We start from the raw sequence: 57,671 nt of genomic DNA on the forward strand, positions 1-57,671 counted from the left end.
TGGACCTTGTCCACCGCCGCCTCACCGGAGGGAATCTCCGCAACCGCGAGACGTTTACGAAGATCGGCCAATTTACCCGCAGTCGTATGAATATCGGGTGCTTCGGCCGACCCGGGTGCAGTGGAATCCTGGACGCTGGTCATGGGGCACCACTTTAACTGCGAGTGTGATCTGCGCCCCGACCGAGGGTGGTTCGCGACAAGCCGTCGGCCTGTCGTCGAGCCCATATGCTGGAGCGCATGTGGACAAACCTCGATCGCCCGCCGCTGGACGTTCGTGCGCTTCGCCGGGCACTGGTTGACGGCCCGCAGGCTTCCTGGTCTCGGGTCGACGTGGTGACGGAAACCGGTTCGACCAATGCGGATCTGATCGCGGGGGCCGCGAACTACGCCGACCGGACGGCACTGATCGCCGAACATCAGGACAGCGGACGGGGCAGGCATTCGCGACCGTTCTCCGGCGCGCCGCGGTCACAGATTCTGGTGTCGATGCTGCTGAAGTTCCCTGGAATCGATCCCTCGGTGCTCGGGTGGGTCTCGCTCATGACCGGAATCGCTCTGGTCGACGCGTTACGCACCGTCGGTGAAGTCGATGCTCGGCTGAAGTGGCCCAACGACGTCCTCATCGGTGGCAAGAAGGTCTCGGGAATCCTGGCCGAGGTCGCCGCGCACGGACCGTCGCCCACGGTCGTCATCGGGCTCGGGGTGAACGTGTCGATGACGGTCGACGAGTTGCCGGTGCCGACGGCGACGTCACTGGCGCTGGAGGGGGCTGCGGTTCTCGACCGTGACACGTTGGTTCGGGCGATTCTGCGTGGGATGGCCGCCGAGGTGGACTCGTGGCGGGACTCGAACTGGAACACCGATGCACTCGCCCACCGGTACCGGGAGAGGTGCGGCACCATCGGGCAACGCGTGCGAGTCGATCTGCCCGGCGGCGACGAGAAGATCGGAACCGCGGTCGACGTCGACGAGCACGGCCGCATCGTGATCGAGGTGGAGCAACCCGGGTCCGATCGCCCGTCGGTGCTCGCCGTGGCGGCCGGTGATGTCACTCATCTCCGACCCCTCTCGTGAGACCATGTCGACTCGACGGAAGTCGTAGCGAGTAGTCAGGAGTGCACGTGGGTTATCCACAGGACGCGTTGGCCGACGAGGAAGAGCTCCTGCTTCATCATCACCCTCACTGGAAGATGCTCGTCCTACCGTCGGTCACCTTCGTCCTCGTCACGGGCCTGGCAGGCGTCGGCCTCGGAGCCGCGAGTGCACGGCTCGAATCGACAGCCGCGAACGTCGCGATGATCGCCACGGCGGTGCTGTGGGCGGCGGTCGTCGTATGGCGGTGCCTGGTGCCGCTGATCAGCTGGAAGTGCACGCATTTCATCGTCACCGATCGGCGAGTGTTGATCAGGCAGGGCGTGCTCACCCACTCCGGCATCGACATTCCGATGAGCCGGATCAGCAACGTCCAGTTTCGACACGGGCTGATAGACCGGATGTTGCGCACCGGCACGCTCATCATCGCCTCGGCATCGGACGATCCACTCGAGTTCGACGACATTCCGCATGTGCAACGCGTGCATTCCCTGCTCTACCAGCAGGTATTCGACTCGATGGAGTACCGTCGCGAATCCGTGCACGGCCGGGAGGCGGCATTCGAGCCGATGCCGGAGGATTCGGCAGGCGACTCCAAGCCCGGTTGGCGAGCTGGGAAACGCAGGTAACACAGGCTGTTCTCACCTTCGAACCGTAGGGTGACCGATGTGACCGACGTGCTGCTTGCCGAAGACGACGAAGCCATCGCTGCGCCCCTGTCCCGAGCTCTCGGGCGCGAGGGCTACACGGTGACCGTCGAACAGACCGGCCCCGCCACCCTTCAGCGCGCGCTGGACGGAAAATTCGACCTGTTGATACTCGACCTCGGCCTGCCGGGGATGGACGGCCTCGAAGTGTGTCGGCAGGTGCGTGCCAACCGATCCGAGGTTGCCGTGCTCATGCTCACCGCACGAACCGACGAGGTCGACTTCGTGGTGGGTCTCGACGCCGGTGCCGACGACTACGTGGGCAAGCCCTTCCGGCTCGCCGAGCTCATGGCCCGCGTACGTGCGTTGCTCCGCCGCCGTGGTGCCGGGGAGGATTCCCCGATCGAGGTCGGTGCCATCCGCCTCGAACCCGCTGCCCGACGCGTCCTGGTCGGTGGCACCGAGATATCTCTCGCCAATAAGGAATACGAGCTGCTCAAGGTCTTGCTCGACCATGCGGGCCAAGTCGTCTCTCGTGAAGTGATCCTGCGTGAGGTCTGGGGCGACGCAGAGCTGCGCGGATCGAAGACCCTCGACATGCACATGTCCTGGCTGCGTCGCAAGATCGGCGACGAAGGACCCGTGGCCGAGCGTCGCATCGCGACGGTGCGCGGCGTCGGCTTCCGCATCAACAGCGACTAGCGGTCGATGCGGCGCCGAATTCTGGTCTCGATTCTCGCTGTCGTCGTCATGACGGCGTTGCTGCTCGGTTTGCCCCTGATGTACACCGCCTGGTTGTGGGTGGAGGATTTCACCCGCAACGACCTGCAGGCACGCCTGGATCGAATGGCGGCGGAGATCATCTCGCAGGAAGGGTCGGCGGGTCTGATCGAGGGCCAGCTCGACATCGGCTCGCTCCGGTTGGCCATCCCGCAGGGTGGCCGGCTCGTGGTCATCTACCCCACCCCCGAGGATGCCGCATCGCGCGCGGACATCGGGCAGTCGTCCGTGCCTCGACCGCTCGTGGAGTCGCTGTCGATGGGTACCTCGGGTTCGCTTCGCCTCGAAGTGCCGTCCGACGACATGCGTTCCCTGCAGCGCCAGGCGCTCGGAGCGGTGACTCTCGTCGTCCTCGCATCAGCGATGGCAGGCACCGTCGTGGCCGTCCTGACAGCCAAGCGGCTGGCCGATCCGCTGCAGGATGTGGCGCGGCGAGCTGCTCGCCTCGCCGAGGGTGATTTCAGGCCGGACCCACGACGGCACGGCATCGCAGAACTCGATCGGGTCTCGGAGGTTCTCGACTCGGCCACCGTCGAGATCGCCGGACGGCTGCAGCGCGAACACACGTTGGTCGCCGATGTCTCGCATCAACTTCGCAGCCGCCTGACCGCTGTCCGCCTTCGCCTGGACGAAATATCCACGCACCCGGATCCGGCGGTGGTCGACGAGGCCAACGAGGCGATGGATCAGGTGGACCGACTGACCCTTGCCATCGACGAGCTCGTTCGATCCTCTCGTAGTGACGGCGCGGCCGACGCGCACGAGGTCTCGGTGGTCGAGGAACTGATCGGCACCGTCGTCGAATGGCAGCGAAATTTCGAGGACGTCGGCCGGACCCTGGTGATCAAGGGTGACGTGGATCTGAAGGCCTCGGTGACCGGATCGCGGTTGCGTGAAGCGGTCTCGGTGCTGGTCGACAATTCTCTGGTGCACGGCGGCGGGGCCTGCACGGTGGCGGTTCGGGCCGTCTCGGCCGTCGAGAGCACCGAGCGACGCCGTGAACGACTGGTCTGCGTCGAGGTCTCGGACGAGGGGCCCGGGGTGAGCAACGAACTTGCTCCGCACATCTTCGACCGTGGATTCTCCGGAGCCGGTTCCACCGGTGTCGGCCTCGCTCTGGCCAGGGCTCTCATCGAGGCGGACGGCGGCAGGCTGGAATTGCAGCGACGTCGTCCCGCGCTCTTCTCGGTGTTCCTGCCTGCGTGGCGTGAACCGTCGCGTGCCGTGCCTCGCCGCGAACCACGCTGAGCATCTCAGGGTTGGTCGAGTACGTCCGCCGCGTCGGTCGGGTCCTCGTTGCGTTCGGCGTCGACTTCCAGGATCGTCCGCGCGTTGTCCTCGGGAAACGCGAAGCGGCGCAATGCCCAGAACCGAAATGCCATCTGCAGCAGGTTGCCGATGATGTAGTTGAGGACGAAGTCGATGATGACCAGCGTCGTCAGGGATTCGCTGGCGTCGCGAATGTCGAAGACGTTGTTCGCGATCCACAGGGGACCGGCTGCGATGAGCACGCCGATGCCGCTGATCGCGAAGAAGAGCAGTGCCTCGTGGTGCCGCTCGCGTCCGCCACGATGCTTGAAGGCCCATTCGCGGTTGAGGAAGTAGCTGAGCAGGGTTGCGAGAACACCCGAGATGATCTTGGCGATCACCGGCTTCTGCTCGAGCACCGTCAGGCTCAGCGAATAGAAGATGACGAGGTCGAAGACCATCGTCGTGCCACCGACGATGGCGAACTTGATCAGCTCACTGTGCCGAATCGCGAGGTCCCGAATGGGCGTGGGTAAGCGTTGGAGCACGCTTGCGATCGTCGGCACAACGGTGAAGTCTACGAAACACACCCCGGGTTCGCCGAACCGAGGCTCCGATCATCAGGGTTTCCACAGGTCCTCGCCCAGCATGCGGACTCCGGTGCGAGACGCCGGGTCGGACCGAACGCGTGCGACATGACACCATGGTGAGCCGTGACAGGTACCGAACCGCGCCCCACTGCTGCGCGCCCGTCGTCGACCGGAATGCCCGTGGTGACGATGATCGGCGGCGGTCAGCTCGCCCGAATGACTCACCAGTCCGCGATCGAGCTCGGACAGACTCTTCGCGTCCTCGCCGCGGGTGCCGACGAGCCGGCAGCTCAGGTCAGCCCCGACGTCGTCTTCGGGCACCACGACGATCTCGATGCGTTGCGCACGGCCGCGACCGGTTCCAATGCGCTCACCTTCGACCACGAGCAGGTGCCCACCGAGCACCTCGAGACTCTCGTGGCAGAAGGCGTCAACGTGCAACCGCCGCCGAGCGCGTTGATATTCGCCCAGGACAAACTGCGCATGCGTCGCAAGCTCGCCGAACTCGGTGCGCCCGGCCCCGCCTACGCGGAGGTGTCGTGGGCGCAGGACGCGATTGCGTTCGGAGACGAGCACGGGTGGCCGGTGGTGCTCAAGGCCGTACGAGGCGGCTACGACGGGCGTGGAGTGTGGATGCCCGCAGACGCCGAGGAAGCAGAGGCGATCGTCACCGCTCAACTCGACCTGGGTGTACCGCTCATGGTCGAGGAGAAGGTCGCCATGCGCCGCGAGCTGTCGGCCATGGTTGCACGATCACCGTTCGGCCAGGGAGCTGCGTGGCCCGTCGTGCAGACGGTGCAGCGCAACGGTCAGTGCGCCGTGGTGCTGGCGCCGGCGCCCGACCTCGACGAGGACGTCGCCACGTTCGCAGGCAGGCTGGCTCTCGACATCGCCGGTGCGCTCGGTGTGGTCGGAGACCTCGCGGTCGAACTGTTCGAGACCACCTCGGGCAAGCTCCTGGTGAACGAACTCGCCATGCGACCGCACAACTCCGGTCACTGGACCATGGACGGGTGTCGGACCTCGCAGTTCGAGCAGCACCTACGCGCGGTACTCGACTACCCGCTCGGCGACACCGACCCACTCGCTCCGCTGACGGTGATGGCCAACATTCTGGGCGCGCCCGAGGCCCCCGAGATGACGATGGACGAGCGGCTGCATCACCTGTTCGCCCGGATGCCCGATGCGAAGGTGCATCTGTACGGCAAGGGCGAGCGCAAGGATCGCAAGATCGGCCACGTGAACATCCTGGGCGCGCAGTCGGGTTCGCTCGCCGACCCCGCCTACGTGGCCTCGGTGCGCGAGCGAGCCGAACGCGCAGCGCACTGGATGTCACACGCCGAATGGACCGACGGATGGGACCCGCACAATGACTGACAACACTCCTGCCCCCGATGGTCGTTCCGCAGGCTCCACTCCTGCCGTCGGCCTGATCATGGGCAGCGATTCCGACTGGCCCACGATGGAAGCTGCTGCAGAAGCGTTGGCCGAGTTCGGTATTCGCTTCGAGGTCGGCGTGGTGTCGGCGCACCGAACCCCGCAGCGCATGCTCGACTACGCCCGCGATGCCGCAGGCCGCGGCATCAAGGTGATCATCGCCGGGGCCGGGGGAGCGGCTCACCTGCCCGGCATGGTCGCGTCGGCGACGCCGCTGCCGGTCATCGGTGTGCCGGTGCCCCTGAAGTACCTCGACGGCATGGATTCGCTGCTCTCGATCGTTCAGATGCCCGCCGGTGTTCCCGTGGCCACGGTCTCGATCGGTGGTGCGCGCAACGCAGGGTTGCTCGCGGTCCGAATTCTCGGTGCATCCGATCCGGCTCTGCAAGAACGGATGTCCGCGTTCCAGGCCTCACTCGAGGCCATGGTGCTGGAGAAGGACAAAGCGCTGCGCACCACTCTGCTCGGGTGAGCGGAATCGTGTCTCGGAGCGAGCAGATCCGGCGCGCGGGTCGCGGTAGTCGGCAGTCCATGTTCGTGACGCGGCTTGCGTTGCTCTATGCCCGTCTCTGGCGCGGCACGGCGCGTTTCGACGACGAATTCTCCCTGTTCGTGTGCACCGGGCTGCGCGGTGGATTCGGGCGCGGCGGAACGACATTCGGCGGTGCCTATCTGACGAAGGGCAACACCGCCCGTCGGGTACTGCGGCACGAGGCCGTACATGCAGACCAATGGGCGAACTTCGGGCTCACCTTCCCGTTCCGCTACCTCGCCGAAGAAGCGCGACATCGGGGCCCGGCCAACAAGTACGAGATCGAGGCCGGACTCGCCGACGGCGGCTACCGTCAGCCCGGCTGAGCAACAGTGGCGGTGACCTTCTCGGTCTCGGCGCGCCGCTGCGCCTTCGCCTCGTCCGGATTGGCCACCTGAACCAGTGACGCACCCACGACGAGTACCGAGAGCAGACCGTCGATCAGCTCGTCGGCCGTGGTCCAGGACGCGCTGGACATGACCCGGTCCGCGGCCGTCCAGTCACGTGCGTCTGCCCGCTCACGAGCGGCAGCGAGTACCTCGTCCACCGAACGCCCGTCCAGCGCCGCGCCTGCGCTCCCGGAGCCCGCGACCCTGAACTGATCGCCGTGCACCCGCACCGACGTCGCGTAGTCGGTCATGCCGATCGGCAGATCGGGGACTGCCTTGCCGAATGCGTCGAGCGAGAACGCCAGCACCTCGTCCGCCTCGGGAGACTCGTCGAGCCGATCGCCCGACACCATCGCCACGTCCACGGAGTCGTCGGCCCCGATGACCACCTCGCCGCCTGCCCACCAGACTCCCAGCAGCGCGGCAGCCGTCTGCCAGTGCGCGGGCAACAGCACACTCACCCTGCCACCCACCTCGAAGGCGAACTCGTCGCGCAACAGATTGGCGGTCTTGGCCGCCCAGTTCGCCAGGGTCACCGCGGACACCTCGACTCGCTCACCGGTCGCATCGTCGTAGAACGTGACGCGCGGACCGGCCGGATCGGCGGCGAGAATCGGGTCGAGCAGGGTCTGAGTCAGATTCGAAGCCACCCCACGACCCTAGATGACGCCCGACGACACCGACTCACACACTGTGAGCGGCACCGATCAGTTGACGCACATCGGACCGGTGGAGCCGGCGTCGATCGGAGCAGCGGGTGCCTCGGGAACCGCCGTACCCGATTCGGGAGCAATGGTTTCCGCAGTTGCGGCCTGGCCCGAGCCGGGTCCCGCATAGTCGTTCGCGAGTACCACCCGAATGGTGTCTGCCGACAAGGTGTCGTCGGCGGTGATCTGCAGTCCGCCGAGCGCTGCCGAGACGGCGCGCGCAGCATCGCTGTCCACATCGGCAGCCTGGATGCGGCTCGCCGAGATCGACGTGCCCTCGTAGTTGCCGATGGTGCCGTCGACGTACCCCAACGCCGTCAACGAACCGGCGACACCGTTGGCCAGGCCGTCGATACCGCTGTCGTTCGCGACATCGACGGTCACGGTCGACGGATCGACATCGGGGGCGTCCGCATTCTCGGCGTTGGTCTCCGCCGAATTACCGTCGGCGAGCAGTCCTTCGACGTACTTCTTCACCGCAGCGGGATCGACCTGCACGATCGACTCGCCGTAGTCGGTCGTCGCATTGATGTCGACGGCGGGGATCGTCTCGAACTTGACCTTGCCGCCGGCGAGATCCTGCAGGCGAGTGGCGAACTGCAGAATGTCCCAGTCGGAATCGAGTGTCACCGATCGCTGCACCGCAGTGCTGAGTTGGCCCAGTTTGCCGGGGTTGCTCAGTGTCTTGGCGCTGAGCACACTCCGCACGAGCGAGGCCATGAACACCTGCTGGCGCACGATGCGGTCCAGATCTCCGCGGGGAAGATCGTGTCGCTGTCGGACGAAACTCAGCGCCTGCGAACCGGAGAGGTTCTGCTCGCCCGCCGGGAAGTTCGCACCCGACAGTGGTTCCTGCACAGGGTTGTTCAGGCACACCTCGACACCGCCGACGGCATCGGTCAGCAGCACGAAGCCGAGCAGCCCCACCTCGGCGTAGTGATCGACGGTGATGCCGGTGAGGTTGGCGACCGAATCGATGAGGGCCTCACGACCGGCTTCGGTCGCCTGGGATTCGGCATCGGCGTCCGTGACCCCTTGCTCCACCAATTCGAGCCGCTTGTTCTCCTTGGTGGCGCCGTACGCAGCGTTGATCTTCGACATGCCGATGCCGGGTACCTCGACGTACGAGTCTCGCGGGATGGAGATTGCGGTGGCCGACGAACCGTCGTTCGGGACGCGGATCAGGACGATCGTGTCGGTGTTTGACGCCACCTCTTCACCTGCGTTGAGAGAGGCGAGTTCCGCGGGGGACAACGCGTTGCCGTGGGCATCGGTTCGACTGTCCGTGCCGACCATCAAGATGTCGACGGCACCGTCGGCGGCACCGCCGAGACCGAGACCACCCGCGGTGGCGATATTCGAGCGCAGGCTGTCGACACTGCGCCACGCGAAACCGGTCACCAGCAGGACGAGGATCGAGAGCACTGCGACCGCGACGTGGGTCGCGGGCCATCGGGTACCACCGGCGCGAGGCGACCTGCCGTCGGACTCGGGTCGCTCGACGCCACCGCGAGGGCTGCGTCGATCCGGCCGGCGCGATCTACCTGTGCGTTCGCCGGGTGCGACCTGTTTGCGTTCTCCGGTGCGGCGTTCTCCACGGCGTTCGTCGTCGCGGTAACGGTGGGCAGCGCCGCTGTGATCGTCGGGGCGGCCCGTGGTGCGCGCTCGGGGACCGTCGGTTCGCCGGGTAGCGCTCCGCCTCGGCGGGGGAGTGCGCTCACCTCCGGGCGTGCCTGGATCTCGTGGCACCGTGACGACCCTCTCTCGTTTCCGGCCGGCCTGAAACCTGCCTACTTCGTTGTTCTCCCCCCGCCGTTCGAAGGTTACTTGTCGCCGGTCGCTGCCTCGCCGAAGCGAACGCGGCGTGCCACACTTGGCAACCGTGAATGCGATCGTGGTGACCGGTGCACACGGCCAGTTGGGCCGCCGAGTGATGTCTCTCGCCGCCGAACGAGGTGACGGTGCCGAGGTCTGCGGATATTCGTCCGCCGACCTGGACATCACCGACCCCGACGCCGTCGCTGCCGCGGTGAGCGCGGGGTCGACGGTGATCAACTGTGCTGCGTACACCGCCGTCGATGCCGCCGAGACCGACGAGGCCAGGGCGTCGGCGGTCAACGCGGACGGCCCTCGAAATCTCGCGCGCGCCTGCGGGCGTGTCGGAGCCCGGTTGATCCACGTCTCCACCGATTATGTGTTCGACGGCACAGCGATCGAACCGTACGAGGTCGATGCGAAGACCGCGCCGCAGTCGGCGTACGGACGCACCAAGCTCGCCGGCGAGCTCGCAGTGCACGAGGAGCTTCCCGAGGCCGTGGTCGTGCGAACCGCCTGGGTGTACGACAACACGGGCAAGAATTTCGTGACCACGATGCGCCGACTCGAAGGCGAACGCGAGACGATCTCGGTGGTGAACGATCAGATCGGTTCGCCCACGTTCGCCCTCGATCTGGCGTCGGGCCTGCTCGAGATCGAAGCCGACCCTGCTGTGCGCGCACGAACGCTGCACTACACCAATGCGGGGCAGGCCAGCTGGTTCGACCTCGCACGCGCGGTGTTCGCGGGAATCGGTGCCGATCCCGAGCGCGTGACGCCGTGTTCGAGCGCCGAATACGTCGTTCCGGCACCTCGGCCCGCATATTCGGTGCTCTCACCGACCGCGTGGGTCGATGCCGGTCTGACCCCGGCGCGGCCGTGGTCGGACGCGTTGACAGCAGCCTTGGCGCAGTCGACATGAGGGTTCGAGGCGAGATCGGGCTAGTCTTGCCCGCGTGAGTTCCGAGCTGGCCGTGGTGACCGTGACCTATTCACCCGGCGAATACCTTGACCAGTTCCTGACGTCTCTACGTGAGGCGACGACGCGTCCCCTTCGGGTGATCATGGCGGACAACGGCTCGGTCGACGGCACACCCGAGGCAGCCGAGATCGCGTTCGAAGAGGCGGAGTTGCTGCGCACCGGCGCGAACATCGGCTACGGCGCAGCCGTCAATCGCGCGGTGGCCGAGATCGACCCCGACATCGAGTTCGTCGTCGTGGCCAATCCCGACGTGCGGTGGCATCCGGGATCGCTCGACGGCCTGCTCGACGCGGCGGCGCGGTGGCCGCGGGCCGGTGCTCTCGGACCGCTCATTCGCGAGCCCGACGGCTCGCGGTACCCGTCGGCGCGGTCGGTGCCCGATCTCACGTCCGGAGCCGGCCACGCCGTACTCGGCAAGATCTGGCCGAAGAATCCGTGGACTCGGCGATATCGCCAGGAGAACGAGACGGTCAGTGAGCGGCCGGTGGGGTGGCTGTCGGGATCGTGCCTGTTGCTGCGGCGTTCGGCGTTCGATTCGATCGGCGGATTCGACTCCAGATACTTCATGTACATGGAGGACGTGGATCTCGGTGACCGGCTCGGCAGAGCGGGTTGGCACAACGTCTACGTTCCCGATGTCGAGGTCACCCACTCGAAAGGGCATGCGGCAGGACGGCATCCGGAAGTGATGTTGCCGGCACATCACACCAGTGCATACCGCTTTCAGGCCGACAGACACGCCCGGACGTGGCAGGCTCCCTTACGATTGGCGCTGCGCGCAGGTCTCGGTCTTCGCTCGAAGATCGTTGTGAATTCGGCGCTTCGGGCCCGCGCAGGTGATGGACGACTCACGGACGAGAGAACAGAGGCTGGACATGTCGGATAGTTCCCCATCGGTCGCCGCACGTACCGATGCAGTCATTCTGGTCGGCGGCAAGGGAACTCGGCTGCGGCCGCTGACGCTGTCGGCACCCAAACCGATGCTGCCCACCGCAGGACTGCCCTTTCTGACCCATCTGTTGGCGCGTATCAAGGCCGCAGGGATCGAGCACGTCGTCCTCGGCACGTCGTTCAAAGCCGACGTGTTCGAGCAGCATTTCGGGGACGGATCCTCGATGGGTATCGAACTCGAATACGTCTTCGAGACCGAGCCGCTGGGTACCGGTGGCGGCATCAGGAACGTTCTGCCGCGACTGCGCGCGGAGAACGTCATGGTCTTCAACGGGGACGTCCTGGGCGGCACCGATCTGACAGCAGTTCTCGATACGCACCGGAACACCGATGCCGATGTCACGTTGCATCTGGTCCGTGTCGGCGACCCGCGCGCGTTCGGCTGCGTGCCGACCGACGAATCCGGCCGAGTGACAGCGTTTCTCGAAAAGACGCAGGATCCGCCGACGGATCAGATCAACGCCGGTTGCTACGTCTTCAAGCGCGAGATCATCGAGTCCATTCCGGCCGGTCGTCCGGTGTCGGTGGAGCGAGAAGTGTTCCCCGCCTTGCTCGCCGAGGACAAGAAGGTCTACGGACACGTCGACAGTGCCTACTGGCGCGACATGGGAACACCGGAGGACTTCGTCAAGGGCTCGGCCGATCTGGTGCGCGGCATCGCGCCGTCACCGGCGCTGCACGGAGACCGCGGCGAGTCCCTGGTTCACCCGAGCGCGGGGGTGGCACCGGGCGCACTGCTGATCGGCGGAACCGTCGTCGGACGCGGTGCCGAGATCGGAGCGGGTGCCCGTCTCGACGGAGCCGTCGTGTTCGACGGTGCCGTCGTCGAGGCAGGGGCCGTCGTCGAGCGATCCATTCTCGGCTTCGGTGCCCGTATCGGACCCCGCGCCCTGGTGCGCGACGCGGTCATCGGCGACGGTGCCGACATCGGCGCCCGCTGCGAGCTGCTCCGCGGCGCGCGCGTGTGGCCCGGGGTCAAGTTGCCCGACGGCGGAGTCCGCTTCTCCACCGACGTCTGATCCCCGGCAGAGTCGATCTGCCGACGATCGGGCCTGTCGGGCTGTCTCTACCGGCGACGTGCGGCGAGTGAGACGAGGTGGTCGATCGTCTCGCGCTCGGCGTCGTCAGGCAGGGCATCGACCGGCCACCAGCGCAGATCCGTCGATTCCTCGCTGCGTACTGCCCGTGCGCCGTCCGGTGCCCGGACCAGAAACCTGAGGTCGAGGTGCCGCGTCGGCTTACCGAGCGAGCAGGTGATCGGGTGGGTGTGGGCGGAGAGCAGCATCGGATCGATCGTCAGATCATCGATGCCGGATTCTTCGGTGGCCTCCCGTAGCGCCGCGTCGACGACCGTCTCGTCCGTCGGTTCGCAGTGGCCGCCGAGTTGAATCCACCGACCGACCTTCGGATGAAGCGTCAGCAGCACATGTGTTCCCGACGTGTCGAGCACCAGCGAGGACGCGGTGAAATGGCCGGCCTCGTTGGCGCGCAGGCAAGCATCCGGATTGCTGTGCAGAAACGCCAGCATCGTGTGCCGGAGCGATTCGTCGTTCGAATCGGACGGTGCCCATCGATCGAGCGATGCCCCGACCGAACTCCATAGAGTCGAGTGAGGCGGCGTCGACGCCGACACGTCAGAGCTCCAACAGTGACGACCCGGGAACCACCGGATCCCGAACGGTCAGGGATTCGCTGGGGTGCCCGATTGCGATGGCTCCCATCGCTTTCCAATCTGCACGCAGGCCGAGTTCGGCGCGCACGGTATCGGCTGCGAAGATCGTCGAACCGATCCAACAGCTGCCCAGATCACGCACCGCGAGGGCGACGAGCAGTCCTTGCACGGCCGCACCGACTGCGACGGTGAACATCGTGTCCTCCGCGGTTCGACGCCTCTCGTCGGGATACGAGTGCGCGCCGTCGGGCACGCAGAACGGGATCACGATCTCGGGGGCGTCGAACAGGATGTCGCCGCGGCCGAGTCTGGCGGTGATCCGCTCCTCGCTCAGCCCGTCGCCGGCCAGATCGGCTCGCCATTGCTCACGCATCGTCTCGAGCAGCCGACGCCGGACAGCGGGGGTCCTGACCCAGACGAACCGAACCGGACGGGTGTGGTGCGGGGCCGGGGCGGTGAGCGCATCGGCAACGGCCGCACGAACGGAGTCGGGGTCGACCGGTTCGTCGGTGAACGAGCGCACCGACCGTCGGCGCAGCAGCGCCTCGCGTCGACCACGATCGAGTGCCTCGGCGGTACCGAGCCAGAACAGATCGTCCTCGCCGCCGCGCAGCAGCGTCGCAGCGGTCGAACCGTCGTCGACGGGAGTCAGTCCGCGTACGACGGCAATCGGAACCCCACCGAGTTTGCCCTTCACCAGATCGCCCGCGGCAGCGAGCTCGTCGGCGATCGCGACCTCGGTGACGACGAGCTCGTTGCCTTGACCGTCCTCGGCTCCGGCGTACGCGTGTACGACGCCCAGGCCCGCGGCACCGATGGCGGCGTCGGTCTGGCCGATCCGCCATGCGCGCCCCATGGTGTCGGTGACGACCACGGCGACCGTCACCCCCAGCAGCGAACCGAGTGCAGTGCGCAGCGCTGCGGCACTGGCGTCGGGGTTCTCAGGCAGCAGCGCCAGTTCGCCACCGTCGACGTTGGAGCCGTCGATTCCCGACGCGGCCTGCACTATGCCGAGTCGATTCTCGGTGATGAGGGTTCGGCCCTTGCGTGCGACGATGCGCACGGCTTCCTGTTCCACGAGGACTCTGCGGGCGGCATCTCGCTCGTCCGCATCACGAGGTGCCTGCACCAGACGGCCCTCGACCTTGGAGATGATCTTGCTGGTGACGATCAGGATGTCGCCGTCACGCAACCACGGCGCTCGGTCCGCAACGGTCGCAGCCAGATCGTCGCCCGGCCGAAACTCGGGGAGCCCGGTCACCGGCAGTATCTCGATCGAGCCGCCGGGAGCGTGATCCTCGGGTGTCGACCGGATCGAATCGGGATCGTGAGTGTCGGTCACAGGTCGAGTCCGGCTGCGCGCAGAGCGGTGCGGGCCATCGCCGCAGTGGTCTCGGGGTCGGTCATCAGCAACGGAACCGACTGCACGTCCACACCGTCGACGACTGCCGTATCGGTTGTGTGCACCAGCCATGCGTCGAGAATGCCGGTGCCGCTTCGGCTTCCGTAGTGACGGCCCACCGCCTGCGCCGTGGTCTCGACTCCGATGACGGACAGGCACTCGTCGGCCATGCCGCGCAACGGCTTACCGTCGACGACGGGGGAGAGGCCGACCACCTTGGCGGCCGTCGTGCGAAGGGCCCCGCGGATACCCGGCACCGCGAGGATCGCACCGACGCTCACCACCGGATTGGACGGAGCGAGGACGACGGCGTCGGCCTCGGCGATCGCCTCGACGACTCCCGGTGCCGGAGTTGCCTGTTCGGCCCCGATGTTGGCGAAGCTGTGGGTGGGAATCTGTGCCCGGTACCGAACCCACCACTCCTGGAAATGAATTGCGCGCTGCTGCTCACCGCTCGGGTCGTCCGGATCGGTGACGACGACGTGGGTCTCGGAGCGATCGTCGGTGACGGGCAGGAGCCGGACTCCGGGTTGCCAACGGTTGCACAGGGCTTCGGTGACGGCGGACAGCGGAAAGCCGGTGCGCAACATACGACTGCGGATCAGGTGTGTGGCGATGTCGCGGTCGCCGAGTCCGAACCAGTCGGGATCGGCACCGTAGGCCGCCAACTCGTCCCGAGCGTTCCAGGTTTCCGCGATGCGACCCCAGCCGCGATCGGTGTCGATTCCTCCGCCGAGGGTGTACATGCACGTGTCGAGATCCGGGCAGATGCGGAGCCCGTGCATCCACACGTCGTCGCCGACGTTGACCACTGCGGTGATCTCGTGCTCGGGTTCGTCGCCGAACAACGTTTTCAGGCCCTGCAGAAACCGAGCGCCACCGACGCCACCGACCAGAACAGTAACTTTCACAACACCCGAGCCTAGTGGGGTTGCGGTGGTGTGGGGTGAGCGCCCACCCGGGGCCGCAACGTCCGCGTGGACCGTTTGCGACGGCGAGAACCGATGCGACACGCACGGGACGGGCTTCGATCCGGGGAGAGCGCCGATTTCGGGCATGTGATGGTATTGGATTTGTGCGATCGGCTTGACCGCGACACACCTGGACGTGTCTAATCACAGGTATGTCATTCAGTGTTCGCAGCACGAGTTCGATTGCAGCGAACCTGGTTTCGAACACTCGTTCCCTTCCTCTTCGTCCCTGACTGGACGTCGAGTAGAGGTCGAGAGTCGGACCGGCACGTTGGACCAGCTCGATCGAATACCGGCGTGGGGCAAGGTATTCGAGAACACGAGGACCGAAAGTATCTGCGCTACCACAGGTGAGGAGGCGGAAGCGATGTATGACCAGCACGTGACACGTGATCAGCGGGGCGGACCCACTGCACACCTCAGCGCTGTCGACGACGCGCCGCAAACCGAGTCCGGCATCGGCGCAGATTCGAGCGTCTCGATCGACGCGGGTTCTGCGTACGTCGAGCGAACGGACGAGACCGACAACGACGTCGACGTCATCGACGGCGACTCGGATGTCGAACTCGAGTCGGATTCCGACGTCGACTCGATGCCGTTCGTCGCCGAGTCGGTTCCACCGGCCAAGCCGTTCCTCAGTCTCGTCGCGGGTTTCGACGAGATGTTCGAGGAGATCGAGGACCAGTGGCAGGAGCGTGCTCTGTGCGCGCAGACCGACCCCGAGGCCTTCTTCCCGGAGAAGGGTGGCTCCACCCGCGAGGCGAAGCGCATCTGCCTCGGCTGTGAGGTCAAGGACGAGTGCCTCGAATACGCGCTCGCCAACGACGAGCGGTTCGGTATCTGGGGCGGGTTGTCCGAGAGGGAGCGTCGCAGGCTCAAGCGCGGAATCGGCTGAGAAGCCCGGTTCCGACGGGCCCCGAGGGCTCGTTCACTCCCCGGCCGGGTCGACCTCGTCGGGGTCGATGCCGAGATACGTGGCCACTTGCTCGACCAGAACTTCGAACAACAGATCTTCCAGGTCCTCCGGGTGCTTCGCGCGCCGTTCCAGCGGTCGACGGAACAGCACCACCCTGGCGCGTGTCGTCTCCCCGCGCTTGTCTATGCCTGCGGGTACCAATCGCGAGAGCGGTACCGGACCTTCCGCCACCACCTCCGGTGGCCACGTCACCGATTCCGGATCCAACGCCCTGATCTTCGGTACCTCGTCCACGGCGATGTCGAGCTTCGAGAGCTTCTCGTGCCAGCGATGATCGATCCGCGCGAACGCCTCGAGCACCAGTCGGTCGAACTTCTCGGCTCGTGAGCGCCTGGCCGGGATGTCCTCGGGCAGAACCGGTCCGCGGACGCCGCGGCCGTGCCGAGCCACGGACCGAGAAGTGATCCTGCGCGCGGATGAGAATCGAGGCATAGGGGGAGGTTATCGCGCTCGTCCGGTGTGTCGGTCGTTCGGTCGGTTGCACCCACCGGATACTCTGCACTCGTGAGATCACTGCGTGGCTGCTGCAGGCCTGGTTGCAACCGTTCTGCCGTTGCGACGCTCACATACGTCTACTCCGACTCCACTGCGGTCGTCGGACCGCTCGCGACAGTCGACGAACCGCATTCCTGGGATCTGTGCGAGGTGCACGCATCGACCACCACCGCGCCCAAGGGCTGGGAACTGGTGCGTTACGAAGGCGGCTACTCGACGTCGAGCCCCGACGAGGACGATCTGACGGCCCTCGCGGAGGCCGTACGCGAGGCCGGTCGCGGCGATCGCATCCGCTCCGAGGACCGTGACAGCGCCGACCGCTCGGCCTCACGGCCGTCCGAGACCGAACGCAGATCCGCTCCGGCCGTCCGAACGGGCAGGCGCGGGCACCTTCGAGTTCTTCCCGACCCCACGTCCTGAGCCGCCCGAGCACACCGAGTGTGGTGTGCATCGGTCCGACTGGCCGGTCCGTCCTGAGTCTGGCAAGGTTCGAGGAGCAGGACCGAAACGGATCGCGACGGTCTGCCGATACTTGGTGTGGATCGCACCGCTACCGACGCTCGATATCCGACGCCGATGAGCGGCGTCGTCGACAACGATCACCAGGAGAATCTTCGTGGCCCGAACCGCAGAGTCCGTCAACGCCGTCATCAAGGCCTACGACGTCCGTGGCGTCGTAGGTGAGCAGATCGACGAGGCGTTCGTGCGTGACGTCGGTGCATCGTTCGCACGATTGGTTCGTGACGAGGCAGGGGCCGCGCGCTCGGTGGTCATCGGCCACGACATGCGTGATTCCTCGCCCGCGCTGTCTCGGGCGTTCGCCGACGGCGTCACCGCACAGGGCCTCGACGTGGTCCACATCGGGCTGGCGTCGACCGATCAGCTCTACTTCGCCTCCGGAATGCTCGAATGCCCGGGAGCCATGTTCACCGCCAGTCACAATCCGGCGAAGTACAACGGGATCAAGCTCTGCCGCGCCGGTGCCAAGCCGGTGGGCCAGGACACCGGATTGGCCACGGTCAAAGCCGAATTGGTGGACGGGGTACCGGAGTTCGACGGACCGTCCGGAACAGCGACATCCCGAGATGTGCTCGACGAATACGCACAGTTCGTCCGAGACCTGGTCGATCTGTCGGGAATCGGGTCCATGAAGATCGCCGTTGACGCCGGGAACGGAATGGGCGGACACACGGTGCCCGCGGTGTTCGGGCCACTGCCGGTGACGATCGAGCCGCTCTTCTTCGAGCTCGACGGTAGCTTTCCCAATCACGAGGCCAATCCGCTCGATCCGGCGAACCTGGTGGATCTGCAGCGTTTCGTCGTCGAGACCGGTGCCGATATCGGACTCGCCTTCGACGGCGACGCGGATCGGTGCTTCGTCGTCGACGAGAAGGGCGACCCCGTCTCGCCGTCCGCAGTCACCTGCCTGGTGGCCGAACGGGAACTGGCCAAGGAGCCGGGCGCGGTGATCATCCACAATCTGATCACCTCGCGCGCGGTACCGGAACTGGTCACCGAGCTCGGAGGCACACCGGTTCGCACCCGGGTGGGGCACTCCTTCATCAAGCAGCAGATGGCCGACACCGGAGCGATCTTCGGCGGCGAACATTCCGCTCACTACTACTTCCGTGATTTCTGGGGTGCGGACTCCGGCATGCTCGCCGCGCTGCACGTTCTCGCCGCACTCGGGGCACAGGATCGTCCGCTGTCGGAAATGATGGCCAGCTACGAGACCTACAGTGCATCGGGCGAGATCAACTCGACCGTCGACGATGCCGCAGAACGCACCGAGGCGGTCCTGGCGGCATTCGCCGATCGGACTGCGGGCATCGACCGACTCGACGGAGTGACGGTCGATCTGGCCGACGGTGCCTGGTTCAACCTGCGGGCCTCGAATACCGAACCGCTCCTGCGGCTCAACGTCGAAGCACGTACCGGAGCCGATGTCGATGCGCTTTCGACGGAGATATTGAGCATCGTTCGCGCCGGACTGGAATAGTGGTTACCGAGGGTTCGTGAGTGGGTATGCAGGCGTTTCGAGCGGGTGACGTAAGGGGAGGTGTCGCAGCCATGACGGCAGTGTCGTCTCTGGTCGATCTCGACGATTCGGATGCTCTCATCGCAGCCGATCGCGAGGGCTCCTTGCGCAGCGCAGCGCTGGCGGGCGCACAGGTGCGTGCCGTCGCGACCGCAGTGGACGAGTCGGTCCTCGCCCGGTTGGCCGATCTGCGTCCCCGGAGCGTGGTGATCGTCACCGGCGACGGGCGGAGCAGTCGGGCGGCGTCACTGCTCGTCGCCGCGCTCGGTGATCGCCTCGGGGTCCCTCTGGTACGCAGCACCGGCACTCCGCCGTGGATCGGCCCACTCGACGTGGTGGTGGTGGCAGGCGACGACGCCGGAGATCCACGTTTGGCCGAGTCGGTGGACGCGGCAGCCCGGCGTGGTGCCGAAGTCGTGGTGGTCGCTCCCGAGGAGGGGCCGCTGCGTGCCGTCCGGGGTGCCAGAGTCATGTGGCTGCCACCTCGAATCGCAGTCCGTGACCACAATGCTCTGATGCGCTACCTCGCTGCGTTCGTCGCGGTACTCGGGGCGGTTGCCGGCGGCTCGTGGAAGACGTTGCTGCCCAATCTTTCTCGTCTTGCCGACCTGCTCGACGCGGAGGCGGTACGAAACAGCCCGTCCAACGAGATGTTCCACAATCCGGCCAAGGCCCTCGCCAGTGGGTTGAACGGACGGCGGGTGGTGTTGACCGGGGGCAGTCCCGTCGCGGTCGAGGTGGCTCGGCACGGCAGCGAGGTGCTGCTGCGCGTGGCGGGTGTCGTCGTCGGTGCGGGGGAGTTGGGCGATGTCATTGCCGCGTCCATCCGGGCGTCCGTCGTCGAATCGTCCCGCACGCCACAGACATTCGACTCGTTATTTCACGACGAGCAGCTCGACGGGCCACCGCCGGCGCTGCCGATGCGCGTGATCGTGGTGGCCTCGGACGCCGATCGCGCGATGACCGAACGACGAATCGCCGGTGTCCCGGAGTCGGAATTGTTGCTCGCCGATTCGAGTGAGGCTCTGTTCGGCGGCGAGCGCGCGAGATCGGAATTCGACAACCCCGCAGCGGCACCGGATCCGGCTAGACTCTCGGTGCTCGACACGATGTCCGTGTTGGCGACGCGGTTGGACACCACTGCCGCGTATCTGCTGTTGATGGGCGGTAGCTAGTGCAGCTCTTGCGAGGCGCGGTTCGGTCCTACGCATGGGGTTCGCGAACCGCACTGGCTCGGATTCAGGGCCGCCCGGTCCCGTCCGATCATCCCGAGGCAGAGATCTGGCTCGGAGCTCACCCGGCCGACTCCGCGCACGTGGTGCACGAGGGTGGCAGTACGCCACTGCTCACGCTGATCGACGGCGATCCGGCCACCCACCTGGGTGGTTCTGCGCAGCACTACGACTCGCGTCTGCCGTACCTGCTGAAATTGCTTGCCGCAGAAGAGCCGTTGTCCTTGCAGGCGCATCCCAGCAGTGCTCAGGCCCGTGAAGGTTTTGCACGCGAGAACGCCGCGGGTGTCCCCATCGATTCTCCGGTACGCAACTACCGCGATCCGAATCACAAGCCCGAGCTCATCGTCGCGCTCACCGAGTTCGAGGCGTTGGCGGGCTTCCGGCGTCCCACCGACACCGTCGAACTGCTCGACGCGTTGGCCGTCCCCGCGCTGGCCGGGTATCGCACCCTGCTGGCCGCCCAGCCCGATGCCTCCGGGCTGCGCACCGTGTTCACCTCGTGGATCACGCTGCCCGGGCAGGCATTGGACGACATCCTGCCCGCCGTCGCCCAGGGATGCATCGACTATCTCTCCGGTCCTGCTCGCACCGACGGTGGACGATTCGCCGCCGAGGCCAGAACTCTGCTCGAGCTCGGGGAGTCGTACCCCGGTGACGCCGGAGTGCTCGCGGCGCTGCTGCTCAATCGGGTGACACTGACTCCCGGCCAGGGGCTGTACCTCGACGCCGGAAACCTGCACGCGTACTTGCGCGGTACCGGTGTGGAGATCATGGCGAACTCCGACAACGTGTTGCGCGGCGGACTGACTCCCAAACACGTCGACGTCCCGGAACTGTTGCGCGTGCTGGATTTCGAGCCTGCCGACATCTCGCCCATCACCCCGGGGGTCGGCGATCGGCCGACCTACCTGTATCCGACGCCTGCACCCGAATTCGCGTTGAGCCGAACTGCGGTTGCTGCGGGGGAGACGGTCTCCGTTCCCGGCTCCGGTCCGAGAATTCTGCTGTGCACGAGTGGCACTGTCGTGGCCGGTACCGCAGGCCGACAGTTCGAGCTGACGGTGCCGCAGGGCAGCTCGGCCTGGATACCCGCTGCAGACGAATCCATCACCGTGACCGCCGATTCGGGCGAGGCCGAGGTGTTCGTGGCCTCCGTCGGCCGCCTGTAGATCGCGTGTCGCCGGCATCTGTCGCTTCGAACCGCGCGATTGTGCAAATGGCGTGCCGCGAGGCAATAGTCTGATGCCACAGTGAAGAAGTGACGGATGAGCTCGGTGATCCGTCACCGAGTTGAAGTGGCGATACGGAGAACCGATGACCAGAGCAGACCGGCCCGCGAAGACCCCACGTACGACGGGTTGGTTCCGGACCAAATCGATCGAGCAGTCGATCCAGGACACCGACGAGCCGGACACGAAACTCCGGAAAGAACTCGGATCCTGGGATCTGACCGTGTTCGGCGTCGCCGTCGCTGTCGGTGCCGGCATCTTCACCCTGACCGCGCGGACGGCCGGAAACGTTGCGGGACCGGCAGTGTCGTTGGCCTTCGTGCTCGCGGCGATCGCATGTGGCCTCGCGGCGCTGTGTTACGCGGAGTTCGCATCCACGGTGCCGGTGGCCGGAAGTGCGTACACGTTCTCGTATGCGGCGTTCGGTGAGTTCATCGCATGGATCATCGGATGGGATCTCATCCTCGAGTTCGGCCTCGCAGCCGCCGTGGTGGCGAAGGCGTGGTCGCTCTATCTGGGCGATCTGCTCGGTACGGCCGCTCCGGTGCTCGAGATCGGCTCACTGAACTTCGATTGGGGTGCACTGCTGATCGTGGTGGTCCTGACGGTGCTCATCGCGTCGGGCACCAAGTTGTCCTCACGGGTGTCGCTGGTCATCACGGCGGTGAAGGTGATCGTCGTTCTGTTCGTGGTCGTGCTCGGGGCCTTCTACATCAAGGTCGCCAACTACGACCCCTACATTCCGCCGTCGCAACCGGGCTCCACGGGCGAGGGACTGCATCAGTCTCTTTTCTCGTTCGTCACGGGAGCAGGCGGCAGCACGTTCGGTGCTTACGGACTGCTGGCCGCGGCGTCCCTCGTGTTCTTCGCCTTCATCGGATTCGATGTGGTGGCAACGACCGCCGAGGAAACCAAGGAACCGCAGAAGGCACTCCCGCGAGGAATCCTCGGATCGCTCGCGATCGTCACCGTGCTCTACGTGGCCGTCACCCTGGTTCTGACCGGAATGGTCAAGTACACCGACCTGGCCGGTGACAGTTCCACGCTGGCGACGGCATTCGAGCTGAACGGGCTGACGTGGGCCAAGAACATCATCTCCTTCGGTGCACTCGCCGGTCTGACGACCGTGGTGATGGTGTTGATGCTCGGGCAGACCCGAGTGCTCTTCGCGATGTCGCGAGACGGACTGGTGCCGCGGGCACTGGCACACACCGGAAAGAAGGGCACGCCGGTCCGGACCACGATTCTGGTCGGTGTCATCGTCGGCCTGCTCGCTGCGTTCGTTCCGCTCGGCACGCTCGAGGAAATGGTGAACATCGGCACGCTGTTCGCGTTCGTGCTGGTTTCGGCCGGGGTTCTCGTCCTGCGCAGAACTCGCCCCGACCTGGAGCGCGGTTTCCGCGTTCCCTGGGTTCCCCTGGTGCCGATCCTCGCGGTCCTGGCCTGCCTGTGGTTGATGCTGAACCTGTCGGTCGAAACATGGCTGCGTTTCCTGGTCTGGATGGCCGCCGGTGTCGTCATCTACGTCGTGTACAGCAGGCGGCACTCGGTGATGGGACAGCGCGAAGCCGAGAAATCTCGCATCGAGAAGTCGGAGCACTGACCGGGCTTACGCGCCGATTGATGTCCTGACCAGCGATTCTCGCCTGAATTTAGATAGCGTCACATCAAACCGCTGGAATGTTATACCCTCGAAAACAGACTTGGAGGACTCAAAAAGTTCGATGAGAGGGTGTTGAAACAGTGAGTGTGGACGGCCGAATTCCTTCGTTGGAGGGTTCGGGTGTCGCTTTCGGGGGGCGGGATTCGAAGGCCAGTGAACGGTCGGTTCGCTGGCAGGACAACAAACGTTATCTATGGATGCTGGGGCTGTTGGCCCCGGCGTCGGCATTGCTGCCGTCGCAGTTGGTCTACTGGACAGGCATATCGCTGTTCTGGTGGAGCGGCGTGCTGGTGTTCTTCGTGATCATTCCGGTGATCGACCTGATCGCCGGTGAGGACGGGCACAACCCGGACGAGTCGGCGAGCGAGAAACTGCAGAACGATCGCTACTACCGCTGGTGTACCTACCTTTTCCTTCCCATTCAGTTCGTCGGGCTGATCGTCGCGTGTTGGATGTGGGCGTACGGCGAGCTGACCGTGGTGGACAAGATCGGGCTCGCCGTGACGGTGGGCCTGGTGGCCGGAACCGGTATCAATGCCGCTCACGAACTGGGACATCGGATCGAGCAGCACGAGCGCTGGTTGGCCAAGATCGCCCTCTCGCAGACGCTCTACGGTCACTTCTACGTCGAGCACAACCGAGGGCATCACGTTCGAGTGGCAACCCCGGACGACCCCGCGAGCGCACGGCTCGGCGAGAGCGTGTGGAGCTTCGTGCCGCGCAGCACGATCCTCGGCCTGACCTCCGCATGGAAGCTCGAGTCGCAGCGGCTTCGGCGCAAGGGCCGCTCGGTCGCGAGCCCGACCAATGCGCTGCTGCACACGTGGCTGCTCAGCGTCGTGCTGTTCGGCTCGCTGCTGATCGTGTTCGGCTGGTCCATCGCGCCGTACCTTCTGTTGCAGGCCGTCGTCGGATTCGTTCTGCTCGAGATGGTGAACTACGTGGAGCACTACGCCCTGCTCCGCGAGAAGAACGATCGCGGGAAGTACGTTCGGTGCTCGCCCCGCCACAGCTGGAACAGCGACAGGATCTGTACCAACATTTTCCTGTACCACCTGCAGCGACACAGCGACCATCACGCCAATCCAGGCAAGCGCTATCAGACCCTGCTCTCGTGCGACGAGGCTCCTCAGCTCCCCGCCGGCTACGCCTCGATGGTGATGCTCGCCGCAATTCCGCCGCTGTGGCGTCGAGTGATGGACCGGCGGGTACTGGCGCACTACCAGGGAGATATCACCCGCGCGAACATCCTGCCTCGCAAACGGGCTCGAATCCTGGCGCGAGCCGGACGAAACGGATAGAGCGGGTTCTCGACAATCGGGTCGTTGCGCATGCTCCGCTGCTGCACCTCCGGGCAGCCGGAACCAGGAGTGCGCGGACCCGATAGCCTGGACGGCAGACACTCAGTCAACAGGAGAGGCAAGATGACGACCTCAGTTACGTCAGGATCGGCACTCACCGTGGATCACCGCGGTGGAATCGACTTCAAGGTCGCAGACCTGTCGCTCGCAGAATTCGGCCGCAAGGAAATCCGGCTCGCCGAGCACGAGATGCCCGGCTTGATCGCGCTGCGTCGCGAATACGCCGACGTACAGCCGCTCAAGGGAGCGCGAGTTTCGGGATCGCTGCACATGACCGTGCAGACCGCGGTGCTGATCGAGACGCTGGTTGCACTCGGAGCCGAGGTCCGGTGGGCGTCCTGCAACATCTTCTCCACCCAGGACCACGCAGCGGCGGCCGTCGTCGTCGGTCCGTACGGCACCGTCGAGGAGCCCAAGGGCGTCCCGGTGTTCGCCTGGAAGGGCGAAAGCCTCGAAGAGTACTGGTGGGCGGCCGAGCAGATGCTCACCTGGCCCGATCAGCCCGCCAACATGATTCTCGACGACGGTGGCGACGCCACGATGCTGGTGCTGCGCGGCGCGCAGTTCGAGAAGGCAGGCGTCGTCCCGCCGACCGACGACGATCACGATTCGGACGAGTACAAGGTCTTCCTCGGCCTGCTGCGTCGTTCACTGGAGGCGTCGAAGTCCAAGTGGACCGAGGTTGCCGAGTCCGTACAGGGCGTCACCGAAGAGACCACCACCGGCGTGCTGCGGCTGTACCAGTTCGCGGCTGCGGGCGAGCTCACGTTCCCCGCCATCAACGTCAACGACTCGGTGACCAAGAGCAAGTTCGACAACAAGTACGGCACCCGCCACTCGCTGATCGACGGCATCAACCGCGGCACCGACGTTCTCATCGGCGGCAAGGCCGTTCTGGTCTGTGGCTACGGCGACGTGGGCAAGGGCTGCGCCGAGGCGCTCAAGGGCCAGGGTGCACGTGTGACCGTCACCGAGGCCGATCCGATCAACGCGCTGCAGGCGCTCATGGACGGCTTCGACGTGCGCACGGTCGAGGAATTCATCGAGCAGGCCGACATCGTGATCACCTCGACGGGCAACCTGTCGATCATCACGTTCGAGCACATGCGCAAGATGAAGCACCAGGCAATCCTGGGCAACATCGGTCACTTCGACAACGAGATCGACATGGCCGGTCTGGAGAAGGCCCCCGATGTCACGCGGATCAACATCAAGCCGCAGGTCGACGAGTACCAGTTCAAGGACGGGCACTCGATCATCGTGCTGTCCGAGGGCCGTCTGCTCAATCTCGGCAACGCCACGGGTCACCCGTCGTTCGTCATGAGCAACAGTTTCTCCAACCAGGTCATCGCTCAGATCGAACTGTGGACGAAGCCGGACGAGTACGACAACGAGGTCTACCGCCTGCCCAAGCACCTCGACGAGAAGGTCGCGCGCATCCACGTCGAAGCGCTCGGCGGCTCGATCACCAAGCTCACCAAGGAGCAGGCCGAGTACATCGGAGTCGACGTCGAGGGCCCGTACAAGCCCGAGCACTACCGCTACTGACCGACGGACCGGTCCGGTAGTGGGAAAACTGTTCGTCATCGAAGGAGTCGACGGAGCGGGCAAGAACACGCTCGCCCGTCGACTCGTTTCGGCGTGGGAGCGTGACGGCCTGTCGGTCGAGCGGATCGGGTTTCCCCGGTACGGCCGGTCGGTTCACGCCGATCTGGCCGCGGAGGCGTTGCACGGCGAACACGGTGACACCGCGAGCAGCGTGCATGCGATGGCCCTGTTGTTCGCGCTCGATCGCCGGGACGCGGGCGATGAGATCCGAAAGCTGCTCTCGGACAACGATATCGTTCTTCTCGATCGGTACGTGGCATCCAATGCCGCCTACACCGCCGCTCGGCTCGAGCAGTCCGCCGACGGCGAGGCCGTCGAGTGGATCAGGTCACTCGAATTCGACCGATTCGCTGTGCCCGTTCCCGATGTCCAGATTCTCCTCGACGTCCCGGTGGCGCTCGCCGCCGAGCGTGCTGCGGCCCGTGAGAGTGCGGACGCCGCCCGCACCCGGGATGTCTACGAGCGCGACGGCTCACTGCAGAGCCGAACCTCGGCTGCGTACGGCAGGCTCGCCGCCTCGCACTGGGTATCGCCGTGGCACGTCGTCACCGCCGACGTGGATCCCGATCGACTCGCCGCCGACATGTTCAATCAGCCATCAGGCGTTCGGAAAGTGACACCATAGGACCATGAAGCCTCGGATTCTGGTTGTGGACGACGATTCGGCTCTGGCGGAGATGCTCACCATCGTGTTGCGCGGTGAGGGATTCGAGCCCTTCGTGGTCGGCGACGGTACTCAAGCACTGGCGGCCGTGCGCGAGAACCGGCCGGACCTGGTGCTGCTGGATCTGATGCTTCCCGGCATGAACGGCATCGACGTGTGCCGAGTCCTGCGCGCCGATTCGGGCGTGCCGATCGTCATGCTGACGGCCAAGACCGACACCGTCGATGTCGTCCTGGGTCTCGAGTCCGGTGCGGACGACTACATCATGAAGCCGTTCAAGCCGAAGGAACTGGTCGCCCGGGTTCGCGCGCGCTTGCGCAGGACCGAGGACGAACCCGCCGAACTGCTGTCCATCGCGGACATCGTCATCGACGTGCCGGCTCACAAGGTCAGTCGCGGCGACGAACTCGTCTCCCTCACTCCACTCGAGTTCGATCTGCTCGTCGCATTGGCACGCAAGCCGCGTCAGGTGTTCACCCGAGAGGTGTTGCTCGAACAGGTCTGGGGCTACCGCCACGCGGCCGACACCCGACTGGTCAACGTGCACGTGCAGCGGCTGCGCGCCAAGGTCGAGAAGGATCCGGAGAACCCCGAGGTGGTGTTGACCGTGAGGGGGGTCGGCTACAAGGCCGGACCGCCGTGATCCGTTTCTCCCATTCTCGGCGGCGAATCAACGGCAAGTTCTCTCCCGTACTGCGTTGGTTTCGCTCGCTGAGTACGTCGCTGGGCCATGCCTGGCGACGATCACTACAGCTGCGCGTCGTCGTGTCGACGCTGACTCTGTCCCTGGTGGTCATCCTCATCCTCGGGGTGGTGTTGACCAGTCAGATCACCGATCGACTACTCGAGGCGAAGCTGTCCGCCGCCACCGAGGAACTCGACCGTTCGCGGACCACAGTGGAGGGCAACCTCGCCGGAGCCGACGATTCGAGCGGGCTCGCGACGCGCCTCGAACGAGCCAGGGCGGCGCTGACGAACCAGGACCTCGACGCCGCGTCGACCACCGGGTCGGCGGGATCGTTCGATCCGGTCCTGATCGTGGAAGGCGACGCCACCCGCGCAGAGGCCTCGGTCGGTCCGGTCGATCAGATCCCGAACAGCCTGCGCGACTTCGTCAAGAAGGGCCTGATCAGCTCGCAGTATGCGACGGTCACCGACAGTGACGGCGGCTACTCCGGCTCTGCGCTGATCATGGGATCTCCCACCGGATCCGACATCTCGGCCCTGCAGCTCTATCTCATCTTCCCGTTGGCCAGCGAGGATCGCACGCTCTCTCTCGTGCGCGGCACGTTGTTCATCGGCGCAGTGGTGCTGCTGGTATTGCTCGCGGCGATTGCGATGCTCGTCGCACGTCAGGTGGTCCTGCCCATTCGTTCGGCGTCGAGGATCGCGGTGCGGTTCGCCGACGGCAGGCTCAAGGAGCGCATGCCCGTCCGCGGCGAGGACGACATGGCCAGACTCGCGATGTCGTTCAACGAGATGGCCGAGAGTCTGTCCAAACAGATCACCCAGCTCGAAGAATTCGGAAACCTGCAGCGCCGATTCACCTCCGACGTCAGCCACGAACTGCGCACCCCGCTCACCACAGTTCGGATGGCGGCAGACCTGATCCACGACGCCAGCGACGACCTCGAGCCTGCTCTCAAGAGATCCTCGGAGCTGTTGGTCAACGAGCTCGATCGGTTCGAGACCCTGCTCGGCGACCTGCTGGAGATCAGCCGCCACGACGCGGGCGTCGCCGAACTGGCCGCCGAACAGCTCGACCTGCGCATGTGCGCCCGAGCGGCAGTGTCGACCGTGCGGCACCTGGCGCGCGAGACCGGTACCGAAGTGATCGTCGACATGCCCGAGACCGCAGTCGTCGCCGAGGTCGACCCCCGACGGGTGGAACGGATTCTGCGCAATCTGCTGGCCAACGCACTCGACCACGGTGAAGGCAAACCGGTCCTGCTGCGGCTGCGCTCGGACGCCGACGCGGCAGCATTCGTCGTGCGAGATCAGGGAGTCGGTCTGCGACCGGGTGAAGAGAAGCTGGTGTTCAACCGGTTCTGGCGCTCGGATCCCTCCCGTGTTCGACGATCCGGCGGTACCGGCCTTGGGCTGGCGATCAGCGTCGAGGACGCCCGCCTGCACGACGGTAAGCTCGAAGCGTGGGGAGCAGTAGGCGAAGGCGCATGTTTCCGACTCACCCTGCCGCTCGTGCGCGGGCACAAGGTGATCGGATCCCCACTGCCCCTCAAACCCAGCACCAAGAAATTCGCTCAAGGACAACCGATTCCCGCGATCACCGCATCGAAGACATCCGCGTCGGAGCCCGCGACGTGATCTTCTCGTGTCGTCGCAGCACCCGAGTGCTGGCGATGTGCGCGCTCGTCGTCGCCCTCGTGGGCGGATGCGCCAGCCTTCCCGAGTCGTCCAGCCCTCAGGCCATCGGCACCTTGACCGCCGGGGCCGTGCCCACCAGTGCTCCGGCTCCCGAGCCGGGACGCGAGCCCGATCGCTTGCTGGACGACTTCTTCGAGGCCAGCGCCGTCTCGGCCAACAGGCACCAGGCCGCCCGGCAGTTTCTCACCGAGGAGGCGTCGGGAACCTGGGACGACGGCGCACGTACGGTCGTCGCGGACCGGATCGACACCCTGTCCGGTCCACGTACCGCTGATACCGCGCAGTTCACGATCCGCTCGACGACGGCCGGGATGCTGGCGTCCGGCGGCGAGTACCAGGCCGGCTCGGACACCTTCGACGCCGCGATCGAGATGGAACGCGTGGACGGGCAGTGGCGAATCTCGAAACTGCCGCCCGGCGTCGTCATCGATCGATCCGCGTTTCTGAACACCTATCAGCAGCGATCGCTGTACTTCGTCGATCCGCTCGGTGGCGTGCTCGTGCCCGATGTGCGCTGGACCAGTGGATCGCAGGACCAGCTCGCCAACCAACTCGTACAGCTGCTCATCGACGGTCCCAAGTCGGCGCTGTCGGCCGCGGTGAGCAACGAACTGTCCGACGACGTGAGTATTCGCGGGCCGATCACCAAGGCCGACGGTCAGACCGCACAGGTGGGGGTGGGGCTCGGTGGCATCAAGATCGACTTCGGTGGCCTGCAGAACAAGGGTGACCGCGACCGTGAACTGCTTGCCGCTCAAGTGATCTGGACGCTCGCCTCGGCCGAGGTGGCAGGGCCGTACGTGTTGCTTGCCGACGGCCAACCCATCGACACGACCAAGCCCGACGGGTGGACCACCGCAGGCGTCGACTCCTTCGATCCGCTGGGCAGCACCGACGACAGTGTCGGACTGCACGCACTCGCGTCCGGCACTTTGCTGCGCGTCGACGAGGCGGAGACGACCCCCGCTCCCGGGTACTTCGGACAGGCCCGCAACCTGCGCTCGGTGGCACTGTCCAACGACGGCACGCTCGTGGCGGGCGTCGCCGACACCGGACGGCCTGCCCCCGCGCCGTCGAGCACGCTCATGGTCGGCAGCTACGACGGCGGCGCGTTCCCGGTGGCCGAGGGACAGTCGATCACGCGGCCCACGTGGGGGGCCGACGACAACGCGGCGTGGGCGGTGATCGACGGCACCAACGTCATCCGAGCCGCCCGCGATCCCTCTACCGGACAGGTATCGGTGATACCGGTCGAGGCCACCGCCGTCACGACACTCGGCAACCGGATCACCGAACTGCGACTGGCCCGAGACGGAGTGCGAGCGGCGCTCATCGTCGACGGCGTCGTGTACGTGGCGACGGTGGTCCGCGAGCCCTCGGGTGTGTACTCCCTCACCGAGCCGAGGGCCGTGGCCATCGGACTCGGTAGCGACGCCACGAGTTTGGACTGGAGTACCGGCGACACCATCGTGATCGCGCGGGTCGCCACCGACGCACCGGTGGTCCAGGTGACCGTCGACGGATCCCGGATGGATCCGCTGCCCTCACGCAACCTGACCACTCCGGTGTTGGCGGTCGATGCCTCGCCGGAGACGGAGTACGTGGCCGATGCACGCGCCGTGTTCGCCCTCAACAATGCCGATCCGGTCGGCGATCGGTACTGGCGTGAGGTCACCGGATTGGCCGGAGTGAAAGCAGTGCCCATTCTGCCCGGCTGACGTCGGCCGCAGCTGTCTGTCGGTGGGCCCGTGCAGACTCCGCGTTCATGCGGACGCTCCTCGATCTGGTTCTGCCCCTCGAGTGCGCCGGGTGCGGTGTGCCGGGGGAGCACTGGTGCACTGTGTGTTCTCTGGCCCTGTTCGTCCCGCCCATCGCCGTTCGGCCACGAGTCGATCCCGGTGTGCCGTGCTGGTCCCTCGGTACGTACAGCGGGCCGCGTCGCAGTGGTGTGATCGCTCTGAAGGAGCGAGGTCGGCGGTCGGTGGCCCGGCCTTTCGGGCGAGCGCTCGCCGAGGCCGTCGGACACCTACGCGATGCAGGTGAGATCGATCCACCCGAGCTGAGTTCGCTGATTCTGATCTGCGCGCCCTCTCGGGCTCGTGCGGCACGGGCTCGCGGGGGCGATCCCGTTCTGCGATGCGCTCGAATCGCTGCCGAACGGTTGGCACCGGAACGAGTGCTCGTTCCCGAGTTGCTCCGCATGAGCGGCGGAGTCCGTGATTCGGTCGGACTGTCGGCGGGGCAACGTCAGCACAATGTGGCAGGCCGGATCGAGGCTGTCGGGGTGGCACGTCCGCGAGGCGACGCACGTGTGACGCGATCGGCCGACTTCACCGTTCTGCTGATCGACGACGTCGTGACCACCGGCGCTACGTTGGCCGAATCGGTAAGAGTGCTAACCGAATTGGAAGTGCCGGTGTCCGGAGCGCTGGTGGTGGCGAGTGCCTGAATGTGATGGAGGGGGACACGCCGACAACCAATTCGGGGTGAACGGTGGCACACGAGTCGATGACCGACTAACGTCGCGGACACGCCCCAACTGGACCAGATGTGAGGTGATGCCCCGGACTTTGATGCCGGAAGGTTCCCCATTCGGCATGCACACTTGCCACGTCCAACAGTGGGCGTGGCCGATATCTGGAGGTACGCGTGACGACCCCTTCACAAGCCTCGGTTTTCTTCGACGAGAAGCCCTCCGAAGAACCCCCCAAGAGCAATGCGGACGTTGTGGTCAAGGGCCGCAACGTCGAGATACCGGATCATTTCCGGATATATGTCTCCGAGAAACTGGCTCGCCTCGAGCGCTTCGACCCCTCCATCTACCTGTTCGACGTCGAACTGCAGCACGAACGAAATCGCCGCCAGGCCAAGGCATGTCAACGCGTGGAGATCACCGCGAAGGGCAAGGGGCCGGTCGTTCGAGCCGAAGCGTGCGCCGACAGTTTCTATGCCGCACTCGAAGCGGTGACGTCGAAACTCGAGAGCAGACTCCGGCGCACCAAGGACCGTCGCAAGGTTCACTACGGCGAGAAGAGGCCCGTTTCCGTCGCCGAGGCCACTGCCGAACTCGCCGAGGACGACACGCTGGCACTCGACCCCGAGACGAAACTCGACTCGTTCGAGGACGACCAGAGCGGCCCGGGGCACATCGTGCGAACGAAGATTCACTCGGCCGCACCGATGAGCGTCGACGACGCACTGTACGAAATGGAACTCGTCGGCCACGATTTCTTCCTGTTCCACGACAGCGCAAGCGATCGCCCCTCGGTCGTGTACCGACGGCACGCCTTCGATTACGGCTTGATCAGGCTGACCTGATCGGACCGCGCGGGACGGCTCGACACGTTCGCCGTCCGTGAAATCTTTTCACCGCTGCAGGCTCGACGCCGGAGACTCGATCCCCACGTCGAGCCTGCAGTGCTGTGTCGGTGTTGTCCGAATGGCCGACCGGCGATCTCCGACGACCGATAGTCGGGCTGCCGGGTTCACAGCGACACCGCCTACCATGGACGCGTTCGGGTTACCCGCCGCGCAGATGTCGTGGTGACGAACCCGTGAGCTCGTGCAGTATGCAGTGTTGTTGGTACCAGTACCCATGAACCGAGGATCGAGGACGAGAAAGCCCGTGCCGTCGCTGTCGTTTTCCAAGCTGCTCCGTGTCGGTGAAGGTCGCATGGTCAAGCGGCTCAAGAGCATCGCCGACCACGTCTCGACCCTGTCTCCGGACGTCGAGAGCCTCTCCGACGACGAACTGCGCGGCAAGACCGCGGAGTTCAGGGAGAGGTACTCCGCCGGCGAGACCCTGGATCAGCTCCTGCCCGAAGCATTCGCCGTGGCCCGTGAGGCCTCCTGGCGAGTGCTGTCGCAGCGACACTTCGACGTTCAGGTCATGGGCGGTGCCGCCCTGCACTTCGGCAACATCGCCGAGATGAAGACCGGTGAGGGCAAGACACTGACGTGTGTTCTGCCCGCGTACCTCAATGCCATCTCCAGCGAGGGTGTGCACGTGGTGACGGTCAACGACTACCTCGCCAAGCGCGACTCGGAGTGGATGGGCCGCGTGCACCGTTTCCTCGGTCTCTCGGTCGACGTGATCCTTTCCGGCATGACCCCGGTGGAACGCCGCGCCGCCTATGCCGCGGACATCACCTACGGCACCAACAACGAGTTCGGCTTCGACTACCTGCGCGACAACATGACGCACTCGCTCGACGACCTCGTGCAGCGCGGCCACAACTTCGCCGTCGTCGACGAGGTCGACTCCATCCTCATCGACGAGGCCCGTACGCCGCTGATCATCTCGGGACCGGCCGACGCGTCGAGCAAGTGGTACGGAGAGTTCGCCCGTATCGCGCCGATGCTGAAGATCGACACCCACTACGAGGTCGACATCCGCAAGCGGACCATCGGTGTACACGAGGCAGGCGTCGAACTGGTCGAGGATCAGCTCGGCATCGACAATCTCTACGAGGCCGCCAACTCACCGCTGGTGAACTACCTCAACAACGCGATCAAGGCCAAAGAGCTCTACACCAAGGACAAGGACTACATCGTCCGCGACGGTGAGGTCATCATCGTCGACGAGTTCACCGGCCGCATCCTGGTGGGACGTCGCTACAACGAGGGCATGCACCAGGCGATCGAGGCCAAGGAAAAGGTGGAGATCAAGGCCGAGAATCAGACTCTGGCGACGATCACCCTGCAGAACTACTTCCGCCTCTACGACAAGCTCTCGGGCATGACGGGTACCGCCGAGACCGAGGCCGCCGAGCTCCATCAGATCTACGGCCTCGGTGTCATTCCGATTCCGACCAACCGTCCGATGGTCCGCGTGGACAACGGTGACCTGATCTACAAGACGGAAGAGGCCAAGTTCGACGCCGTCGTGGACGACGTCGTCGAGCGGCACGAGAAGGGCCAGCCGGTCCTCATCGGCACGACGAGCGTCGAGCGCTCGGAGTACCTGTCGAAGCAGTTCACCAAGCGCGGTGTCGCTCACAACGTGTTGAACGCGAAGTTCCACGAGCAGGAAGCGACGATCATCGCCGAGGCGGGCCGGCAGGGCGCGGTGACGGTGGCGACCAACATGGCCGGTCGAGGCACCGACGTGGTGCTCGGCGGCAACCCGGACATCCTCGCCGATCTGCAGCTCCGGAAGCAGGGCTTGGACCCGGTCGAGACCCCAGAGGAGTACGAGGCTGCCTGGGAGCCTGCGCTCGAGGAGGTCAAGGCGCAGGTCAAGGCCGACGCCGATACTGTGCGCGAGGCCGGCGGTCTCTACGTCCTCGGTACCGAGCGACACGATTCTCGCCGTATCGACAACCAGCTCCGAGGCCGCTCCGGTCGTCAGGGTGATCCGGGCGAATCGCGTTTCTACCTCTCGCTCGGCGACGAGTTGATGCGTCGATTCAACGGTGGCGCACTCGAGTCGATCATGACCCGGCTCAACCTGCCCGACGACGTCCCGATCGAAGCCAAGATGGTGTCCAAGGCCATCAAGAGCGCTCAGACGCAGGTCGAGCAGCAGAACTTCGAGATCCGCAAGAACGTTCTCAAGTACGACGAGGTGATGAACCAGCAGCGCACCGTCATCTACGAGGAGCGCCGCCGCATCCTCGAAGGTGCCGACATGGAGGGCCAGGTCGAGGGCATGATCACCGACGTGATCACCGCCTACGTCGACGGTGCCACCGGTGAGGGCTACGTCGAGGACTGGGATCTGGAGCAGCTCTGGACCGCGCTGAAGACTCTCTACCCGGTGGGAATCGACCACAAGGTGCTCGCCGGCGAGAACGAGGACGGCGAGAAGGGCGATCTGAGCCGCGACGAGTTGCGTGAGGCATTGCTCGAGGACGCACGATCTGCGTACGCCAACCGCGAGGCCGAGATCGACGGTATCGCCGGCGAGAACGGAATGCGCGAACTCGAGCGTCGAGTGCTGCTGTCGGTCCTCGACCGCAAGTGGCGCGAGCACCTCTACGAGATGGACTACCTCAAGGAAGGCATCGGCCTGCGCGCGATGGCGCAGCGCGACCCGCTGGTCGAATACCAGCGTGAGGGCTACGACATGTTCCAGGGCATGCTCGACGGCTTGAAGGAGGAGTCGGTCGGATTCCTGTTCAACCTGCAGGTCGAGGCGACACCGGCTCCGACCGGCCCTGCGGCGTCGGCAGGTCTCGCGGTGGCTCCTGGACTGTCCTCCCCGGTGGGCTCCGGCCGCCCGGCCGCGACACCCGCCGCTGCACCCGCGCCGACGGCTCCGGCCCCCACTGCTCAGGCCACCTCTGCTCCGGCCCCCACTGCTCCCGCACCTACGGCTCCCGCGGTGCCCTCGGCTCTGCGGGCCAAGGGTCTCGACGAGCAGGAAGAGCAGAGACTGACCTTCTCCGGGCCGGCCGAGGGCGGTGGCACTGCCGTGCGCCGAGCCGGGCCGTCCACGTCCGGCAGCGAGTCCGCGGCCGAGGGCACTCGCCGCGAGCGTCGCGAAGCGGCGAGGACTCAGAGCAAGGCACCCAAGAAGACAGCGCGCTCCAAGCGCAAGAAGTAGTGCACGAGGGTCGCGTCGCCACCGGGCGACGCGACCCTCACCCCACTCGCAACGATGTAACCGTCCACCCGGGGCGGCGTGGGTCGATGGCCAGCTCGATTCGGCCGGCGAAGGCGAACATCCGCGGGCCGCGGGTGTAGGAGCCGAAGATCTCCGCGGAGACATCCGACTGGTACGCCACATGTACTCGGTGTACGGCAGCGAAGCCGAGTCGTCGGCCCGGCGGTGGGTTCCGCACTATGGTGCGCACCAGGTCGATCATCGAGGCGGTGAACAACGCCGACAACTGGTCTGCGCTGCGTCGTCGGTCGATCACCTCGATCATCATGCGCATCGCGCGGTCGGCACTCGAGCGTGCATCGGCGGGCACCGGTGGCCGATCGGGTGGCTCGATGCGTCGTCGAGAACGGTTGCTGCGCACTGTTGGTCGGTGGCGGGCCTGCGGCGGTTCGGCGGGTGCCGCTGGATCCCACGTGTGCACGGCGCCGGAGCAGAGCGGTGGCTCGAACGGTGCGGCACGCGAGAGAAAGCTGTGATGTTCGGCGCGGGGTCTCGAGCCCGGGGCCGACGTGTCCGCGATGTCCGGCGGCTCGTTCGATTCGATGACGCTCACACCGACATTGACGGTCCGAGAGCGCGTTCGGTTCCCGTCGGAACCCGGGAACATCACGCGACACGGTCCTCGACCGACCCCGAGACCGGCAATCTTCCGCCACGTACTCTAGGTTCGAGCACACCGCGCGCTCGGCCACAGGAATCGGCGCGTACTTCACGCGAGGACGGGGACTGGAACACGCGATGGCGACCAGGCTGACAGCGCAGGATGCGTCGTTCTATTTTCTCGAGGCCAGTAGTAGCCCCATGCACCTCGGGTCGCTCGCCATCTTCCGGACTCCGCGCAGTGGTTTCAGCTACGACCGTCTGCTGTCGTTGGTCGAGCAACGATTGGCATTGGTTCCTCGGTACCGGCAGAAGGTGCGTGAGGTCGCCTTCGGTCTGGCCAGGCCGGTGTGGGTCGACGACGCGGATTTCGACATCACCTACCACATCCGTCGTTCGGCACTACCGAAGCCGGGTTCGGACGATCAGTTGCACGATCTGATCGCGCGGTTGACCTCGCGCCCACTCGATCGCACTCGGCCGCTGTGGGAGATGTACCTGGTCGAGGGGTTGTCGAAGAATCGCTTCGCCGTCTTCACCAAGTCCCACTCGGCGCTGGTCGACGGCGAACACGCTCTCGACATCGGTCAGGTCATTCTGGATGCGAGCAAGAATCCGCCGCCGATGGCCGAGGAACTCTGGATGCCTGCGCGCGAGCCCAAGGATTCGGCGTTGGTCATCGATGCGTTGACCGAGTTGGTGGTACGTCCGGGGGAGAGCGTCGAGGCCCTGCGCGGCGCGGTCCACGGCGCTGCCGGTGTAGCGGGTGAAGCCTTGCGGGCGGCAGCGAAGGTCGCGGCGGTGCTGCGCACCGCGACCCAGAGCGCACCGTCGAGTCCACTGAACGCCCCGATCTCCCGAAACCGCAGATTCGCGGTGGCCAAGACCGAGCTCGCCGACTACCGCAGAATCCACAACAGGTTCGACTGCTCGATCAACGACGTGGTGCTCGCTGTCGTCACCGGGGCACTGCGCAATTGGTTGCTCTCGCGGGGCGAGCCCGTCACGGCGTCCTCGACGGTGCGGGCCATGGTGCCGATGTCGGTGTACGTCTCGGCTGATCGGGTCGGTTTCGGAGAGGCGGCCGGGCCGGTCGAGCCTGCCGAGGAAGATCGCAGCGAGGTCTCGTCGTTTCTCGTCGACCTACCCGTCGGTGAATCGAATGCCGTGGTGCGGCTCTCGCACATCGCGCACGCCACCGAGGCGCACGCCAAGCAGAGTCGAGGCGTCACCGCACAGACACTGATGCGGATCTCCGGATTCGCGCCTGCGAGCCTGCATGCGATGGGCGCGCGAGCGGGCAGTCGGCTGTCTCAGCGGGTGTTCAATCTGATCGTCACCAACGCCCCCGGGCCCCAGTTCCCGCTGTACGTGGGCGGTGCGCGCATGCTCGAGATGTATCCGGTGTCGCCGCTGTTCGAAAACCAGGCGATGAGCATCGGGTTGACGTCCTACGACGGTTACGTGTTCTTCGGGCTCAATGCAGACCGTGGTGCCATGCCCGATGTGGATGTCGTCACGGCGCTTCTGCACGAGGCGCTGGAAGAGTTGGTCGACGCCAGTAACGAATCGAGAGTGTGAGGTCTTCTGCAATGCGTGTCTACGTTCCGGCGACGCTGGAGTTCTTGAGAGTGCTGTCGGCGGAGGGTGAGTTCAGCCCGGTCTCGCGCACGGCCTTCGCGGTGACACCGACGCTGCGTGAGGCGTACTCGTCCGGCGACGACGAGGAGCTCTCCGAGGTGGCGATGGGGGAGGCCGCTCGGGCCTCTCTGCGACTGATCGCCGCGGCAGTCGACGACGAGAACGACACCGGGACGGTCGCCGATGGGGTGGTGTACCGGCGGGCGGTGATCGCGGCCGATGTCGACGATCCCACTCTGCGCCCCGACTTGGACGATGCCGTCGTGCGGCTGAAGGAACCGTTGCGGATGGATCAGGTCGCGTCGGTCCATGTCGATCTCGAAGGGGCCGAATCGGCGGTCGCCAAGGCCGTCGCTGCGGTCGATGCCGCGGACATGGGTGACGCGGACGCGGAGTTCGTGCTCGGAGACGCCGAGGATCACACCCTCGCCTGGTATGCCCCGCAAGAGTTGTCGTTTCTGCTCGAACTGCTGTGACTCCGCCGTGTTCGTTCGCCCACGATTCACACCGGCACAGGTGTTCCCGGACCCGAACCTACGGTAGCGTAACCTCGATGACCGCAAGCGGTTCAGTATCTCGATCGAGGGGATGGAACACCCGATGGATCTGAAGAAGTGGCTGGAGGCTCCGGCGGCCGGTGTATCGGCCCCCAGGCGTCCGAGGTTGAACATGGTGCGTGGTGCGTTCACCCGCATCACCACTCCCTTGTTGCCCGACGACTACCTGCATCTGGCGAATCCTCTCTGGTCGGCACGCGAACTCCGCGGTCGCATCGTGCGAGTGGAGAAGGAAACCGCCACGGCGGTGACCCTGGTGATCCAGCCGGGTTGGGGCTTCAATTTCGACTACCGGCCCGGCCAGTACATCGGGATCGGGTTGCACCTCGGCGGGCGATGGCACTGGCGCTCCTACTCGTTGACCTCCCCACCGAACTGGGAAGACAAGCTGATCTCCATCACCGTCAAGGCGATGCCGGAGGGCTTCCTCTCCTCGCACCTCGTCGGCGGTGTGCCACAGGGAACCATCGTTCGGCTGGCCGCCCCGAAGGGCAATTTCGCGCTGCCCGTGCCGCCGCCGAACAAGATCTTGTTCGTCACCGCAGGCAGCGGCATCACCCCGATCATCTCGATGCTGCGGGCATTGGACCGGCACGGCGACATGCCCGACACCGTGCACATCCACTCGGCACCCACCGAGGACGAAGTCATGTTCGCCGCCGAGATCGCCGCGCTGGAGAAGTCTCATCCCAACTTCACCTCGCACGTGCAGCTGACTCGATCGGACGGCAAGTTCGCGCTCGCCTCGCTCGACGAGCTCTATCCCGACTGGCGCACGCGCGACACCTGGGCGTGCGGCCCGGCAGCACTGCTCGAGGAGATCGAGAAGACCTGGAAGCGTGAGGGTATCGAGGACCGGCTTCATCTGGAGCGGTTCGAGATCTCTCGAGCCGACACCTCGGGTGCAGGCGGTACCGTCACGTTCTCCAAGTCGGACAAGAAGACCACCGTCGACGGTGCGACCAGTCTGCTCGAGGCCGGCGAGAACGTCGGAGTTCAGATGCCGTTCGGTTGCCGGATGGGTATCTGCCAGACGTGTGTGGTGCCGTTGACGGCAGGGCATGTGATCGACCTGCGATCCGGCAAGGAACACAGCGAAGGCGATCGCGTCCAGACGTGCATTTCTGCAGCTGCGGGCGACTGCACATTGGAACTGTAGGTCTGTTTTTCGCACACAGCCTTCTCAGGCTGTTCGGTTACGCTCACGTAGGTTGCCCACGTCGAAACCCGAATTTCGGGCACTGCACTCAACTGTTGGAGGACCCGGTGGCCATCACCGACATCAAAGAGTTCGCTCATCTCAGCGAAGCGGACATGGAAGCGTTCGGTCGTGAACTGGATGCGATTCGTCGAGACGTCGAAGACAGCCGCGGCGAGCGCGATGCCGCATACATCCGTCGGACCATCAGGCTGCAGCGGCTGCTCGAGCTCGGTGGCCGCGCGGTGCTGCTCGGCAGCAAGTATCGGCCGGCCTGGATCGCAGGTACGGCGATGCTCAGTGTCGCCAAGATCATCGAGAACATGGAGCTCGGCCACAATGTGATGCATGGGCAGTGGGATTGGATGAACGATCCGGAAATTCACTCCACCTCGTGGGAGTGGGACCAGACCGGACCGTCGGAGCAGTGGAAACGCGCTCACAACTACTCGCACCACACGTACACCAACATCGTCGGCATGGACGACGACATCGGCTTCGGCATCCTGCGCATGACCCGCGACGAGCCGTGGAAGCCGATCAACCTCGTTCAGCCGCTCGCCAACATCGTGCTGGCCACCACCTTCGAGTGGGGCATCGCACTGCACGACTACGACGCGCAGAAGCAGCTGGACGGCGAGGACGAGAAGGGTCTGCTGAAGTCTCCGGCGAGCCGCGCCTTCGCCCGCAAGATCGCCAAGCAGGTCGGTAAGGACTTCGTCCTGTTCCCGGCATTGTCCGGCCCGGCGTGGAAGTCCACGTTGACCGCCAACGCCACCGCCAACCTGGTCCGGAATCTGTGGGCGTACGCGGTGATCTTCTGCGGTCACTTCCCCGACGGAGCAGAGAAGTTCACGATCGGCCAGTTCGAGACCGAGACACGGCCCGAGTGGTACCTGCGTCAGATGCTGGGCAGTGCGAACTTCGAGGCCGGTCCCGTCATGGCGTTCATGAGCGGCAACCTCTGCTACCAGATCGAGCACCACATGTTCCCGGACCTGCCGAGCAACAGGTACTCGGAGATCGCCGAGAAGGTGCACGCTCTGTGCGAGAAGTACGACTTGCCTTACACCACGGGGTCGCTCGGCAAGCAGTACCTGCTGGCGCTGCGGACCATCCACAAGTTGTCGCTGCCCGACTCGTGGTTGCGCGCTACGTCCGACAACGCTCCCGAGACGTCGTCCGAGCGGCGATGGCGGGTCGGCGATTCGCCCGCCGTCCATGCGCTCCGGATCGATCCGCTCACCGGGCAGCGTCGAGGCCTGCGTTCGGCAATGCAGGAGGCGCGCGTGAGCTTGCGCAACGCGAAAAAGGAAGCCAAGCGTCAGGCCAAAGCTCTCCGACGCTCGGGTGACCGCGTTCCGTTGTGAATCGTCACACAGATTTCCGCTCGTAACCTACGGGACCGTAAGTTACGATACGGTAGGTGACGGAATTGCACATGGCCTGATACGCGAGCTGTGTGTTCACGACTGCCAGGAGGTTGTTTCCCATGGCGATTACGGACGTCAAAGAATACGCGCATCTGACCGATGCCGACATCGAGGCGTTGGGCCACGAGCTCGACTCCATCCGGCGTGACATCGAAGCGTCCCGCGGTGAACGCGACGCCCGGTACGTCAAGAACACCATTCGCTTGCAGCGATCCCTCGACATCGGTGGCCGGGCCGTGCTCTTCGCCAGTCGCCGGCGTCCCGCGTGGCTCGTCGGCACCGCCATGCTCGGGGTTGCGAAGATCATCGAGAACATGGAGCTCGGCCACAACGTCATGCACGGCCAGTGGGACTGGATGAACGACCCGGAGATCCACTCCACCTCGTGGGAGTGGGACAACACGGGGCCGTCGGCTCACTGGAAGCAGACGCACAACTACATCCACCACAAGTACACAAACGTGCTGGGCATGGACGACGACGTCGGCTACGGTCTGCTCCGCGTCACCCGCGATCAGCGGTGGAAGCCCTTCAACATCGGCAACCCCGTCTACAACCTGCTGCTGCAGTTGTTCTTCGAGTACGGTGTGGCGCTTCAGCACCTCGAACTGGGCAAGGTGGCCAAGGGCCGGGTGCCGCGCGAGGAATTCGAGCAGAAGCGGCGTGAGGTGCTCGAGAAGGTCGGAAAGCAGATCGGCAAGGATTACATCCTCCATCCGTTGCTGACCGGTCCCGCCTGGAAGAGCACGTTGACCGCGAACATCGTCGCCAACATGATGCGCAACGTGTGGACCAACACCGTCATCTTCTGCGGACACTTCCCGGACGGTGCCGAGAAGTTCACCAAGTCCGACATGGAGGGCGAGACTCAGGGCCAGTGGTACCTGCGTCAGATGCTCGGCAGCGCGAACTTCAATGCCGGTCCCGTCATGGAGTTCATGAGCGGCAACCTGTGCTACCAGATCGAGCACCACCTGTTCCCTGACCTCCCCAGCAACCGCCTGCGGGAGATCAAGGTTCGAGTGCTCGAACTGGCAGAGAAGTACGACCTGCCTTACACGACCGGTTCGATCGTGCACCAGTACTTCCTGTCGTGGCGCACCATCGCGAAGCTGTCGCTGCCCAACAAGTACTTGAAGGCAACGAGCGACGACGCCCCCGAGACCGCGTCGGAGCGCAAGTGGGCCGATGCTCCCGCCGGCCTGTTCACCGTCGATCCCGAGACCGGCAAGCGTCGTGGTCTGCGCACTGCCATCGCAGAAACGAAGAAGCGCAAGGGAATTCGTCGGCTGGTCGGTAGGGCCGCGTAAGCCCTCCGCCGAGTTCGAGCCTGGTGGCAACCTGTTCCGGAACGGAATTCGTTGCTACCAGGCTTCGTTCGTTCGAACGGCCTCGAGGAGCAGGCGCACGGCCGCGACGCGACGGGCCGGATCTCCGGTGAGTGAGTCGAGGGCGCATTCGGGATCTGCCGGTGGGCCGAGATGTGTGCATCCTCGCGGACAGTTCTCGATCGTATCGGCCAGATCGGAGAACGCTGCGACGACGTTCTCGGGGGAGATGTGCGCCAGGCCGAACGACCGGATGCCGGGAGTGTCGACCACCCAACCGCCGCCGGGCAGCGGTAGCGCCACCGACTGCGTCGAGGTGTGACGACCCTTCCCGACGCCCGAGACCACTCCGGTGGCGCGATAGGCGTCGGGCACCAATCTGTTGACGAGCGTGGACTTTCCGACGCCCGAATGCCCGATGAGAGCGGTCACGTTGTCGGTGAGCATGGCGGTCAGCTCCGTGAGGTCCTCGGACTGACCTGCCAGCACCACCGGTACGTCGAGATCGGCGAAGGCCGCGGTGAATTCTTCGGGGTCGGCCAGATCGCTCTTGGTCAGGCACAGAACGGGTTCGAGTCCACCGACGTACGCGGCCACGAGTGCGCGCTCGACGAAGCCGGTGCGAGGCGGTGGGTCCGCGAGCGCCGCGACGATGAGCAGTCGGTCCGCGTTGGCCACAACCACGCGCTCGAACGGGTCGGTGTCGTCGGCGGTGCGACGCAACACCGTGCGCCGCTCGGCCACGCGCACTATTCGGGCCAGAGTGTCGACCTTGCCCGACAGATCTCCGACGATACCGACCTCGTCTCCCACCACGATCGGAGTTCGACCGAGCTCACGGGCGCGCATGGTCACAACCGGACGAGACGGGTCGCCGCCGAGGACGCAGCCCCATCTGCCGCGGTCGACCGAGACCACCATGCCTGCTTCGGCGTCGTTGTGTTCGGGTCGAGTCTTGGTGCGTGGACGCGAACTCTTGCCCGGTCGGATACGAACGTCGGACTCGTCGTACCGGCGCGCGGTCAGGAGCCGACCCCACTGGGTGTGGATGCGGACAACATTGCGTCCCACAGCATCTCGAAGCCGGGGAGGGTCTTGGCGGTGGTGCCGATGTCGTCCACTTCCACGCCGGGTACACGCAGTCCGATGATCGCGCCTGCGGTGGCCATGCGGTGGTCGGCGTAGGAGTGCCAGACTCCTCCGTGCAGCGGTACCGGATCGATTCGGATGCCGTCGTCGGTTTCGACCGCGCTCCCACCCAGTCGAACGATCTCGGTTGTCAGTGCAGCGAGTCGGTCGGTCTCGTGGCCGCGCAGGTGGGCGATGCCGCGCAGAATCGACGGCCCTTCGGCCAGTGCGGCCAGTGCCGCGACCGTCGGCGTCAGCTCGCCGACATCGTGGAGATCGAAGTCGATGCCGTGCAACGTATCCGGGCCCTCGACAGTCAGAATTCCTGCTGTGAGGTCGACCCGAGCTCCCATCAGCGCGAGTATCTCGCGGAAGACGTCGCCGGGCTGAGTGGTCGATTCGGGCCAATTCGGTACGCGCACTCGGCCTTTCGTCACCACCGCTGCAGCGAGGAAGGGGGTGGCGTTGGACAGGTCCGGCTCGATGCTCCACTCGATGGGTGCGACCGGACCCGGGTGCACCCGCCAGGTGTTCGCGTCTCCACCGGTCTCGGGGGTGTCCACGCGCACCCCGGCCCGCCGCAACATGTCCACGGTCATGTCTATGTGCGGCATGGACGGAACGGGCTTGCCGATGTGGTGGATTTCGATTCCCTCGTCGAATGCCGCCGCGGAGAGCATCAGACCGGAGACGAACTGCGAGGAGCCGGAGGCGTCGATGTCGACGGATCCGCCGCGCAGCGAGCCGGTGCCGCGCATCGTGAACGGCAGCGCGCTGCCGTCGATCTCGGCCCCCACCGCGCGAAGAGCGTCGAGGATCGTGTCGAGCGGACGGATACGTGCCTGCTCGTCGCCGTCGAACGACACCTCGCCTGCGGCGAGCGCAGCCAGGGGCGGCACGAAGCGCATGACGGTGCCCGCCAGTCCGCACTCCACGGCTCCTGCGTGCAGCGGTGCCGGAGTCACACGCAACGCCGTCTTGTCGTCGTCCGCGGCGACGATCTCGATACCCAAGGTTGCCAGGGCGTCGATCATCAGATCGGTGTCACGGCTGCGCAGGGCACCGGTGATCGTCGAGGAACCGGTGGCGAGCGAGGCGATGATCAGTGCGCGATTGGTGATCGATTTCGATCCGGGCAGAGTGACTGTCGCGTCGACGGGTGCGACGGCGGCGGGGGCTGTCCAATTGCTCACCCGTCCATCTTCTCTCATTCGGGATCAGCGCGCGGCGATGGGCGCTGATGTAGCGCGTGTGAGTCGGACCAGATCGGCTGGTGCGAGTTCGATCTCCAGCCCGCGTCGACCTCCACTGCACAGAATCGTCTCGAAATCGAGGGCCGAGACGTCGATCGCGGTCGGCAGGGATTTGCGTTGGCCGAGAGGTGAGATACCGCCGAAGACGTACCCGGAGGAGCGTTCGGCGGCAGCCCTGTCGGCCATGGTGATCTTTCGGGTGGACAGAGCGGCGGCCGCGGCCTTGAGCGAAAGCATCGCGGTCACCGGGACGATGGCCACCGCCAGCGTGCGATCCGCTCGTTCGACGACGAGAGTCTTGAAGACCTGTTCGGGACGAACGCCGAGCCTGTCGACGAGGATCTGTGCCGCCTCCTCGCCGTAGGACTGCGCCCGTGCATCGTGATCGTACGAATGCACGGTGTGGGCCACCTTTCGTGCGGTGAGCAGCGCGAGAGCGGGTGTGGACGCAGCCATTCACGGGACTCTAGCGACCCGGCGGGAACACGGCGGCGCGACGCCGTGTTGTGCAACAACAGATACGCATGCAGGCGGAAGGAATGACGAATGGCAGTGCTGACCGCGGGACGGCCCCTCGCGTTGAAGGGGGTGATCTCTTCGCAGACGTCGACTTCGGGCGCGGTAGCCTGGGCGGTGGAAGCTATCGAAGGGATCAGCGTGACAGAAGCCAGCAATCCCGTCGCTGACGTGGACGACGAGAAGGCGATCGCGGAGCGCAGAGCTGCCGAGACCGAGGCAGAGTTGACCGAGCGCTTCGAGCGCGACGCGTTGCCGATGCTCGATCAGCTCTACGGCGCAGCTCTACGAATGACGCGTAACCCGGCCGACGCCGAGGACCTGGTTCAGGAGACGTTCGTGAAGGCCTACTCGGCGTTCCGATCGTTCCGTGAGGGCACGAACCTCAAGGCGTGGCTGTACCGAATTCTCACCAACACCTACATCAACTCCTACCGCAAGAAGCAGCGTCAGCCCGCTCAGTACCCGACCGACGAGATCAGTGACTGGCAGCTCGCCGCCACCGCCGAGCACACGTCGACGGGCCTGCGGTCCGCCGAGGTCGAGGCCCTGGACGCGCTGCCGGACGACGACATCAAAGCAGCGTTGCAGTCCCTTCCCGAAGAGTTTCGGATGGCCGTGTACTACGCCGACGTCGAGGGGTTCCCGTACAAGGAGATCGCCGAGATCATGGGCACTCCCATCGGCACGGTGATGTCGCGTCTGCACCGCGGACGCAAGCAACTGCGGGGCCTGCTGGCTGGGGTCGCGCGTGAGCGAGGTTTCAACCGGGACGGCGCAGTCGACCGGCACGAGCAGGAGGTAGTCCAGTGACGGGCACCGGAAAGATCGACGGCGGAGCCGACGGCGACGCACAGTTCGAGCGCCTCGACTGCTCGGCAGTGATCGCGGACGTATGGGTGATGCTCGACAACGAATGCGACGAGGCGAGCCGGTCCCGTCTGCAGAAGCACATCGACGAATGCGGATCCTGCTTCGAGGCCTACGGAATCGAAGAGAAGGTCAAGCGGCTGATCTCGCGCAAGTGCGGGGGAGACCAGGCACCCGCCGGGCTGCGCGAACGACTCAGCGTCGAGATTCGACGAACCGTGTTGATTCGCCAGACCGACTCCGAGTAGTCGCAGGTCGTACAACGACGAGGGGCCGAGAAGCAGTTGCTTCTCGGCCCCTCGCGGCTTGTGGCAAACCGTCAGCTGTTCGGACGTTTGCCGTGGTTGGCCTTGTTGCCCTTACGAGCACGCTTCTTACGTCCACGCTTTCCCATGATGGGCTCCTCTCGTTTGTTCACTACAGTCTCCCACGTGTGATTGGCTTACTGTGACGGGCCTGGTCTCCGATGGGTGTCCAGCGCAGTTCGTGGTGACGTGAGAGAGGGGTTCGCCGATGTCCGAGGACGTTCGCGCGGAGATGGTGTCGACGGTGTTTCAGGTGGTCGTGGCCCGAGGCGACGCCGTCGAAGTCGGTGACACCCTCGTGATCCTGGAATCGATGAAGATGGAAATTCCCGTGCTGGCCGAGACCTCCGGGACGGTCACGTCGGTGGACGTCGCTGTCGGCGACGTCATTCAGCAGGGCGACCTCATCGCCGTCGTCTCCTGAGCAACGGTCACGTGAGATCTCGTGTCGACCCTCAGTGACCTTCTGGCCGAACACACGGACCTTCCCGGCGTCGCGGTAGACCACCTTCAACGCGTCGTAGGCGAGTGGCAGCTGCTGGCCGACCTGTCGTTCGCCGACGTGCTGCTGTGGGTCGGCACCGACGACGTGTCCAGTGGAACCGCGGATGTACTGTGTGTGGCCCAGTGCCGGCCGACCACCGCGCCCACGGTCTTCACTCACGACATCGTGGGAACGACGATCTCCGAATCCGAGCACCCCGACGTGATGGTCGCGCTGCAGCAGCGGGAAATCGTGCACGGAGGAGTGGTGACGCGGACCGAGAGCATTCCGGTGCGCTGCGGAGAGCACGTCATCGCGGTGCTGACCCGCGACACCAATCCCGCCCAGCTGCGACCGCCGAGCGCGCTCGAGGTGGCGTATCGAGAATGTGCCGACGACCTGTGTCTGATGATCAGTGAGGGGACCTTTCCCACCCCGGAGGAGCGCACCGATGTGAACTCGTCCCCGCGGGCAGGCGACGGATTCATCCGCGTCGACACCGAGGGCCGGGTGGACTACGCCAGTCCCAATGCGCTCTCGGCGTACCACCGGATGGGGTTGACGACGGAGTTGTCCGGTCGAGATCTGGCCTCGGTCACCCGGTCTCTGGTCACGGACCCTTTCGACTCACAGGAGGTGTCCGACCACATCAGGTCGTCGCTCAGCGGCAACGTGGGCCACCGGATGGAGGTCGACGCACGTGGTGCCACCGTTCTGGTGCGCACGCTGGCTCTGCAGCCCAGGGGGAGGTCGGCCGGTGCGGCAGTGCTGATCCGCGATGTCACGGAGGTGAAGCGACGCGATCGTGCTCTGCTCAGCAAGGATGCGACGATCCGGGAGATCCATCATCGAGTGAAGAACAACCTGCAGACGGTGGCGGCATTGTTGCGCTTGCAGTCGCGGCGACTCGAGAACGAGGAAGCGCGGACGGCGTTGTCCGAGTCGGTCCGTCGGGTGACGTCCATTGCACTCGTGCACGAAATGCTGTCGATGTCGGTGGACGAGGAAGTGGACCTCGACGAGATCGTCGATCGTCTGGTGCCGATCATGTTGGACGTGGCGACGGTCAATCCGCGGGTTCGAGTGGTGCGCGAGGGCAAACTCGGAGTGTTCTCGGCCGAACGGGCGACGCCCTTGGTGATGGTCCTCACCGAGCTGGTGCAGAACGCGATGGAGCACGGATTCGACGCCGGGTCGGCCGGTGTCGTCCGAATCGGAGCCGACCGGTCCGCGAAGTGGCTGGACGTGGTCATCCACGACGACGGGCGTGGGTTGCCCCCAGGGTTCTCCTTGGAACGCTCGGAGGGTCTCGGGCTGCAGATCGTGCGCACGCTCGTGTCGGTGGAACTGAACGGATCGCTCGGTCTGCATCCGTCGGCGGGTGGGGGAACCGACGCGATGTTGAGGGTTCCTCTGGGACGGCGGGTGCCGAGGCCCTGATGCACGTTCTGTGAACAGTGCGTAACGCGCTCGTCGACGGCCCGTGGAACACAGAAGGTCCGAGGAACGCAGAAGGCCCGGTATCCGCTTGGTGGATACCGGGCCCTGCTGATTGCTGCGTAAGCGTCCTAGACGGAGCTGCGTGCGCGCGTACGTGCGTTGCGTCGCTTGAGTGCACGGCGCTCGTCTTCACTCATTGCGCCCCATACTCCTGCATCCTGGCCGGATTCGAGTGCCCAGGACAGGCATTCAGCGGTGACGGGGCACCGAGTACAGACGACTTTGGCATCGGCGATCTGCGCGAGCGCCGGACCACTGTTTCCCACCGGGAAAAATAGTTCCGGATCTTCATCGCGACAAATAGCCTTGTGGCGCCAGTCCATCCTCTGCTCCTTACCGGGCGCCGAAGCGCCGTTTCGTTTCTCTTCTGTTCACGAGTGGGTAACCAATGTTTCCGCACTGTTGCTTGTGAATGCTTTCACGAACTCAGGTGAAGTCAAGGGGTACGCGCGTGACCGTGGTCAAGCTCACTCTGTTAGGCTCGCTTTAGCCTTCTGCGCTCCTTTGTACCCCGAGTGAGCAGATTTCGCTCGTGATTTCACAGAAAGTGCGCTCTGCGTCGCAGTAGGGGCTCTATGTCTGCGACCCTCACATGCTCGGCGCAACCACTTCCAGAGCGTCGGGAGTGGAGAAGAACTCGGCCTCGGTGCGTTCGCCCAAGTAGTCCCCGTCCATCTGCAAACCGACCGGCTCTGTCGAGGAGATTCTGACACTCGGCACATCGTCGATTCGAATCAGCTTGCGAGACTTCGGTTCTGCACCCTTCGCAAGCAACTGGCGAGACACCCGCAAGGTAGGGAACAACGCAGTCGAGCGCATGCCGAACACTCCCAGACCCGAATCGAAACCGGTACCCGGATTGGTGTGCACCGGCCTGGCGTTCAAATACGTCCACGGACTCGAATTCGACACGAACGCATAATGCACACCCTCGAACGGATCCCGACCCGGAACCTCCACCGTCAACCGAGCCGGCCGCCGCTTGTGTTTGAAGAACTCCTGCACCGCCGACCGCAGATAGCGCGTCGCGGACACCGGCTTGCCATCCTTACGACTGGCATCGATCGCCCGACACACGTCGGCATCCAGACCCATGCCCGCATTGAACGTGAACCAACGATTGTCGCAGTGCCCCAACCCGATCGTCCGTCGCGCCCGCGCATCGAGCAGCCCGATCAACTGATTCGTCGCCGCCACCGGATCCGCCTCGATACCGAGCGAACGAGCGAACACATTCGCACTACCGCCGGGAACGACCGCGATCGGCGGAATCGCACCGATCGTCACAGCCTGCATCGAGGTCGGCAACGGCACCCCGAGCAAACCGTTGATCACCTCGTTGACCGTCCCGTCACCACCGTGAACGATCACCAGGCCCATCCCGTCCTCACGGGCACCCCGAGCAAGCTCCGACGCATGATCACGATGGGTCGTCTGCGCAACGGTCACCCGCACCCGGCTCGACAACGCATGAGCCAACAGATCCCGAGCCGCAGCCGTCGTAGAAGTCGCATTGGGATTGACGATCAGCAGCGCACGCACGAGGACTGACACTAACCGGGTCGTTCCGCAGGCTCCACTCCGGTCACCTGGGTCGTTCCGCGGGCTTCACTCCGGTCACCTGGGTCGTTCCGCAGGCTCCACTCTCGGCCCAGGGTCGTTCCGCGGGCTTCACTCCCGGTTGCCTAGGCTGGTCGCGTGTCCACCTCACCCGAGAACCTCACCCCGCCGGCCACGTTTCGATCCGCCGGGGCGCTCGTCGCAGCGCAGGGCGCGGCGTCGTTGGTGGCCGCGATCGTCCTGCTCGTCCGAGCGTTCTCCGGAGAAGGGGACAACGCCGTGGCCAACGGGTACGGCACCGCGGGGTGGTTCGGCGTCCTGGGCATCGGAGTCGGGGCGGCAGGCGTGGCCCTCTTCCTCGGAAAACGCTGGGGACGATCCATCGCCACCGTCGTACAGCTCCTGCTGCTGCCCGTCGTGTGGTCGCTGTTGACCGGATCGCATCAGACCGTCTACGGCGTCGCCCTCGGAGTCGTGGTCGTCGGCGTGCTCGTGTTGCTGTTCAGCCCGCCGTCCTCCCGGTGGATGGCCGCCGAGTACAGCGACGTCGACGACGACCTCCGGTGACGTAGTCGTTCAACGCGCCTGAATCGCCAGGTCGGCCAATGCATCCTCGGTCAGGCGGAACGTGGTCCACTCGTCCTGTGGCTCTGCCCCGAGCGATCGGTAGAAGCCGATCGACGGAGTGTTCCAGTCCAGAACCGACCAGGCCAACCGCGTGTACCCCCGATCGACGCACTCGGCGGCCAACGCGGCGAGCAGGGCGGTTCCGAAGCCTCCTCCTCGCGCAGCGGGCTGCACGTAGAGATCCTCCAGATAGATTCCGTTGACTCCGTCCCACGTGGAGAAGTTCAAGAACCACAGCGCGCACCCCACCACAGTCCCCTCGTGCTCGGCGACGTGCGCGAACACGGACGGCTGAGCTCCGAACAGCGCAGAGCGAAGCTGCTCGTCTCGGACGGTGCACAGCGAGGACGACTTCTCGTAGGCGGCGAGCTCGTGCACGAGAGCGGTGATGGCGGGAACATCGGCCTCCGTGGCGCGGCGAATCATCGTGGGTTTCCTTTCGGTGCCGTGGCAGCGGTGAGAATCGAAGGGTGCACGTTGTGTGCGACGAGCTGGCGAAACGAATGCTCGAATCCCAGCAACGAGTACGCGGCGGGCGAGAGGGCGAAGCGTTTGCCCTCGGTGATGGGGGCCTCGGTCCAGCCGGCGATCAGTGCACGCGAGAAGTGGCCGTGGCCGACCAGCACGACGTCGCGGCCGCTCAACAACGGCAGAACGACCGAGAGCACCAGTTCGACGCGCACGGCGATGTCGCCGATGGACTCACCACCCGGACACGGATGAGTCCAGACGGTCCAGTGCGGCACCGTCTCGTGGATCTGCGTCGACGTGATGCCCTCGTAGTCGCCGTAGTCCCACTCCGACAACGAATCCCACGTTCGATCGACCTGCAGGCCCGCGAGCTCGGCTGTTCGACGGGCGCGCTCGCGCGGACTGGTGATCACCAAGGGATCGCGCAGGTTCAGTAGTCGGAGGAGCGATCCGGCCTCGACGGCCTGTTGCTCGCCGGTACTCGTGAGAGGAACGTCGGTGTTGCCGGTGTGCTTACCGGCCAGCGCCCATTCGGTCTCGCCGTGTCGGAGTAGAACGACTCTGCCTGCCTCGACGCCGCCGTGTGTGGTCATGCAACGATCATGCCTGCCGTACGAATGTGGCCCTTGTCATAGGTGGCCTACGGATGTGTCCGATTTGTCGATTGAGTACAGACCTACCGGCCGGTTACATTCGTCTCGAATCTTCCCCCCTCTCGGGCGACGCAGCACTGCCCGTCGTGCGCCCCGGCCCGCCTCACAGCTCCTTCTCATCGACCTGGAGAACCATGACCGACCTGCAGAAGCCCGCGTCGTCCGATGCACCGGAGAAGCTCGACGGCGCATTGTTGAAGATCGCCGGGGTGGTTGTGCTCGGGGCCATCATGTCCATACTCGACGTCACCGTCGTCAGCGTCGCGCTCCGAACGTTCACCGACGTCTTCGACACCACCTACGCCAACGCCGCATGGACGATGACGGGCTACACGCTCGCCCTGGCCACCGTCATACCGCTGACCGGGTGGGCTGCCGATCGGTTCGGAACCAAGCGCCTCTACATCACTGCGTTGGTGCTGTTCGTTCTCGGTTCGGTGCTGTGCAGCTTCGCCTGGGACATCACGTCGCTCATCGTCTTCCGAGTGCTGCAGGGACTCGGCGGTGGCATGTTGATGCCACTGGGCATGACGATCATGACGCGCGCCGCCGGCCCGGAGCGGATCGGTCGCGTGATGGCCGTGCTGGGTGTACCGATGCTCATCGGGCCGATCGCAGGGCCCATCCTGGGCGGCTGGCTGATCGAGGCAGCGAGCTGGCACTGGATCTTCCTCATCAACCTGCCGATCGGCATCCTCGCCCTGATCGCGGCCGTGATGATCTTCCCCAAGGACAACCCGACTCCGTCCGAGTCCTTCGATTTCCGCGGCATGCTGATGCTCTCGCCCGGCCTGGCACTGTTCCTCTACGGCGCGTCCTCGGTCGTCGAAACCGAAACCGTTCTCGCGGTCAAGGTGCTGGTCCCGGTCATCGTCGGGCTCGTGCTGATCGTCCTGTTCGTATTCCATGCCCTGCGCGTGCAGCATCCCCTGATCGATCTACGGCTGTTCGGGAACAGATCGCTGACCGTGGCCGTGATCACCACGACGCTCTTCATGGTCGCCTTCATGGGCGCGGGTCTGCTGTTCCCAAGCTATTTCCTGCTTCGCGGCGAAACGACGTTGACCGCCGGGCTGCTGCTCGCACCACAGGGCATCGGCGCGATGATCGCGATGCCGATCGCCGGAGTGATCGCCGACAAGTTCGGTCCCGGCAGGATCGTGCTGGTGGGCATGGTGTTCATCACCGCAGGAATGGCGGTGTTCACGCAGGTCGGCACCGACACCTCGTACTCCCTGCTCATCGGCGCACTGTTCGTCATGGGACTGGGCCTCGGTTCGACGATGATGCCCATCATGACGGCTGCTCTGCAGACGTTGACCGACGAGACGGTTGCACGCGGCTCGACGTTGATGAACATCGTCCAGCAAGCAGCCGGGTCGATCGGTACTGCGCTGATGTCGGTGGTGCTGACCGCTCAGCAGAAGCCCGCACTGACCGCGACCAGCCAGGTCGAGGCCTTCGACATCTCGGCGAGGGCCTTCGGCACCACCTTCATGGTTGCGTTGGTTCTGATCGTCCTCACGTTCGTTCCCGCCTTCTTCCTGCCCCGAACGAAGCACGTGACCGAGCGGTCCGCGGCACCGATCGCGCTGCACTGACGCGCCCGAGAGATGCCGAACCCTCGCTCATCGGCTCGATGTAGGCAAGGATCAGGGCCGTGACGACAATTCTCGCGGTAGCGAATCAGAAGGGCGGCGTCGCCAAGACCACCACGGTGGCTTCGCTCGCGGCTGCGCTGCATGCTCTCGATCGACGAGTCCTGGTGGTCGACCTCGATCCGCAGGGCTGTCTGACGTTCTCGCTCGGACACAACCCGGACAAGCTCGATTCCTCGGTCCACGAAGTGCTGACCGGGGATGCCAAGGTCGAGGACGTACTGATCGAGACCGCGGAAGGAATCGTGCTGCTGCCGGCGACGATCGATCTCGCCGGCGCGGAAGCGTTGCTGCTGATGCGTGCGGGTCGCGAATTCGCACTCAAGCGGGCGCTCGCACCGATCCTCGAGGATTTCGATGTCGTCGTCATCGATTGTCCGCCGTCGCTGGGAGTGCTGACCCTCAACGGCCTCACCGCCGCACAGTCGGTGCTCGTGCCTCTGCAGTGCGAGACTCTCGCGCATCGCGGGGTCGGGCAGCTGTTGCGAACGGTGTCCGAGGTACAACAGATCACCAACCCCGATCTGGCGTTGCTCGGTGCCCTTCCCACACTGTTCGACGCCCGCACCACGCACAGCAGGGATGTGCTCGGCGATGTCTCGGACCGCTATTCGATGCCGGTTCTCGCGCCGCCGATTCCGCGAACCGTACGCTTCGCCGAGGCCAGTGCATCGGGCGCGACGGTACTCTCGGGCCGAAAGAACAAGGGCGCGCAGGCCTATCGAGAACTCGCCGAGAATCTGTTGGCGTACTGGGACGGCGGAGCCGATCTGAAGACCTACGATCCGGCGGAGTAGACCGAGGCCCGTGCCGGCGCGTCAGCCGAGAGCGACCACGTCGGAACCGCGTTGCTCGACGACCACATCACCGATCACCGACATCTGTATCGGTCCGTCGTAGTCGCCTCGGTCGACCGGAATGTCGGCCGTCGAGGCGCCGGTGGCGAGATCGACCACCGAGATGCCGTCGGGCACGGGTACGAGGAGTCGGCCGGCCATGACCGCTCCACTTCCGAGCGCTCCGGGGACGGTCCACAGAGGACCGAGACTGTTGGCATCGAACGCCTGGACCCCCGCACCGGTGAACCAGGTGAGCACCGAACCTGCCTTCGTCGCAGGCACATTCGGAGAGTCCCGGGTAGCGGAGGAGACGGCCGGGAGAATGAATTCGGATATCTTCGCGGCCGTGTCGTCGTAGAGTCCCACTCGGTCGGGCGCGCCGTTCTCCGCAGGGATGTACAGCGCGACGATGTTGCCCGTGATCGCGATGATCCGCCCGGCAGTCGGTGCGTCGGGTCCGGGAACGAGTTCCGGTACCACCGTCGACCCGTACTCCTCGGGTTCGCTCGCGTCCTTGGGTGCTGGATTGATCAGTGACAATCGGGCCGCAGTCTCTCCCGGGCACTGTTCCAGTACGGCCGTCCGTGCGTTCGTCGACCCCGAGGACAGCAGCGTGCACCCGGTTCTGGGCTGACTGCCCGGATTGACCGGGGCATCGACGCGACCGTATTCGAGGGTGCGAACCATGTCCGACCGCCACAGCTCCATGCGGGTGTCGCCCCTCGACGTCACGTACGTGCCATCGGAGGACAGTCGGATCGCATCGTCGGCGTCGGATGTGCGTTGTGCCTTGCGTTCTCCGGTTGCTCCGTCGAGTTCGGTCACCTGAGAGCAGCCGCGGTCGTCGCGGTAGACCGCGACTGCGGTGTTCCACGACGCGACCACCGAGCAGAGCGGGAGATCGCGTGTGTACGACCAGGATTGCTCACCGGACCGTGGATCACGGCCGAGGACGGAGCCCCCGTCCGCAGTCACCACCGTGGATCCGGTGACGACAGGAAGCGGGGTTCGCGTCGAATCCGTTGCTGCGCTCGGCGCGCGCCACAATTCGGTGAGCGCCGTAGGCACCGCGGCTGCGGGTTCGGCCTGAGGCAGTGGCTCGTCGGCCGGCATCGATGTAGTTCCGCGAGCATCACCGGTGAACCACGCGATGCTCGCGGCAACCACCACGACCACTGCGATGACGGCGGCGACGACGAGGTCGGTTCTCGTCCGACGTTCTGGAGCCAGCACGGCGGGAGATTACTCCGATGCGCTCGCAGTCGACGGTCCGGCATCGGCGGAGGATCCACTGGGGCGACGACGCCTGCGGCGGCGCGGAGCAGTCTTCGTCACCGTGCCTGTGGACCCCGCATCCGACGTATCCGATTGCTCGGCAACCGAATTCGCGGCTGGTGCGGAATCGGCCGATGCGACGGAGGTGGCGGCGGCGTTGTCGCCGTCCTGACCTGCGCGGGTGCGACGGCGACTGCGCGAGCGGCGCGGCTTGGTCGCCGTCGACGCGTCGGCCGCAGGCGCTGCTGTCGCCTCGCCGTCTTCGTCCGTCTTCTCCGGGGCGCGCGAGGGTGCCTTGCGTACGGTGCCGGTGGCGTCGGTGGCGATACCGAGGTCGGTGAACAGATGCGGTGAGCTCGAGTAGGTCTCGACCGGATCCGGCATGCCGAGATCGAGAGCCTTGTCGATCAGCTGCCAACGGGGGATGTCGTCCCAGTCGACCAGAGTGACCGCGATGCCGGTGCGTCCTGCACGGCCGGTGCGGCCGATGCGGTGCACGTAGGTCTTCTCGTCCTCGGGGCACTGGTAGTTGATGACGTGGGTGACGTCGTCGATGTCGATACCGCGTGCTGCGACGTCGGTCGCCACCAGAACGTCGATCTTGCCCGTTCGGAACGACTTGAGGGCTTTCTCACGCTGGACCTGGCCGAGGTCGCCGTGCACGGCACCGACCGAATATCCGCGCTCGGCCAATTCGTCGGCGACCTTCTGGGCGGTGCGCTTGGTGCGGGTGAACACCATCGTCGCGCCGCGACCCTCGGCCTTGAGGACCTTGGCGACCATCTCGACCTTGTCCAGGGCGTGGGCCCGGTAGACGTGCTGGGCGGTGCGGTCGTGGACGGCCGAGGACTCGGCCTCTTCGGCGCGGATGTGCGTCGGCTGCGTCAGGAACGTCCGGGCCAGGGTGATGATCGGACCCGGCATCGTGGCCGAGAAGAGCATCGTCTGACGCTTGTCGGGCACCATGCCGAGGATGCGTTCGATGTCGGGGAGGAACCCGAGGTCGAGCATCTCGTCGGCCTCGTCGAGAACCAGGACCCCGACCTTGCCGAGGATCAGGTGGTTCTGCTTGGCGAGGTCGAGCAGACGGCCCGGGGTACCGACGACGACGTCGACGCCGTTCTGCAGCGCGCTGATCTGCGCCTCGTACGGACGGCCACCGTAAATGGAGAGCACCTTGACGGGACCGTTCGCGCCGCTGAGGTACTTGGACGCGTTCTCGAGGTCGGAGCTGACCTGAACGCACAGTTCACGGGTCGGCACGATCACCAGGGCGCGGGGGGTGCCGTCGAGCGGGGAGGTGCCGGAGTTGTCCGTGGCGAGTCGGTGCAGCAGGGGAACACCGAAGCCGAACGTCTTGCCCATTCCGGTGCGTGCCTGACCGATGAGGTCGTCGCCCGCGATGGCGAGTGGCAGCGTCAACTCCTGGATGGCGAACGTGCGCTCGATTCCCATCTCGGAGAGCGCGCGAACGATGGAGGGATCCACGTTCAGCTCGGCGAAAGTGGGGGGTACGTGCGTGTCGTCCAGCTGCGCCGACAGCGTGGTGTCGCCGGTGTCGGACTCTTGGTCGATGACTATCTTGCTCAGGGGACTGGCCTTCCTCGTGGTCGAACGTGCGCACGAGGAAGGGCATAGGCCTATTGCCGGCCGAAGTCGATGCCCTCGATCCGATGTGATGTCGCCGTCAGCCTCAGCGCGGCCGCGAACTGCGATGTCCGCTGCGGCGAAGCTGTCGAGGCGACCCGGATCAGGTGCGCACACATTATCGATGACCGTCGCGTGATTCTTCGGTCCGTTTCATCGGTCCGCGAGCGACGATCGAGCACCATGGTAGCTTGCCGAACGGATTTCTCCATTGTCGGCAGGTCACGGCGGGTCCGGCGCGCGCCGAGACGAGGCGTCGGGCACGGGACTACGATTGCCGCATGGGAGCCCATTCGTCGGAGCCGTCGTCCTCTGTTTCACCCACCACGCTCATCGAGTCGGACCGAGTCGAGCCGGCGATCGCGCACGATCACCCCGGTATCCCGGATCTGTTCGCGGTGCTCGCATACGGCGAGATATCTGCGTTCTATCGCCTGGCGGACGACGCACGGATGGCTCCGTCCATGGAGGGTCGTGTCGCGCTCGCGAGCATGGCGGCTGCAGAGATGAGCCATTTCGAGACATTGCAGAAGGCCTTGTCGGACCGCGGTCTCGACGTCTACGCCTCGATGGACCCGTTCGTTCGCGCCCTCGACGAGTACCACGAGTCGACGACTCCGTCGACGTGGTTGGAGTCACTGGTCAAGGCA

56 protein-coding genes (1 of these 56 running past the window's edge) are annotated in these 57,671 nt (G+C 65.4%); 38 read left to right on the top strand and 18 right to left on the bottom strand.

Features of this window, described 5'->3' with window-relative positions; genetic code table 11:
- Positions 1–239: 239 nt before the first annotated feature.
- The 4 genes from CH302_RS04480 to CH302_RS04495 are packed head-to-tail and all read left to right on the top strand — an operon-like array spanning position 240 to position 3,769.
- Positions 240–1,076 carry a biotin--[acetyl-CoA-carboxylase] ligase gene (locus CH302_RS04480; protein WP_037190270.1) on the top strand — a complete coding sequence of 279 codons (837 nt, stop codon included), beginning with the start codon at positions 240–242 and terminating at the stop codon, positions 1,074–1,076.
- Between the two features lie 47 nt (positions 1,077–1,123).
- Positions 1,124–1,723: a PH domain-containing protein gene (locus tag CH302_RS04485; RefSeq protein ID WP_230596231.1), complete on the top strand. Its 600-nt coding sequence runs from the start codon at positions 1,124–1,126 to the stop codon at positions 1,721–1,723.
- Between the two features lie 39 nt (positions 1,724–1,762).
- Positions 1,763–2,443 (top strand): response regulator transcription factor, encoded by a 681-nt coding sequence (locus CH302_RS04490; protein WP_037190266.1) that lies wholly within the window; start codon positions 1,763–1,765, stop codon positions 2,441–2,443.
- Positions 2,444–2,449: 6 nt separating this feature from the next.
- On the top strand, positions 2,450–3,769 hold the full coding sequence (locus CH302_RS04495; protein WP_037189933.1) for a sensor histidine kinase: 1,320 nt from the start codon (positions 2,450–2,452) through the stop codon (positions 3,767–3,769).
- Between the two features lie 5 nt (positions 3,770–3,774).
- Here CH302_RS04495 and CH302_RS04500 read toward each other — a convergent pair whose 3' ends face one another.
- Positions 3,775–4,335 (bottom strand): GtrA family protein, encoded by a 561-nt coding sequence (locus CH302_RS04500; RefSeq protein ID WP_052047544.1) that lies wholly within the window; start codon positions 4,333–4,335, stop codon positions 3,775–3,777.
- A 198-nt stretch (positions 4,336–4,533) separates the two neighbouring features.
- On the opposite strand from CH302_RS04500, the gene CH302_RS04505 reads away from it, so the two are divergent.
- Genes CH302_RS04505 through CH302_RS04515 form a run of 3 tightly spaced genes read left to right on the top strand, consistent with a single transcriptional unit; the run spans position 4,534 to position 6,654 of the window.
- Positions 4,534–5,736, top strand: coding sequence for a 5-(carboxyamino)imidazole ribonucleotide synthase (locus CH302_RS04505; RefSeq protein WP_371828439.1), 1,203 nt, complete (start codon positions 4,534–4,536; stop codon positions 5,734–5,736).
- Positions 5,729–6,268: a 5-(carboxyamino)imidazole ribonucleotide mutase gene (gene purE, locus CH302_RS04510; protein ID WP_052047543.1), complete on the top strand. Its 540-nt coding sequence runs from the start codon at positions 5,729–5,731 to the stop codon at positions 6,266–6,268. The genes CH302_RS04505 and purE overlap by 8 nt, the downstream gene beginning before the upstream one ends.
- Entirely contained in the window at positions 6,265–6,654 is a 390-nt protein-coding gene (locus tag CH302_RS04515) for a hypothetical protein (protein ID WP_371828428.1), read from the top strand. Before purE ends, CH302_RS04515 begins: the two co-directional genes overlap by 4 nt.
- Here the strand turns inward: CH302_RS04515 and CH302_RS04520 are convergent.
- Together CH302_RS04520 and CH302_RS04525 are read right to left on the bottom strand one after the other, a co-directional pair.
- Positions 6,642–7,367 carry a TIGR03089 family protein gene (locus CH302_RS04520; protein WP_037189927.1) on the bottom strand — a complete coding sequence of 242 codons (726 nt, stop codon included), beginning with the start codon at positions 7,365–7,367 and terminating at the stop codon, positions 6,642–6,644. The genes CH302_RS04515 and CH302_RS04520 overlap by 13 nt on opposite strands.
- 57 nt (positions 7,368–7,424) lie before the next feature.
- Entirely contained in the window at positions 7,425–8,849 is a 1,425-nt protein-coding gene (locus CH302_RS04525) for an LCP family protein (protein ID WP_037189926.1), read from the bottom strand.
- A 457-nt stretch (positions 8,850–9,306) separates the two neighbouring features.
- Here CH302_RS04525 and rfbD point away from each other — a divergent pair, with 457 nt between their 5' ends.
- Genes rfbD through CH302_RS04540 form a run of 3 tightly spaced genes read left to right on the top strand, consistent with a single transcriptional unit; the run spans position 9,307 to position 12,191 of the window.
- Entirely contained in the window at positions 9,307–10,161 is an 855-nt protein-coding gene (gene rfbD, locus CH302_RS04530; RefSeq protein ID WP_037189925.1) for a dTDP-4-dehydrorhamnose reductase, read from the top strand.
- A 34-nt stretch (positions 10,162–10,195) separates the two neighbouring features.
- Complete coding sequence (locus CH302_RS04535) at positions 10,196–11,107, top strand: glycosyltransferase family 2 protein (RefSeq protein ID WP_037189924.1); 912 nt, start codon at positions 10,196–10,198, stop codon at positions 11,105–11,107.
- Positions 11,097–12,191, top strand: a complete 1,095-nt coding sequence (locus CH302_RS04540; protein WP_037189923.1) for a sugar phosphate nucleotidyltransferase — start codon at positions 11,097–11,099, stop codon at positions 12,189–12,191. Before CH302_RS04535 ends, CH302_RS04540 begins: the two co-directional genes overlap by 11 nt.
- A 47-nt stretch (positions 12,192–12,238) precedes the next feature.
- Here CH302_RS04540 and CH302_RS04545 read toward each other — a convergent pair whose 3' ends face one another.
- The 3 genes from CH302_RS04545 to cofD form a co-directional block, all read right to left on the bottom strand.
- A complete protein-coding gene (locus tag CH302_RS04545) occupies positions 12,239–12,700 on the bottom strand; it encodes an NUDIX hydrolase (protein ID WP_082323630.1) in 462 nt (153 codons plus the stop codon).
- Positions 12,701–12,806: 106 nt separating this feature from the next.
- Complete coding sequence (locus CH302_RS04550) at positions 12,807–14,186, bottom strand: coenzyme F420-0:L-glutamate ligase (protein ID WP_052047542.1); 1,380 nt, start codon at positions 14,184–14,186, stop codon at positions 12,807–12,809.
- The gene (gene cofD, locus CH302_RS04555; protein ID WP_037189921.1) at positions 14,183–15,157 is read right to left on the bottom strand and encodes a 2-phospho-L-lactate transferase; all 975 of its coding nucleotides are present in this window, start codon (positions 15,155–15,157) and stop codon (positions 14,183–14,185) included. Before cofD ends, CH302_RS04550 begins: the two co-directional genes overlap by 4 nt.
- A gap of 721 nt (positions 15,158–15,878) precedes the next feature.
- Here cofD and CH302_RS04560 point away from each other — a divergent pair.
- Entirely contained in the window at positions 15,879–16,112 is a 234-nt protein-coding gene (locus tag CH302_RS04560) for a WhiB family transcriptional regulator (RefSeq protein ID WP_027496498.1), read from the top strand.
- 33 nt (positions 16,113–16,145) lie between these two features.
- Here the strand turns inward: CH302_RS04560 and CH302_RS04565 are convergent, their stop codons facing one another.
- Entirely contained in the window at positions 16,146–16,625 is a 480-nt protein-coding gene (locus tag CH302_RS04565) for a metallopeptidase family protein (RefSeq protein WP_037189920.1), read from the bottom strand.
- 72 nt (positions 16,626–16,697) lie between these two features.
- On the opposite strand from CH302_RS04565, the gene CH302_RS04570 reads away from it, so the two are divergent.
- From CH302_RS04570 to secA, 14 genes are all read left to right on the top strand, one after another.
- Positions 16,698–17,108: a DUF3499 domain-containing protein gene (locus CH302_RS04570; protein WP_170946053.1), complete on the top strand. Its 411-nt coding sequence runs from the start codon at positions 16,698–16,700 to the stop codon at positions 17,106–17,108.
- Between the two features lie 196 nt (positions 17,109–17,304).
- Positions 17,305–18,687: a phosphomannomutase/phosphoglucomutase gene (locus CH302_RS04575; protein WP_037189919.1), complete on the top strand. Its 1,383-nt coding sequence runs from the start codon at positions 17,305–17,307 to the stop codon at positions 18,685–18,687.
- Positions 18,688–18,758: 71 nt separating this feature from the next.
- The gene (locus tag CH302_RS04580; protein WP_037189918.1) at positions 18,759–19,901 is read left to right on the top strand and encodes a TobH protein; all 1,143 of its coding nucleotides are present in this window, start codon (positions 18,759–18,761) and stop codon (positions 19,899–19,901) included.
- Complete coding sequence (manA, locus tag CH302_RS04585) at positions 19,901–21,130, top strand: mannose-6-phosphate isomerase, class I (protein WP_037189917.1); 1,230 nt, start codon at positions 19,901–19,903, stop codon at positions 21,128–21,130. Before CH302_RS04580 ends, manA begins: the two co-directional genes overlap by 1 nt.
- Before the next feature lie 145 nt (positions 21,131–21,275).
- Entirely contained in the window at positions 21,276–22,793 is a 1,518-nt protein-coding gene (locus CH302_RS04590) for an amino acid permease (protein WP_037189916.1), read from the top strand.
- A gap of 257 nt (positions 22,794–23,050) precedes the next feature.
- Positions 23,051–24,154 (top strand): alkane 1-monooxygenase, encoded by a 1,104-nt coding sequence (locus tag CH302_RS04595; protein WP_230596230.1) that lies wholly within the window; start codon positions 23,051–23,053, stop codon positions 24,152–24,154.
- A gap of 123 nt (positions 24,155–24,277) precedes the next feature.
- The gene (gene ahcY / locus CH302_RS04600) at positions 24,278–25,762 is read left to right on the top strand and encodes an adenosylhomocysteinase (protein WP_037189914.1); all 1,485 of its coding nucleotides are present in this window, start codon (positions 24,278–24,280) and stop codon (positions 25,760–25,762) included.
- Between the two features lie 19 nt (positions 25,763–25,781).
- Positions 25,782–26,447 carry a dTMP kinase gene (locus CH302_RS04605; protein ID WP_037189912.1) on the top strand — a complete coding sequence of 222 codons (666 nt, stop codon included), beginning with the start codon at positions 25,782–25,784 and terminating at the stop codon, positions 26,445–26,447.
- A 4-nt stretch (positions 26,448–26,451) separates the two neighbouring features.
- Positions 26,452–27,129, top strand: coding sequence for an MtrAB system response regulator MtrA (gene mtrA / locus CH302_RS04610; protein ID WP_027496508.1), 678 nt, complete (start codon positions 26,452–26,454; stop codon positions 27,127–27,129).
- On the top strand, positions 27,126–28,811 hold the full coding sequence (mtrB, locus tag CH302_RS04615; protein WP_037189910.1) for an MtrAB system histidine kinase MtrB: 1,686 nt from the start codon (positions 27,126–27,128) through the stop codon (positions 28,809–28,811). The genes mtrA and mtrB overlap by 4 nt, the downstream gene beginning before the upstream one ends.
- 35 nt (positions 28,812–28,846) lie before the next feature.
- Positions 28,847–30,589 (top strand): MtrAB system accessory lipoprotein LpqB, encoded by a 1,743-nt coding sequence (gene lpqB / locus CH302_RS04620; protein WP_052047595.1) that lies wholly within the window; start codon positions 28,847–28,849, stop codon positions 30,587–30,589.
- Positions 30,590–30,636: 47 nt separating this feature from the next.
- A complete protein-coding gene (locus CH302_RS04625) occupies positions 30,637–31,320 on the top strand; it encodes a ComF family protein (protein ID WP_037189909.1) in 684 nt (227 codons plus the stop codon).
- Positions 31,321–31,520: 200 nt separating this feature from the next.
- Positions 31,521–32,189, top strand: coding sequence for a ribosome hibernation-promoting factor, HPF/YfiA family (hpf, locus tag CH302_RS04630; RefSeq protein ID WP_037189906.1), 669 nt, complete (start codon positions 31,521–31,523; stop codon positions 32,187–32,189).
- Between the two features lie 307 nt (positions 32,190–32,496).
- On the top strand, positions 32,497–35,418 hold the full coding sequence (secA, locus tag CH302_RS04635) for a preprotein translocase subunit SecA (protein WP_037189904.1): 2,922 nt from the start codon (positions 32,497–32,499) through the stop codon (positions 35,416–35,418).
- A 37-nt stretch (positions 35,419–35,455) separates the two neighbouring features.
- On the opposite strand, the gene CH302_RS04640 is transcribed toward secA, so the two are convergent.
- Positions 35,456–36,031 carry an Rv3235 family protein gene (locus CH302_RS04640; protein ID WP_141216602.1) on the bottom strand — a complete coding sequence of 192 codons (576 nt, stop codon included), beginning with the start codon at positions 36,029–36,031 and terminating at the stop codon, positions 35,456–35,458.
- A gap of 185 nt (positions 36,032–36,216) precedes the next feature.
- On the opposite strand from CH302_RS04640, the gene CH302_RS04645 reads away from it, so the two are divergent.
- The 5 genes from CH302_RS04645 to CH302_RS04665 all read left to right on the top strand — a co-directional run bounded on the left by CH302_RS04645 (position 36,217) and on the right by CH302_RS04665 (position 42,217).
- Complete coding sequence (locus tag CH302_RS04645; RefSeq protein ID WP_037189903.1) at positions 36,217–37,659, top strand: WS/DGAT/MGAT family O-acyltransferase; 1,443 nt, start codon at positions 36,217–36,219, stop codon at positions 37,657–37,659.
- An 11-nt stretch (positions 37,660–37,670) separates the two neighbouring features.
- Positions 37,671–38,195: a DUF6912 family protein gene (locus CH302_RS04650; RefSeq protein WP_037189902.1), complete on the top strand. Its 525-nt coding sequence runs from the start codon at positions 37,671–37,673 to the stop codon at positions 38,193–38,195.
- 124 nt (positions 38,196–38,319) lie between these two features.
- Complete coding sequence (locus CH302_RS04655; protein ID WP_037190255.1) at positions 38,320–39,435, top strand: ferredoxin reductase; 1,116 nt, start codon at positions 38,320–38,322, stop codon at positions 39,433–39,435.
- Between the two features lie 107 nt (positions 39,436–39,542).
- Positions 39,543–40,844, top strand: a complete 1,302-nt coding sequence (locus CH302_RS04660; RefSeq protein WP_037190253.1) for a fatty acid desaturase family protein — start codon at positions 39,543–39,545, stop codon at positions 40,842–40,844.
- A gap of 122 nt (positions 40,845–40,966) precedes the next feature.
- The gene (locus CH302_RS04665) at positions 40,967–42,217 is read left to right on the top strand and encodes a fatty acid desaturase family protein (RefSeq protein ID WP_037189901.1); all 1,251 of its coding nucleotides are present in this window, start codon (positions 40,967–40,969) and stop codon (positions 42,215–42,217) included.
- A 54-nt stretch (positions 42,218–42,271) separates the two neighbouring features.
- Here CH302_RS04665 and rsgA read toward each other — a convergent pair whose 3' ends face one another.
- From rsgA to ybaK, 3 genes are read right to left on the bottom strand one after another with little or no spacing between them, the layout of a single operon-like run.
- Positions 42,272–43,306, bottom strand: coding sequence for a ribosome small subunit-dependent GTPase A (gene rsgA, locus CH302_RS04670; protein ID WP_170946052.1), 1,035 nt, complete (start codon positions 43,304–43,306; stop codon positions 42,272–42,274).
- Positions 43,258–44,574 carry a 3-phosphoshikimate 1-carboxyvinyltransferase gene (gene aroA, locus CH302_RS04675; RefSeq protein ID WP_037189899.1) on the bottom strand — a complete coding sequence of 439 codons (1,317 nt, stop codon included), beginning with the start codon at positions 44,572–44,574 and terminating at the stop codon, positions 43,258–43,260. The genes rsgA and aroA overlap by 49 nt, the downstream gene beginning before the upstream one ends.
- Before the next feature lie 6 nt (positions 44,575–44,580).
- Positions 44,581–45,072 (bottom strand): Cys-tRNA(Pro) deacylase, encoded by a 492-nt coding sequence (gene ybaK, locus CH302_RS04680; RefSeq protein ID WP_037189898.1) that lies wholly within the window; start codon positions 45,070–45,072, stop codon positions 44,581–44,583.
- 90 nt (positions 45,073–45,162) lie between these two features.
- On the opposite strand from ybaK, the gene CH302_RS04685 reads away from it, so the two are divergent.
- Both CH302_RS04685 and rsrA read left to right on the top strand, forming a co-directional pair.
- Entirely contained in the window at positions 45,163–45,945 is a 783-nt protein-coding gene (locus tag CH302_RS04685; protein ID WP_094649894.1) for a sigma-70 family RNA polymerase sigma factor, read from the top strand.
- Positions 45,942–46,250, top strand: coding sequence for a mycothiol system anti-sigma-R factor (gene rsrA / locus CH302_RS04690; protein ID WP_255137416.1), 309 nt, complete (start codon positions 45,942–45,944; stop codon positions 46,248–46,250). The genes CH302_RS04685 and rsrA overlap by 4 nt, the downstream gene beginning before the upstream one ends.
- Positions 46,251–46,321: 71 nt before the next feature.
- Here the strand turns inward: rsrA and CH302_RS30970 are convergent, their stop codons facing one another.
- Positions 46,322–46,396 (bottom strand): 50S ribosomal protein bL37, encoded by a 75-nt coding sequence (locus CH302_RS30970; RefSeq protein ID WP_370878772.1) that lies wholly within the window; start codon positions 46,394–46,396, stop codon positions 46,322–46,324.
- A gap of 119 nt (positions 46,397–46,515) precedes the next feature.
- Here CH302_RS30970 and CH302_RS04695 point away from each other — a divergent pair, with 119 nt between their 5' ends.
- The gene (locus tag CH302_RS04695) at positions 46,516–46,731 is read left to right on the top strand and encodes a biotin/lipoyl-binding carrier protein (protein WP_037189892.1); all 216 of its coding nucleotides are present in this window, start codon (positions 46,516–46,518) and stop codon (positions 46,729–46,731) included.
- A gap of 21 nt (positions 46,732–46,752) precedes the next feature.
- A complete protein-coding gene (locus CH302_RS04700; protein WP_037189891.1) occupies positions 46,753–48,231 on the top strand; it encodes a sensor histidine kinase in 1,479 nt (492 codons plus the stop codon).
- A gap of 128 nt (positions 48,232–48,359) precedes the next feature.
- Here the strand turns inward: CH302_RS04700 and CH302_RS04705 are convergent, their stop codons facing one another.
- Positions 48,360–48,614: a WhiB family transcriptional regulator gene (locus CH302_RS04705; RefSeq protein WP_032366305.1), complete on the bottom strand. Its 255-nt coding sequence runs from the start codon at positions 48,612–48,614 to the stop codon at positions 48,360–48,362.
- 265 nt (positions 48,615–48,879) lie between these two features.
- Positions 48,880–49,833 carry a diacylglycerol/lipid kinase family protein gene (locus tag CH302_RS04710; RefSeq protein WP_037189888.1) on the bottom strand — a complete coding sequence of 318 codons (954 nt, stop codon included), beginning with the start codon at positions 49,831–49,833 and terminating at the stop codon, positions 48,880–48,882.
- A gap of 156 nt (positions 49,834–49,989) precedes the next feature.
- On the opposite strand from CH302_RS04710, the gene CH302_RS04715 reads away from it, so the two are divergent.
- Complete coding sequence (locus tag CH302_RS04715) at positions 49,990–50,418, top strand: hypothetical protein (protein WP_037189885.1); 429 nt, start codon at positions 49,990–49,992, stop codon at positions 50,416–50,418.
- A gap of 9 nt (positions 50,419–50,427) precedes the next feature.
- Here the strand turns inward: CH302_RS04715 and CH302_RS04720 are convergent, their stop codons facing one another.
- The gene (locus tag CH302_RS04720) at positions 50,428–50,904 is read right to left on the bottom strand and encodes a GNAT family N-acetyltransferase (RefSeq protein ID WP_037189882.1); all 477 of its coding nucleotides are present in this window, start codon (positions 50,902–50,904) and stop codon (positions 50,428–50,430) included.
- On the bottom strand, positions 50,901–51,542 hold the full coding sequence (locus CH302_RS04725) for an acid phosphatase (protein ID WP_052047540.1): 642 nt from the start codon (positions 51,540–51,542) through the stop codon (positions 50,901–50,903). The genes CH302_RS04720 and CH302_RS04725 overlap by 4 nt, the downstream gene beginning before the upstream one ends.
- Before the next feature lie 194 nt (positions 51,543–51,736).
- Between CH302_RS04725 and CH302_RS04730 the strand changes: the two genes are divergently transcribed.
- Together CH302_RS04730 and CH302_RS04735 are read left to right on the top strand one after the other, a co-directional pair.
- Positions 51,737–53,203, top strand: a complete 1,467-nt coding sequence (locus CH302_RS04730; RefSeq protein ID WP_037189879.1) for a DHA2 family efflux MFS transporter permease subunit — start codon at positions 51,737–51,739, stop codon at positions 53,201–53,203.
- 59 nt (positions 53,204–53,262) lie between these two features.
- Entirely contained in the window at positions 53,263–54,057 is a 795-nt protein-coding gene (locus tag CH302_RS04735) for a ParA family protein (protein ID WP_037189876.1), read from the top strand.
- A gap of 21 nt (positions 54,058–54,078) precedes the next feature.
- Here CH302_RS04735 and CH302_RS04740 read toward each other — a convergent pair whose 3' ends face one another.
- Both CH302_RS04740 and CH302_RS04745 read right to left on the bottom strand, forming a co-directional pair.
- Positions 54,079–55,332: an Rv3212 family protein gene (locus CH302_RS04740; RefSeq protein ID WP_037189875.1), complete on the bottom strand. Its 1,254-nt coding sequence runs from the start codon at positions 55,330–55,332 to the stop codon at positions 54,079–54,081.
- A gap of 9 nt (positions 55,333–55,341) precedes the next feature.
- The gene (locus CH302_RS04745) at positions 55,342–56,862 is read right to left on the bottom strand and encodes a DEAD/DEAH box helicase (protein ID WP_230596229.1); all 1,521 of its coding nucleotides are present in this window, start codon (positions 56,860–56,862) and stop codon (positions 55,342–55,344) included.
- A gap of 440 nt (positions 56,863–57,302) precedes the next feature.
- On the opposite strand from CH302_RS04745, the gene CH302_RS04750 reads away from it, so the two are divergent.
- On the top strand, positions 57,303–57,671 hold the 5' portion of the coding sequence (locus CH302_RS04750) for a ferritin-like fold-containing protein (protein ID WP_037189874.1). The gene runs 354 nt beyond the window's last position; only the first 369 of its 723 coding nucleotides appear in the window; its start codon is at positions 57,303–57,305; the stop codon falls past the right edge of the window.

This window comes from Rhodococcus sp. 15-2388-1-1a (genome assembly GCF_002259145.1).
In the GTDB taxonomy this organism is placed as follows: Bacteria; Actinomycetota; Actinomycetes; order Mycobacteriales; family Mycobacteriaceae; genus Rhodococcoides.

What these genes read in the sequence shown, in the direction of transcription:
- CH302_RS04480 (WP_037190270.1), top strand. Translation starts at nt 240, where the DNA reads ATGTGGACAAACCTCGATCGCCCGCCGCTGGACGTTCGTGCGCTTCGC.
- CH302_RS04495 (WP_037189933.1), top strand. Translation starts at nt 2,450, where the DNA reads ATGCGGCGCCGAATTCTGGTCTCGATTCTCGCTGTCGTCGTCATGACG.
- CH302_RS04505 (WP_371828439.1), top strand. Translation starts at nt 4,534, where the DNA reads ATGCCCGTGGTGACGATGATCGGCGGCGGTCAGCTCGCCCGAATGACT.
- purE (WP_052047543.1), top strand. Translation starts at nt 5,729, where the DNA reads ATGACTGACAACACTCCTGCCCCCGATGGTCGTTCCGCAGGCTCCACT.
- CH302_RS04540 (WP_037189923.1), top strand. Translation starts at nt 11,097, where the DNA reads ATGTCGGATAGTTCCCCATCGGTCGCCGCACGTACCGATGCAGTCATT.
- CH302_RS04545 (WP_082323630.1), bottom strand. Translation starts at nt 12,700, where the DNA reads ATGCTGGCGTTTCTGCACAGCAATCCGGATGCTTGCCTGCGCGCCAAC.
- CH302_RS04560 (WP_027496498.1), top strand. Translation starts at nt 15,879, where the DNA reads ATGTTCGAGGAGATCGAGGACCAGTGGCAGGAGCGTGCTCTGTGCGCG.
- CH302_RS04565 (WP_037189920.1), bottom strand. Translation starts at nt 16,625, where the DNA reads ATGCCTCGATTCTCATCCGCGCGCAGGATCACTTCTCGGTCCGTGGCT.
- CH302_RS04580 (WP_037189918.1), top strand. Translation starts at nt 18,759, where the DNA reads ATGACGGCAGTGTCGTCTCTGGTCGATCTCGACGATTCGGATGCTCTC.
- CH302_RS04590 (WP_037189916.1), top strand. Translation starts at nt 21,276, where the DNA reads ATGACCAGAGCAGACCGGCCCGCGAAGACCCCACGTACGACGGGTTGG.
- CH302_RS04595 (WP_230596230.1), top strand. Translation starts at nt 23,051, where the DNA reads ATGCTGGGGCTGTTGGCCCCGGCGTCGGCATTGCTGCCGTCGCAGTTG.
- ahcY (WP_037189914.1), top strand. Translation starts at nt 24,278, where the DNA reads ATGACGACCTCAGTTACGTCAGGATCGGCACTCACCGTGGATCACCGC.
- mtrA (WP_027496508.1), top strand. Translation starts at nt 26,452, where the DNA reads ATGAAGCCTCGGATTCTGGTTGTGGACGACGATTCGGCTCTGGCGGAG.
- lpqB (WP_052047595.1), top strand. Translation starts at nt 28,847, where the DNA reads ATGTGCGCGCTCGTCGTCGCCCTCGTGGGCGGATGCGCCAGCCTTCCC.
- CH302_RS04625 (WP_037189909.1), top strand. Translation starts at nt 30,637, where the DNA reads ATGCGGACGCTCCTCGATCTGGTTCTGCCCCTCGAGTGCGCCGGGTGC.
- CH302_RS04645 (WP_037189903.1), top strand. Translation starts at nt 36,217, where the DNA reads ATGGCGACCAGGCTGACAGCGCAGGATGCGTCGTTCTATTTTCTCGAG.
- CH302_RS04650 (WP_037189902.1), top strand. Translation starts at nt 37,671, where the DNA reads ATGCGTGTCTACGTTCCGGCGACGCTGGAGTTCTTGAGAGTGCTGTCG.
- CH302_RS04655 (WP_037190255.1), top strand. Translation starts at nt 38,320, where the DNA reads ATGGATCTGAAGAAGTGGCTGGAGGCTCCGGCGGCCGGTGTATCGGCC.
- CH302_RS04665 (WP_037189901.1), top strand. Translation starts at nt 40,967, where the DNA reads ATGGCGATTACGGACGTCAAAGAATACGCGCATCTGACCGATGCCGAC.
- aroA (WP_037189899.1), bottom strand. Translation starts at nt 44,574, where the DNA reads ATGAGAGAAGATGGACGGGTGAGCAATTGGACAGCCCCCGCCGCCGTC.
- ybaK (WP_037189898.1), bottom strand. Translation starts at nt 45,072, where the DNA reads ATGGCTGCGTCCACACCCGCTCTCGCGCTGCTCACCGCACGAAAGGTG.
- CH302_RS04685 (WP_094649894.1), top strand. Translation starts at nt 45,163, where the DNA reads ATGGCAGTGCTGACCGCGGGACGGCCCCTCGCGTTGAAGGGGGTGATC.
- CH302_RS04695 (WP_037189892.1), top strand. Translation starts at nt 46,516, where the DNA reads ATGTCCGAGGACGTTCGCGCGGAGATGGTGTCGACGGTGTTTCAGGTG.
- CH302_RS04705 (WP_032366305.1), bottom strand. Translation starts at nt 48,614, where the DNA reads ATGGACTGGCGCCACAAGGCTATTTGTCGCGATGAAGATCCGGAACTA.
- CH302_RS04720 (WP_037189882.1), bottom strand. Translation starts at nt 50,904, where the DNA reads ATGATTCGCCGCGCCACGGAGGCCGATGTTCCCGCCATCACCGCTCTC.
- CH302_RS04725 (WP_052047540.1), bottom strand. Translation starts at nt 51,542, where the DNA reads ATGACCACACACGGCGGCGTCGAGGCAGGCAGAGTCGTTCTACTCCGA.
- CH302_RS04730 (WP_037189879.1), top strand. Translation starts at nt 51,737, where the DNA reads ATGACCGACCTGCAGAAGCCCGCGTCGTCCGATGCACCGGAGAAGCTC.